At 34.1% G+C, this 57,671-nt stretch carries 59 protein-coding genes and 1 tRNA gene (1 of these 60 running past the window's edge); 34 read left to right on the forward strand and 26 right to left on the reverse strand.

The window, feature by feature from the left end; genetic code table 11:
• From V7P73_RS08480 to V7P73_RS08500, 5 genes are all read left to right on the forward strand, one after another.
• A partial coding sequence (locus V7P73_RS08480) for an NADPH-dependent FMN reductase (protein ID WP_333852695.1) occupies positions 1 to 336 on the forward strand: 336 nt, incomplete at its 5' end.
• A gap of 296 nt (positions 337 to 632) precedes the next feature.
• Complete coding sequence (purM, locus tag V7P73_RS08485; RefSeq protein WP_333853079.1) at positions 633 to 1,625, forward strand: phosphoribosylformylglycinamidine cyclo-ligase; 993 nt, start codon at positions 633 to 635, stop codon at positions 1,623 to 1,625.
• Between the two features lie 220 nt (positions 1,626 to 1,845).
• On the forward strand, positions 1,846 to 2,409 hold the full coding sequence (purN, locus tag V7P73_RS08490) for a phosphoribosylglycinamide formyltransferase (protein ID WP_333852697.1): 564 nt from the start codon (positions 1,846 to 1,848) through the stop codon (positions 2,407 to 2,409).
• Positions 2,410 to 2,605: 196 nt separating this feature from the next.
• The gene (purH, locus tag V7P73_RS08495) at positions 2,606 to 4,123 is read left to right on the forward strand and encodes a bifunctional phosphoribosylaminoimidazolecarboxamide formyltransferase/IMP cyclohydrolase (protein WP_333852699.1); all 1,518 of its coding nucleotides are present in this window, start codon (positions 2,606 to 2,608) and stop codon (positions 4,121 to 4,123) included.
• Positions 4,124 to 4,353: 230 nt separating this feature from the next.
• A complete protein-coding gene (locus V7P73_RS08500; RefSeq protein WP_333852700.1) occupies positions 4,354 to 5,517 on the forward strand; it encodes a proline dehydrogenase family protein in 1,164 nt (387 codons plus the stop codon).
• A gap of 68 nt (positions 5,518 to 5,585) precedes the next feature.
• On the opposite strand, the gene V7P73_RS08505 is transcribed toward V7P73_RS08500, so the two are convergent.
• The 3 genes from V7P73_RS08505 to V7P73_RS08515 all read right to left on the reverse strand — a co-directional run bounded on the left by V7P73_RS08505 (position 5,586) and on the right by V7P73_RS08515 (position 7,509).
• Positions 5,586 to 5,888 carry a hypothetical protein gene (locus V7P73_RS08505; RefSeq protein WP_333852701.1) on the reverse strand — a complete coding sequence of 101 codons (303 nt, stop codon included), beginning with the start codon at positions 5,886 to 5,888 and terminating at the stop codon, positions 5,586 to 5,588.
• A gap of 84 nt (positions 5,889 to 5,972) precedes the next feature.
• On the reverse strand, positions 5,973 to 6,755 hold the full coding sequence (locus tag V7P73_RS08510; RefSeq protein WP_333852703.1) for a hypothetical protein: 783 nt from the start codon (positions 6,753 to 6,755) through the stop codon (positions 5,973 to 5,975).
• The gene (locus V7P73_RS08515; protein WP_333852705.1) at positions 6,745 to 7,509 is read right to left on the reverse strand and encodes a hypothetical protein; all 765 of its coding nucleotides are present in this window, start codon (positions 7,507 to 7,509) and stop codon (positions 6,745 to 6,747) included. The genes V7P73_RS08510 and V7P73_RS08515 overlap by 11 nt, the downstream gene beginning before the upstream one ends.
• Positions 7,510 to 7,646: 137 nt before the next feature.
• Between V7P73_RS08515 and V7P73_RS08520 the strand changes: the two genes are divergently transcribed.
• Positions 7,647 to 8,165, forward strand: a complete 519-nt coding sequence (locus V7P73_RS08520) for a DUF421 domain-containing protein (protein ID WP_333852707.1) — start codon at positions 7,647 to 7,649, stop codon at positions 8,163 to 8,165.
• A gap of 7 nt (positions 8,166 to 8,172) precedes the next feature.
• Here the strand turns inward: V7P73_RS08520 and V7P73_RS08525 are convergent, their stop codons facing one another.
• The 3 genes from V7P73_RS08525 to pruA form a co-directional block, all read right to left on the reverse strand.
• Positions 8,173 to 8,385 carry a hypothetical protein gene (locus V7P73_RS08525; protein WP_333852709.1) on the reverse strand — a complete coding sequence of 71 codons (213 nt, stop codon included), beginning with the start codon at positions 8,383 to 8,385 and terminating at the stop codon, positions 8,173 to 8,175.
• 71 nt (positions 8,386 to 8,456) lie between these two features.
• The gene (pncA, locus tag V7P73_RS08530) at positions 8,457 to 9,062 is read right to left on the reverse strand and encodes a bifunctional nicotinamidase/pyrazinamidase (protein WP_333852711.1); all 606 of its coding nucleotides are present in this window, start codon (positions 9,060 to 9,062) and stop codon (positions 8,457 to 8,459) included.
• A 116-nt stretch (positions 9,063 to 9,178) separates the two neighbouring features.
• Entirely contained in the window at positions 9,179 to 10,804 is a 1,626-nt protein-coding gene (gene pruA / locus V7P73_RS08535) for an L-glutamate gamma-semialdehyde dehydrogenase (protein WP_333852712.1), read from the reverse strand.
• Positions 10,805 to 11,048: 244 nt separating this feature from the next.
• Between pruA and V7P73_RS08540 the strand changes: the two genes are divergently transcribed.
• Complete coding sequence (locus V7P73_RS08540) at positions 11,049 to 11,957, forward strand: AEC family transporter (protein WP_333852714.1); 909 nt, start codon at positions 11,049 to 11,051, stop codon at positions 11,955 to 11,957.
• A gap of 159 nt (positions 11,958 to 12,116) precedes the next feature.
• On the opposite strand, the gene trhA is transcribed toward V7P73_RS08540, so the two are convergent.
• Positions 12,117 to 12,752 carry a PAQR family membrane homeostasis protein TrhA gene (trhA, locus tag V7P73_RS08545; protein ID WP_333852715.1) on the reverse strand — a complete coding sequence of 212 codons (636 nt, stop codon included), beginning with the start codon at positions 12,750 to 12,752 and terminating at the stop codon, positions 12,117 to 12,119.
• A gap of 124 nt (positions 12,753 to 12,876) precedes the next feature.
• Between trhA and dacB the strand changes: the two genes are divergently transcribed.
• From dacB to V7P73_RS08560, 3 genes are read left to right on the forward strand one after another with little or no spacing between them, the layout of a single operon-like run.
• Entirely contained in the window at positions 12,877 to 14,250 is a 1,374-nt protein-coding gene (gene dacB, locus V7P73_RS08550; protein WP_333852716.1) for a D-alanyl-D-alanine carboxypeptidase/D-alanyl-D-alanine endopeptidase, read from the forward strand.
• Positions 14,251 to 14,736, forward strand: a complete 486-nt coding sequence (locus tag V7P73_RS08555; RefSeq protein WP_333852718.1) for a DNA-deoxyinosine glycosylase — start codon at positions 14,251 to 14,253, stop codon at positions 14,734 to 14,736.
• The gene (locus V7P73_RS08560) at positions 14,733 to 15,338 is read left to right on the forward strand and encodes a hypothetical protein (protein WP_333852719.1); all 606 of its coding nucleotides are present in this window, start codon (positions 14,733 to 14,735) and stop codon (positions 15,336 to 15,338) included. Before V7P73_RS08555 ends, V7P73_RS08560 begins: the two co-directional genes overlap by 4 nt.
• An 8-nt stretch (positions 15,339 to 15,346) precedes the next feature.
• Here V7P73_RS08560 and V7P73_RS08565 read toward each other — a convergent pair whose 3' ends face one another.
• On the reverse strand, positions 15,347 to 16,072 hold the full coding sequence (locus tag V7P73_RS08565) for a shikimate dehydrogenase family protein (RefSeq protein WP_333852721.1): 726 nt from the start codon (positions 16,070 to 16,072) through the stop codon (positions 15,347 to 15,349).
• A gap of 127 nt (positions 16,073 to 16,199) precedes the next feature.
• On the opposite strand from V7P73_RS08565, the gene V7P73_RS08570 reads away from it, so the two are divergent.
• A complete protein-coding gene (locus tag V7P73_RS08570; RefSeq protein ID WP_333852723.1) occupies positions 16,200 to 17,033 on the forward strand; it encodes an aldo/keto reductase in 834 nt (277 codons plus the stop codon).
• 187 nt (positions 17,034 to 17,220) lie between these two features.
• On the opposite strand, the gene V7P73_RS08575 is transcribed toward V7P73_RS08570, so the two are convergent.
• Genes V7P73_RS08575 through V7P73_RS08590 form a run of 4 tightly spaced genes read right to left on the reverse strand, consistent with a single transcriptional unit; the run spans position 17,221 to position 21,502 of the window.
• Positions 17,221 to 17,601: a response regulator gene (locus V7P73_RS08575; RefSeq protein ID WP_333852725.1), complete on the reverse strand. Its 381-nt coding sequence runs from the start codon at positions 17,599 to 17,601 to the stop codon at positions 17,221 to 17,223.
• A gap of 14 nt (positions 17,602 to 17,615) precedes the next feature.
• Positions 17,616 to 19,481: a putative phosphothreonine lyase domain-containing protein gene (locus V7P73_RS08580; RefSeq protein ID WP_333852727.1), complete on the reverse strand. Its 1,866-nt coding sequence runs from the start codon at positions 19,479 to 19,481 to the stop codon at positions 17,616 to 17,618.
• A 28-nt stretch (positions 19,482 to 19,509) separates the two neighbouring features.
• A complete protein-coding gene (locus V7P73_RS08585; protein ID WP_333852729.1) occupies positions 19,510 to 19,830 on the reverse strand; it encodes a DUF962 domain-containing protein in 321 nt (106 codons plus the stop codon).
• On the reverse strand, positions 19,817 to 21,502 hold the full coding sequence (locus V7P73_RS08590) for an APC family permease (RefSeq protein WP_333852731.1): 1,686 nt from the start codon (positions 21,500 to 21,502) through the stop codon (positions 19,817 to 19,819). Before V7P73_RS08590 ends, V7P73_RS08585 begins: the two co-directional genes overlap by 14 nt.
• Before the next feature lie 549 nt (positions 21,503 to 22,051).
• Here V7P73_RS08590 and V7P73_RS08595 point away from each other — a divergent pair.
• From V7P73_RS08595 to tssD, 10 genes are all read left to right on the forward strand, one after another.
• Positions 22,052 to 22,480, forward strand: coding sequence for a hypothetical protein (locus V7P73_RS08595; protein WP_333852732.1), 429 nt, complete (start codon positions 22,052 to 22,054; stop codon positions 22,478 to 22,480).
• A 9-nt stretch (positions 22,481 to 22,489) separates the two neighbouring features.
• The gene (locus tag V7P73_RS08600; RefSeq protein WP_333852734.1) at positions 22,490 to 22,774 is read left to right on the forward strand and encodes a hypothetical protein; all 285 of its coding nucleotides are present in this window, start codon (positions 22,490 to 22,492) and stop codon (positions 22,772 to 22,774) included.
• A complete protein-coding gene (locus tag V7P73_RS08605) occupies positions 22,775 to 23,035 on the forward strand; it encodes an LOG family protein (protein ID WP_333852736.1) in 261 nt (86 codons plus the stop codon).
• 41 nt (positions 23,036 to 23,076) lie between these two features.
• Positions 23,077 to 24,321 carry a PDDEXK-like family protein gene (locus tag V7P73_RS08610; protein WP_333852737.1) on the forward strand — a complete coding sequence of 415 codons (1,245 nt, stop codon included), beginning with the start codon at positions 23,077 to 23,079 and terminating at the stop codon, positions 24,319 to 24,321.
• Positions 24,322 to 24,336: 15 nt separating this feature from the next.
• Positions 24,337 to 24,552 (forward strand): hypothetical protein, encoded by a 216-nt coding sequence (locus V7P73_RS08615; protein ID WP_333852740.1) that lies wholly within the window; start codon positions 24,337 to 24,339, stop codon positions 24,550 to 24,552.
• A 29-nt stretch (positions 24,553 to 24,581) separates the two neighbouring features.
• Positions 24,582 to 25,484: a WYL domain-containing protein gene (locus V7P73_RS08620; RefSeq protein ID WP_333852742.1), complete on the forward strand. Its 903-nt coding sequence runs from the start codon at positions 24,582 to 24,584 to the stop codon at positions 25,482 to 25,484.
• Between the two features lie 191 nt (positions 25,485 to 25,675).
• Entirely contained in the window at positions 25,676 to 28,645 is a 2,970-nt protein-coding gene (locus V7P73_RS08625) for a tetratricopeptide repeat protein (RefSeq protein ID WP_333852743.1), read from the forward strand.
• Positions 28,646 to 28,790: 145 nt separating this feature from the next.
• On the forward strand, positions 28,791 to 30,587 hold the full coding sequence (locus V7P73_RS08630) for a TonB-dependent receptor (RefSeq protein ID WP_333852745.1): 1,797 nt from the start codon (positions 28,791 to 28,793) through the stop codon (positions 30,585 to 30,587).
• Between the two features lie 9 nt (positions 30,588 to 30,596).
• Positions 30,597 to 30,673 (forward strand) — tRNA-Arg (locus V7P73_RS08635).
• A 202-nt stretch (positions 30,674 to 30,875) separates the two neighbouring features.
• A complete protein-coding gene (tssD, locus tag V7P73_RS08640) occupies positions 30,876 to 31,283 on the forward strand; it encodes a type VI secretion system tube protein TssD (protein WP_333852747.1) in 408 nt (135 codons plus the stop codon).
• Between the two features lie 265 nt (positions 31,284 to 31,548).
• Here the strand turns inward: tssD and V7P73_RS08645 are convergent, their stop codons facing one another.
• From V7P73_RS08645 to V7P73_RS08670, 6 genes are all read right to left on the reverse strand, one after another.
• Positions 31,549 to 31,776, reverse strand: a complete 228-nt coding sequence (locus V7P73_RS08645; protein WP_333852749.1) for a hypothetical protein — start codon at positions 31,774 to 31,776, stop codon at positions 31,549 to 31,551.
• 418 nt (positions 31,777 to 32,194) lie between these two features.
• Complete coding sequence (locus V7P73_RS08650) at positions 32,195 to 32,476, reverse strand: GNAT family N-acetyltransferase (RefSeq protein WP_333852751.1); 282 nt, start codon at positions 32,474 to 32,476, stop codon at positions 32,195 to 32,197.
• 93 nt (positions 32,477 to 32,569) lie between these two features.
• The gene (locus V7P73_RS08655; RefSeq protein ID WP_333852753.1) at positions 32,570 to 33,097 is read right to left on the reverse strand and encodes an NADPH-dependent FMN reductase; all 528 of its coding nucleotides are present in this window, start codon (positions 33,095 to 33,097) and stop codon (positions 32,570 to 32,572) included.
• A gap of 300 nt (positions 33,098 to 33,397) precedes the next feature.
• Positions 33,398 to 33,721 (reverse strand): hypothetical protein, encoded by a 324-nt coding sequence (locus V7P73_RS08660; protein ID WP_333852755.1) that lies wholly within the window; start codon positions 33,719 to 33,721, stop codon positions 33,398 to 33,400.
• 287 nt (positions 33,722 to 34,008) lie between these two features.
• Positions 34,009 to 35,019, reverse strand: coding sequence for a phenylalanine--tRNA ligase subunit alpha (gene pheS / locus V7P73_RS08665; RefSeq protein WP_333852757.1), 1,011 nt, complete (start codon positions 35,017 to 35,019; stop codon positions 34,009 to 34,011).
• A gap of 128 nt (positions 35,020 to 35,147) precedes the next feature.
• Positions 35,148 to 35,807 carry a YceI family protein gene (locus V7P73_RS08670; RefSeq protein WP_333852759.1) on the reverse strand — a complete coding sequence of 220 codons (660 nt, stop codon included), beginning with the start codon at positions 35,805 to 35,807 and terminating at the stop codon, positions 35,148 to 35,150.
• Between the two features lie 84 nt (positions 35,808 to 35,891).
• Here V7P73_RS08670 and V7P73_RS08675 point away from each other — a divergent pair, with 84 nt between their 5' ends.
• A complete protein-coding gene (locus V7P73_RS08675) occupies positions 35,892 to 36,824 on the forward strand; it encodes a sulfate/molybdate ABC transporter ATP-binding protein (RefSeq protein WP_333852761.1) in 933 nt (310 codons plus the stop codon).
• A gap of 300 nt (positions 36,825 to 37,124) precedes the next feature.
• Here the strand turns inward: V7P73_RS08675 and V7P73_RS08680 are convergent, their stop codons facing one another.
• Complete coding sequence (locus tag V7P73_RS08680; RefSeq protein WP_333852763.1) at positions 37,125 to 37,457, reverse strand: zinc ribbon domain-containing protein YjdM; 333 nt, start codon at positions 37,455 to 37,457, stop codon at positions 37,125 to 37,127.
• Positions 37,458 to 37,604: 147 nt separating this feature from the next.
• On the opposite strand from V7P73_RS08680, the gene gcvT reads away from it, so the two are divergent.
• Positions 37,605 to 38,684, forward strand: a complete 1,080-nt coding sequence (gene gcvT / locus V7P73_RS08685) for a glycine cleavage system aminomethyltransferase GcvT (RefSeq protein WP_333852765.1) — start codon at positions 37,605 to 37,607, stop codon at positions 38,682 to 38,684.
• Positions 38,685 to 38,817: 133 nt separating this feature from the next.
• On the opposite strand, the gene V7P73_RS08690 is transcribed toward gcvT, so the two are convergent.
• The 4 genes from V7P73_RS08690 to V7P73_RS08695 all read right to left on the reverse strand — a co-directional run bounded on the left by V7P73_RS08690 (position 38,818) and on the right by V7P73_RS08695 (position 40,698).
• Positions 38,818 to 39,330, reverse strand: coding sequence for a glutathione peroxidase (locus V7P73_RS08690; RefSeq protein WP_442896965.1), 513 nt, complete (start codon positions 39,328 to 39,330; stop codon positions 38,818 to 38,820).
• A gap of 206 nt (positions 39,331 to 39,536) precedes the next feature.
• Entirely contained in the window at positions 39,537 to 39,650 is a 114-nt protein-coding gene (locus V7P73_RS13965) for a helix-turn-helix transcriptional regulator (RefSeq protein ID WP_442896962.1), read from the reverse strand.
• 311 nt (positions 39,651 to 39,961) lie between these two features.
• Positions 39,962 to 40,126, reverse strand: coding sequence for a hypothetical protein (locus V7P73_RS13970; RefSeq protein WP_442896966.1), 165 nt, complete (start codon positions 40,124 to 40,126; stop codon positions 39,962 to 39,964).
• Entirely contained in the window at positions 40,060 to 40,698 is a 639-nt protein-coding gene (locus V7P73_RS08695; protein ID WP_333852769.1) for an alpha/beta hydrolase, read from the reverse strand. The genes V7P73_RS13970 and V7P73_RS08695 overlap by 67 nt, the downstream gene beginning before the upstream one ends.
• 103 nt (positions 40,699 to 40,801) lie before the next feature.
• On the opposite strand from V7P73_RS08695, the gene V7P73_RS08700 reads away from it, so the two are divergent.
• Positions 40,802 to 41,752, forward strand: a complete 951-nt coding sequence (locus tag V7P73_RS08700) for an isopenicillin N synthase family dioxygenase (RefSeq protein ID WP_333852770.1) — start codon at positions 40,802 to 40,804, stop codon at positions 41,750 to 41,752.
• A gap of 132 nt (positions 41,753 to 41,884) precedes the next feature.
• Here the strand turns inward: V7P73_RS08700 and V7P73_RS08705 are convergent, their stop codons facing one another.
• Both V7P73_RS08705 and tyrS read right to left on the reverse strand, forming a co-directional pair.
• Complete coding sequence (locus tag V7P73_RS08705; RefSeq protein ID WP_333852772.1) at positions 41,885 to 42,637, reverse strand: acyl-CoA desaturase; 753 nt, start codon at positions 42,635 to 42,637, stop codon at positions 41,885 to 41,887.
• A gap of 42 nt (positions 42,638 to 42,679) precedes the next feature.
• On the reverse strand, positions 42,680 to 43,975 hold the full coding sequence (tyrS, locus tag V7P73_RS08710; RefSeq protein WP_333852774.1) for a tyrosine--tRNA ligase: 1,296 nt from the start codon (positions 43,973 to 43,975) through the stop codon (positions 42,680 to 42,682).
• 512 nt (positions 43,976 to 44,487) lie between these two features.
• Between tyrS and mnmE the strand changes: the two genes are divergently transcribed.
• The 10 genes from mnmE (at position 44,488) to V7P73_RS08760 (ending at position 56,353) form a co-directional block, all read left to right on the forward strand.
• Positions 44,488 to 45,873, forward strand: a complete 1,386-nt coding sequence (gene mnmE, locus V7P73_RS08715; RefSeq protein WP_333852776.1) for a tRNA uridine-5-carboxymethylaminomethyl(34) synthesis GTPase MnmE — start codon at positions 44,488 to 44,490, stop codon at positions 45,871 to 45,873.
• Positions 45,874 to 46,042: 169 nt separating this feature from the next.
• A complete protein-coding gene (locus tag V7P73_RS08720; RefSeq protein ID WP_333852777.1) occupies positions 46,043 to 47,182 on the forward strand; it encodes a site-specific integrase in 1,140 nt (379 codons plus the stop codon).
• Positions 47,183 to 47,960: 778 nt separating this feature from the next.
• Positions 47,961 to 48,293, forward strand: a complete 333-nt coding sequence (locus V7P73_RS08725; RefSeq protein WP_333852779.1) for a hypothetical protein — start codon at positions 47,961 to 47,963, stop codon at positions 48,291 to 48,293.
• A gap of 123 nt (positions 48,294 to 48,416) precedes the next feature.
• Complete coding sequence (locus V7P73_RS08730) at positions 48,417 to 48,698, forward strand: excisionase family DNA-binding protein (protein ID WP_191180910.1); 282 nt, start codon at positions 48,417 to 48,419, stop codon at positions 48,696 to 48,698.
• A gap of 101 nt (positions 48,699 to 48,799) precedes the next feature.
• Positions 48,800 to 49,960 (forward strand): VapE domain-containing protein, encoded by a 1,161-nt coding sequence (locus tag V7P73_RS08735; RefSeq protein ID WP_333852782.1) that lies wholly within the window; start codon positions 48,800 to 48,802, stop codon positions 49,958 to 49,960.
• Between the two features lie 217 nt (positions 49,961 to 50,177).
• The gene (locus tag V7P73_RS08740) at positions 50,178 to 51,161 is read left to right on the forward strand and encodes a toprim domain-containing protein (protein ID WP_333852784.1); all 984 of its coding nucleotides are present in this window, start codon (positions 50,178 to 50,180) and stop codon (positions 51,159 to 51,161) included.
• Positions 51,162 to 51,456: 295 nt separating this feature from the next.
• Positions 51,457 to 52,617 carry a hypothetical protein gene (locus V7P73_RS08745; RefSeq protein ID WP_333852786.1) on the forward strand — a complete coding sequence of 387 codons (1,161 nt, stop codon included), beginning with the start codon at positions 51,457 to 51,459 and terminating at the stop codon, positions 52,615 to 52,617.
• Between the two features lie 314 nt (positions 52,618 to 52,931).
• Entirely contained in the window at positions 52,932 to 54,740 is a 1,809-nt protein-coding gene (locus V7P73_RS08750) for an AAA family ATPase (RefSeq protein ID WP_333852788.1), read from the forward strand.
• A gap of 172 nt (positions 54,741 to 54,912) precedes the next feature.
• Positions 54,913 to 55,815 carry a restriction endonuclease gene (locus tag V7P73_RS08755; protein ID WP_333852789.1) on the forward strand — a complete coding sequence of 301 codons (903 nt, stop codon included), beginning with the start codon at positions 54,913 to 54,915 and terminating at the stop codon, positions 55,813 to 55,815.
• Between the two features lie 4 nt (positions 55,816 to 55,819).
• Positions 55,820 to 56,353 (forward strand): restriction endonuclease, encoded by a 534-nt coding sequence (locus V7P73_RS08760; protein WP_333852791.1) that lies wholly within the window; start codon positions 55,820 to 55,822, stop codon positions 56,351 to 56,353.
• A 236-nt stretch (positions 56,354 to 56,589) separates the two neighbouring features.
• Here V7P73_RS08760 and V7P73_RS08765 read toward each other — a convergent pair whose 3' ends face one another.
• Positions 56,590 to 57,671, reverse strand: partial view of a hypothetical protein gene (locus V7P73_RS08765; protein WP_333852793.1) — the 3' portion only. Its footprint extends 13 nt past the window's final position; 1,082 of the gene's 1,095 nt are visible here — the last part of the coding sequence; the start codon falls outside the window, past its right edge; its stop codon occupies positions 56,590 to 56,592.

Raw genomic sequence — 57,671 nt, forward strand, 5'->3', positions numbered from 1 at the left:
CAGTCAGATTTGCTAATAATCTCTTTAGCAGAGCATAACAGCACTTACACTACGGCTTTCAAAAATGTTTTCGATTGGATTTCCAGAATCAAAGACAGAAAACATTTTGGTGAGAAACCGGTATTTCTTCTAGCGACAGCACCTGGTCCCGGTGGCGGAAAAAATGTGATGGTAGCGTTCGAGGCCAGAGCACCTTTTAGTGGGGCAAATATTTTGCAGAGCTTTGTATTACCAAAATTCAAAGAGACTTTTGATATCGAAAAAGGGATTGTGGATGAAGAAAAGAATGCTGAGTTTCAGGAGAAGTTATCTGCTGTTAAAAACTTTTTTGGATAAGATTTTGGATATTAATCTTAAGAATGCTTAACTTTGTATCAAAGAAAAATGAAATTTAATCCGATGAAAATCCCACAACTTCATTTCCAGCAGTATTTTAATTCTTGCAAAAAGAATTATACAATTGCCTCCGAAATTGTGAGCTAAAATAACGGCCGACTATCTTAAAAAGATTGTCGGCTTTTTTATTTGATAAAATTGAAAAGTAAAGTTTGAAATAAATCTAATGAATTCCAAGATTCTTTCAGGTGTCAAAGCCTGAAAGAATCGAAAGAATCGCAATTCTGAAAGTAAAAATGAGCAATACCTATAAATCAGCCGGTGTAGATAAGGAAGAAGGTTACAAAACCGTTGACAAAATCAAATCTGCCGTTGCTGAGACCCACAACAAAAATGTTCTTAATAATCTTGGAAGCTTCGGTGCGTTCTATGAGATTGCTGGATATAAAAATCCGGTTCTAGTGTCCGGAACAGATGGCGTTGGAACCAAATTGAAAGTTGCTTTGGATTCCAAAAAGTATGATTCTATCGGTATCGACTGTTTCGCAATGTGTGCCAACGATATCCTTTGTCACGGTGCAAAACCTTTGTTTTTCCTAGATTATCTGGCGTGTGGAAAATTGGATTCAGACATCGCTGCAGAAATCGTTTTGGGAATGGTAAATGCCTGCAAGGATAATAACTGTGCTTTGATTGGTGGTGAAACTGCCGAGATGCCGGGGATGTATCAGCCGGGCGATTATGATGTTGCAGGATTTTGCGTAGGAATTGTTGAAAAAGACCAGATTATTGACGGTTCCAAAATCAGAAAAGGAAACAAAATCATTGCAATCCCAAGTTCTGGATTTCATTCCAACGGATTTTCATTGGTGAGAAAGATTTTCCCAAATTTCGAAGAAGAATTCGAAGGGAAACCATTATACGAAACTTTGTTGGTGCCAACAAGATTGTATTATAAAGACATTCACAAAGTTTTGGAAGAAGTTCCAGTTTGCGGTATTGCGCACATCACAGGAGGCGGATTGTACGAGAACGTTCCGAGAATCATTCCGGAAGGACTTTGCGCCACTATCGATGAAGCTAAAATCAAAGTTCCAACGGTAATGTTGGAATTAGAAAAACGAGGAAACATCGATAGAAAAGAAATGCACGGGACTTTCAATATGGGGGTAGGAATGGTTTTGGTAACAGATGCCGAACATTCTGAAAAAATCCTTGACCTGCTGGAAGACGCTTACGAGATTGGAGAAATCACAGAAGGAAGCGAGAAAATCGATTTAAAATTTTAGGAGCTTAATCCCGCTATCCGCTATATCTTTTTTGTTTTACGACGATTTTGTCATCAATAGAAATTGACAAGAAAAAACAAAAAAGGATGCCGCTACTATCGGGGCTATGTAAATATTGTGATCAAAAGCTCTTTGCTAAGTAAAACGCCTTTGCGAACTTAAAAACATTGAGGATTAAAAAAAGCTTTGCGGACTTTGCGTTTAAAAAGCATAACGTTAAATGAAGAACATTACCATTTTAATTTCAGGTTCAGGAACCAATCTTCAAAGAATCATCGATTGTATAGACAACGGAGAAATCCGAAATGCAAAAGTGAATCTAGTCATTGCAGACAGAGAATGTTTCGGATTGGAAAGAGCAGAAAAACATAACATTCCGAATCTATTAATCAAACGTGGAAAAGACTTTTCCGAGAATTTAGAAAAAGCAATTCCGGAAATTACAGATTTGATTGTTCTGGCAGGTTTTCTATCCATTTTAAAACCAGAATTCTGCCAAAAATGGGAAAATAAGATTATTAATATCCATCCTGCGCTGTTGCCAAAATTTGGAGGAAAAGGAATGTGGGGACATCACGTTCACAATGCTGTGATTGAAGCTGGCGAAAAAGAAAGTGGGGCAACCGTTCATTTTGTGACTTCAGGAATCGATGAAGGTGAGATGATTCTGCAAGGAAAATTTAATGTTGATGAAAATGATACAGCTGAAACGTTAGCTCAAAAAGTTCATCAGATTGAGTATGATATTTTCCCAAAAGCCATTGATTTGGTTCTTAATAAATAGAATTGATTTAGTTAAAGTTAAAATGATATTTTAATTTGTAAATTGTTTTAATATAATTATTTACAAGTTTTAATTTAAATTAACTTTAATTAATAAAAGATAAAATCTAAAGTAAATAAAAAGTAAATCCGGAGGTGAAAGAACCGGTAAATCACAGTTTGAATAAAACTGTAAAAAGTAAAATTTGAAAGAAAAAATGAGTAAAAAGAGAGCACTTATCAGCGTATCTGATAAAAGCGGTTTGGTGGATTTTGCCAAATTTTTGAAAGCTAACAATTACGAATTAATTTCCACAGGCGGTACTTTCAAACATCTGAAAGACGCTGGTCTTAATCCAATTCAGATTGATGAAGTAACCGATTTCCCTGAGATGTTGGACGGAAGAGTGAAAACTTTGCATCCAAAAGTTCACGGCGGATTGTTGGCAGTTCGTTCCAACGAGGAACATATGAAAACAGTTCAGGATTACGAAATCGGACTGATTGATATGGTAATTGTGAATCTTTATCCGTTTTTTGAAAACGTAAACAAGGATATTTCTCTTGACGAAAAAGTAGAATTCATTGATATTGGAGGTCCTTCTATGCTGCGTTCTGCAGCTAAGAATTTCAATTCAGTTACGGTTTTGACAGATGTTAATGATTATGAAGTTGTTCAAAACGAAATGTCCGCAAACGGAGATTCAACAATCGAAACTAGAAAGAAATTAGCTGGAAAAGTATTCAATCTGACGTCTGCTTATGATGCAGCGATTTCCAGTATGCTTTTGAATGAAGAATATCCAACTTACTTAAATGCTTCTTACAAAAAGGTTTCTGACCTTAGATATGGTGAAAATCCACATCAATCTGCCGCTTATTATACTTCGACTTTCGAAAATGGTGCAATGAAAGATTTTGAAATTTTGGGAGGTAAAGAATTGTCTTTCAATAATCTTCGCGATATGGATTTGTGCTGGAAAGTGGTTAATGAGTTCAAAGAAGAAATGGCTTGTTGCGCCGTAAAACATTCTACACCTTGTGGAGTTGCAGTTGGAACGACAGCTTTGGAAACTTATGCTAAAACTTTCGAGTGCGACCCGATTTCTATCTTCGGAGGAATCATTGGAATGAATTACAAAGTAGATGCTGCAACAGCTGAGGAATTAAACAAAACATTCCTTGAGATTGTAATGGCAACAGACTTTGATGAAGATGCTTTGGAAATTCTTAGAAAAAAGAAAAACCTTAGAATCATCAAAATAAAAAATGCGGTTACTGACAAACAAGTTTGGGTAAAAATCGATGGCGGAATGTTGGTTCAGAATGCAGATGACCAATTCTCAGAAGACATCAAATTGATGACAGAAACGGCTCCGACAGAAGAACAAAGAAAAGCCTTGCTATTCTCTCAAAGAGTTGTTAAATACGTGAAATCTAACGCAATTGTGGTTTCAAACGGTGTTCAGGCAATCGGAATAGGTGGTGGACAAGTGAACAGAATCTGGGCGACACAACAAGCAATTGAAAGAGCTAAATCGAAATTCGATGGTGATTTGGTTTTGGCTTCGGATGCGTTTTTCCCATTTAGAGATGTCGTTGATTTCTGCGCTCAGGAAGGTATTAAAGCAATTATTCAGCCTGGGGGAAGTATGAAAGATAATGATTCTATAGAAGCTGCAAATGAGCACAAAATCCCAATGTTGTTCACAGGAATGAGACACTTTTTACATTGATTAATTTGTAATACATAAAACTAACCCTTTTAAGATTCTAATTTTGAAAGGGTTTTCTTTTTAATAATTAGTAATAATCAACGATAAAAATTGTCATTAATTCGAAGGATTTCGAGTTATGATGAAAAATTGATTTTTTGATTAATTAATTTTACAATTCTGATAAAATTTAGCTTCAAAAGTCATTTAAAAATCGAAATAATATTTACATTTGAGACCAAATTTTGGATATGAGTATTTTCAATGATACAAAGCTCGCATTTGCCGATAAAACGGATGCTCAGCTCAAAAAAGCCTATTGGATGTTCAAGGCGATTGAACAGCCTGCATTGACCAATATTGGCGTTTCTCTTCTCAATTTTACTGTTAGGAACAATTTTCCGTTTGTGGATGGGATTGTGAAGCAGACTTTGTTCGAACAGTTTTGCGGTGGCGAAACTCGTGAAGAAAGTATGAAAGTGGTAAAACAGATGTTCAAACGTGGCGTTGGAAGTATCTTTGATTATTCGATTGAAGGGAAAGAAGAGGAAGAAGTTTTTGATGCGGTTTGTAACGAAATCAAAGATATTGTGAGATTTTCAGTAGGAAATCCGGCGATTCCGTTTATCGTTTTCAAGCCAACGGCTTTTGGTAGAATTGATATTTACGAAGAAGTTGGTAAAGGAAAAGAACTTACAACCAGCCAGAAAGAAGAGTGGAATAGAGTAGTTCAGCGTTTTGATGAAGTGTGTAAACTTTGTTTCGAAAGTGATAAAAAAGTGATGGTAGATGCTGAAGAAACCTGGATGCAAGATGCGGCTGACCAACTTTGCGAAGAAATGATGGAAAAGTACAACAAGGAAAAAGCAATCGTTTGGAACACCATTCAGATGTACAGAACCGGTCGTTTAGAATATATGAACGCTCATTTGGAAAGAGCCAGAGAAAAAGGTTATTTTATTGGTTATAAGATTGTTCGTGGCGCTTATATGGAGAAAGAAAGAAAAAGAGCCGAAGAGCAAAATTATCCAGACCCAATCCAGCCAAATAAGCAGGCAACTGATGATAATTACAATGCCGGAATCGATTTTGTAATGGGTCATCTGGAAAAGGTTTCTGCATTTTTCGGTACTCATAACGAGAAGTCGTCAGAACTCGTTATGGACAAAATGAAAGGCAAAGGTTTAGAACACAGCAATCCGCATATCTATTTTGGACAGCTTTACGGGATGAGTGATAACATTACTTATTATTTGGCTGACCAACATTATAACGTGGCGAAATACCTTCCGTATGGACCTGTAAAAGACGTTGTTCCTTATTTAACAAGACGTGCACAGGAAAATACTTCTGTTGCAGGACAAACGGGGAGAGAGTTGGGATTGATACAGAAAGAATTGAAAAGAAGAAAATAGAAATTAGAAAATCCGCTGTGAGGCGGATTTTTTGTTCTTAAATCTTTAGTTAGGAACTAAACAAGTTTTTAAGTTTCCGCATCAATTACCTTATAAGCTTCACCAATCACATCATCTGGCGAAGCATCTTCAAATTTGATTTTCTGAGGTTTCAGGTGAAAAGTCTTTTCTTCAGAAGGCATTTCTTCCTTCATCGTGTTGGTAACTTCCTGAGATAACTCTCCTTTTATCACATCGTAATCAAGAGATTGATGACTTCCGGCACCCATATTATAAGTTTCTATATGGGTCAAAAACAAATCATTTCCGATATATTTAAAATCACTGAAAAGATTACCACTCGGACCAATCCCATAAAGTTGAATTGTCAAAATACCTTTGCTGATCGAAACATTTTCTGTGTCATAAAATTTGAAGAAATAGAAATAACAATATTCTTTTCATACTACTCGTTTTTACTTTTCAATGATTTTTACCTTGAAAAATTTCTTAGCTTTTCCAAATTTACTTGCTTCTGTGAGGAATAAAGTGTTGTCATCTGCCCAAAAAGATTCTCCAACAATGCAAAGCCAAACTTTGGTCAGCTTTTCGAAATCTTCATCCAATTGAATAATCTTCACATAATCATTTCCAATTTTCTTTTGAATGAAATAAGAAGAACATTCTTGTCCGCCGAAATGTCCATTCAACCTGAATTTTCCGGATGGTGAGAAATTAATATAATCTGGATTTCCTGTTTCCTCGATTTCTTGACCGTTTTTCAAATTAAAACTGAAATCGGTTGTATGGCCGCCTTCGCAAAGTAAAATATCTTCTTCCGGATAATAGGCAATGAAAGAATAATAGTCGTATTCATTACTATTGCCGAATTTTTTACCATTTCTGAAATGTATTTTTTTTACAAGCGGATTTTCACCATAATCCGGATTTTCATCAAATTCAACAATACCTTTTAATAACTTTTTTGCTTCTTCAAAGTCTGTGATTTTGGTTAACTTTTTCTTATTGATATTATTTTTGATTGCGAAATGACGATATTCTAAAGAATCAATTTTTTCAACCTCAATAGAATACTGAATGTCTTTTTCTGGTTTTTCAACTGAAACTGACTCGACACTATCTTTAGGTTTTTGAATTTCAGTTTCGGAGAGATTTTCTTGCTCAGTTTCTTTTTTACACGATTGCAATATGAATCCGAAAAGCGTTATTAAGATGATATGGAAGAGTTTATTTTTCATTTGAGGTTACGTTATTATAAGTGGATTCCATCAATTTTGCACCAAATTCTTCAAAAGATTCTTTATTTCCTCCCAAAAATGTTTCTAAGATATTTTCAGATTCACCTTCTCTAATTACTTTTTTTAGTTTATTAGAATTGTCATAATAAAACAAGAAACTGTCGTCAAATGTTTCAGTTAATTCCTCATCCACATACATTTCGACTTCAAAAGTAACTTTGATTGTTGATGGATTAATTTGCTTAATCTCTTTAACATTGTGTGTCATTGCGCAATCAGTTCCACAGCTTAACACAAAACTCTGATTTTTAAGTTTTGAGAAATCTCTTTCTTTATTTTTACTTTTAATTTTTTTCCAGGAAATCAAATACTCACTAAAATCTAAATATTCTGGGTCTCCAGCAGGTCGCAGACTATCCATTTTCCATTGGATTTCCAAATCTGTCCCACGGATTATTCTTGGATCATTGTTTTTGTAAATTAAACTGACAGTATCTCTGTTTTTCTTTACAACAAAATACCAATCATCACCATTATCATTGAAGTTGATGAATTGAATAGTATCAGTATAAATCTTTCCTAATTCAAGCTTTTCGTTGGTTTTTAATAAACTTTTAAATTCTGTTTTATCTCTCTTGGGTTCAGTTTCTTTTTGTGTGGAATGTTCTTTATTTGGATCATTCTTCTTTTTACAGGATTGTAAACCCCAATTCAAGAAAATGACTATGAACAAGTAAGGAATTTTTGTTTTCATAGTTTAGTTTTATTTCAAATATAATTTAAAAATGGTTTTGCTTTCACAAGGCTTTTGCAATACAAAAAATATGCAAATTTTACCTTAATAATATCCCGAAAACTATCTATCTTTATTTGTATAAATTTTTTCAAATTTTGAATCCAATTCTTGACATCGTTGTTCGGTCGCTTGCAGTTTACTTTTTTATGGTGATTGCTGTGCGCGTTTTTGGTAAAAATCAATTATCACAGCTTAATGCAGGTGATGTAATTCTTTTGCTTTTGATAAGTAATGCGGTTCAGAATGCAATGGTTGGCTCCAACAGCAGTTTACAGGGCGGAATAGTTGCCGCTTTGGTTTTATTTTTAGCGAATTTTGCAGTGAAGAAATTTATTTTCAAAAATCAGAAAATCAAAGAATTGGTAGAAGATCATCCTTATATTTTAGTAAAAGATGGAGTAGTGTATCCGGAAGTTTTAAAGAAAGTCTCAATTTCCGAAGATGAATTGGAAGAAGCTGTTCACGAACACGGCATCGAAAATGTTTCTGATGTGAAATTGGCAATTCTGGAAGTGGATGGAAATATCAGTGTAATTTCAACTGATAAAAACACAGAACAAACCCATTATTCCAGACATAAAACTAAGATGAAGCGGAAGTTTAGGAATCAATAAAATAAAATTAAAATATTTTTCTGAAAATAGTAGTGACAATAGCAATTGAGTCTGAGATAAGACTCCCGTCATCACTTTTCAAATCTTTATATGCTTTTCTTTTTTCTTTGAAGTTTTTACTTTTTAGTTTTCTATTGATATTAAGTAAATCAATCATAGACCAGCCGAAACCTATGATGAAGACTAAAACAATTAAAAAAGTTTGAAGCGTTTCATTCATTTGTAGTGATTTTGAAATTTATCATCCCGTAAATTATTGATTATTACGGAATGACAAATATTGATTTTCCATTAAGCTAAAATAGTAATTCCTTTTTCAGCCAAATCATAAATCGTGTTTCTTGCACTGTCAGGTTTTACATTCACAGCTTTTGTTCCGTTGAAATGTAAGCAAGTAATAAATCCAGCATTGAAAGCATCAATCGCCGTGAATTTCACACAATAATCCAAAGCTAATCCAACAATCTCAACCAACTGAATATCGTGGTATTTCAGGAAATCCTCCAATCCGGTTTTCATAAAATGATTGTTATCCTGAAACCCGCTGTAGCTGTCAATTTCAACATTTTTTCCTTTTTGGATGATGTGTGTGACTTTATCACGATTCAAATCTTTATGAAACTCTGCCCCGAAAGTTCCCTGTACACAATGGTCTGGCCACATAAACTGTGGAACGCCGTTTAGAGAAATTGTTTCTCCAACGCTTTTTCCATTATTGGAAGCAAAACTTTTGTGGTCTGCCGGATGCCAGTCTTGTGTCAAAACGATTTGGTCATATTCGTTTTCTTCCATCAGAAGATTGATATAAGGTAAGATGCTGTTAGCTTCTGGAACGGCAAGCGCGCCACCTTCGCAGAAATCATTTTGAACATCAACTATTATGAGTGCTTTTTTCATTGTCTGAGATTTGGGTTATTAAAATACAAAATGTCATTCTGAAAGAACCGAGCCAATTAATATAATTAGCATTTAGATTCCTACAAAATGACATTTTGACTTAATTTATTTTAAAATTATCCTAAATATGGATATTTATAGTCTTTTGGAGAGACAAAAGTTTCCTTGATACTTCTTGTAGAAACCCAACGAGTCAAGTTCATTTTAGAACCTGCTTTATCGTTTGTTCCAGATGCTCTAGAACCTCCGAAAGGCTGTTGTCCTACAACTGCTCCAGTTGGTTTGTCATTAATATAGAAGTTTCCGGAAGCGTTTTCTAAAGCTTTGTAAGCCTCATCAATTGCATATCTGTCTTGTGCGAAGATAGAACCCGTCAAAGAATATTGAGTCGAAGTGTCAACCAATTTCAGAGTATCTTCCCAGTTTTCGTCTTCATAAACATAAACAGTTAAGATTGGACCGAAGATTTCCTCAACAATACTTTCGTAATATGGATTGATGGTTTCGATAACAGTTGGATGAACGAACCAACCTTTTTTGTCGTCATATTTTCCACCGATGATGACATTCGCATCGTTCGAAGCTTCAGCTCTGTCGATGTAACCTTTACATTTTTCGAAAGAATTTTTGTCGATAACGGCGTTAACGAAGTTTGATGGATCTTCTGGAGAGCCAATTTTGATGGTTTTCATTTGAGCTTCCATCACCGCTTTTACTTCATTCCAAAGAGATTTTGGAATATAAGCTCTGGATGCTGCTGAACATTTTTGTCCTTGATATTCGAAAGCACCTCTTACCAAACCAGTTGCAACGGCTTCAACATTGGCAGAAGGATGAACCATTACGAAGTCTTTTCCACCAGTTTCTCCAACGATTCTTGGGTAAGATTTATAGTTATGGATATTGTCGCCAATCATTTTCCACATTCCCTGGAAAACCTTTGTAGAACCTGTGAAATGAAGACCTGCGAAATCCGGATGAGCCAAAACTTTTTCAGCTGTTTCTTTTCCGTCTGTAAAAATCATATTGATAACGCCATCCGGAAGTCCAGCTTCTTTCAACACGTCCATAATCACTTTCGCTGAATATACTTGCTTGTCAGAAGGTTTCCAAACTACAACATTCCCCATCATTGCCATACAAGCCGGCAAGTTTCCAGAGATTGCTGTAAAGTTAAAGGGCGTAACTGCAAAACAGAAACCTTCAAGCGGTCTGTATTCTACACGGTTCCATATTCCAGCATCAGAAACAGGCTGTTCAGCATAAAGCTCAGTCATAAATTCTACATTGAAACGTAAGAAATCGATGAATTCACAAGCTGCATCAATCTCTGCCTGATGAACATTTTTGGATTGTCCGATCATCGTCGCTGCATTGATAATATCTCTGTAAGGTCCAGCCAAAAGATCTGCCGCTTTCAAGAAAATGGCAGCTCTGTGTTCCCATCCAAGTGCATTCCATTTTGATTTTGCAGCAAGAGCAGATTCGATAGCTTGGTCAACGTGTGACATATCGCCTTCATAATAGAATCCGAAATCGTGCTGATGGTCCTGAGGCGAACTAAGTTGTACTTTTTTATCTGTTTTAATATCTTTTCCACCGATTACCATTGGGATTTCGGTTTTTTCTTTCCACATTTTTTTATAAGTGGCAATCAGGCTTTTTACCTCGTCAGAACCCGGAGCATAAGAATTGACAGGTTCGTTTTGTGCAAAAGGCACTTGAGAAATGGCTTTAGACATAAATTTAATTTTTAATTTCCCCAAATTTACGATAAGGATTTCAAAAGACCAATTGAATGCAATTGTTTTATCTCATTAAAAAGACTGTCTGTTTCAAGGTTTTGAAAATCATTGGTTTAATGATTTATTATTTTTAAATTCAATAAAAATGAAACTATTTTGCAATTAAAGATTGATAAAATTTGTTTGATATTTTTACGAGATTTATAATCAACTTTTTAACTTTGCAGGATAATCAAGACGAATGATAAACTTTGTACTGATAGCTGTTTGCATTATTGCAGGAATGATTTTCAAATCAACCAAAACCATTCATCCAGATGCGCATAAGGGCATCAACACCTGGGTTCTTTATTTGGCCCTGCCAGCAGTTTCTTTTAAATATTTGCCCAAAGTACAGTGGTCTCTAGAAATGCTTTTTCCGATTTTGAGTACCGTATTGATAGCTGTTGGAAGTTGGATATTGGTGCTTTTTTACAGCAGAATAAAAAACTATTCTAGGCGGTCAAGAAGTACTATGGAATTAGCAAGTGGGTATAGCAATACCTCATTCATTGGGTTTCCTCTTATTGCTGCTTTCTATGGCGAACAATATCTTAGTATTGCTATTATTTGTGATCAAACGATGTTTTTGATGCTCTCTACAATGGGCATTATCACCGCTTTGAAAGGTGGTAGCAAGTCTGGAAAAATCAGCTCGAGATTTATTTTGAAAAGACTTTTTACATTTCCGCCGTTTTTAGGATGTATAAGCGCACTGATTTTATCTCAATTTTTCAATCTGGATTTTGCAGAACCACTATTTGATAAACTGGCAGCAACTGTCGCACCTTTAGCTTTGTTTTCTGTAGGTTTGCAACTGAAATTCAATGGGTGGAGAAAACTTATTCCGCAGATTTCCACATCAATGCTTTACAAACTGATATTAGCGCCATTATGTGTTTTAGTATTAGCACTTGTTTTTGATATAAAAGAAGATATTGCCAAAATCAGCATTTTTGAAGCAGCGATGCCCACCGTTATTACTTCCAGCATTATTGCTGAACAGTTCCGTTTGAATACAAAATTAATCAATCTCATTATCGGAATCAGTATCCTTGTCGGGTTTGTAACAACTGGAATCTGGTTTGAGATTATTGAGTTTTTATTCTAAGGCAGAATAAATTAAGAATGAGATTAGTTTTAAAAATGTAATTAACAATTTGATATTCGAAAGAATCCAAAATCTTATTATTTAAAACCACAAAAGTCACAAAAGATATACCTACAGATGTTCTTTTGTGACTTTTATGGTTTAATACTTCCTGCGTTTTTATGGCATAATAAAAAAGAAAACGGCACAAAAATGCATAATGCTACCACCTAGAACAAACAAATGCCATATCGGATGGTAAAATGGTTTTCTGTCCTTTGCATAAAAATAAATCCCTAATGTATAGCATAATCCTCCAAGAATTATCAACGTTAGTGCACCGGTGGAAAGGTTTTCTATCATTGGTTTAATAGCAATAATCGCTGCCCAACCCATCAAAGCATAGAGAGAAAGTGATATTTTTTCATTGTTTCTTAATGGAGAAAATTTAAAAATAAAACCAATCAACGCCATTCCCCAGATAACACCAAACATACTCCAGCCCCACGCACCTTTCAGACCGAGAAGAGCGACGGGCGTGTAGGTTCCGGCGATAAGAAGGTAGATACTGAGATGGTCGATTCTTTGGCAAATCTTTTTCCACTTTAGTTTATAAACCGCGTGATAAACGGTAGATGCGGAATAGAGTAATATCAAACTAATCCCGAAGACCAAGGAAGACGCAATCGCAATCCCACTACCGCTAATCGCTGAATAGTAAATCATCAGAATCAATGCAACAACGGAAAGTACAACCCCAAGACCGTGTGTAATAACATTGTATAATTCTTCTTTTTTGCGGTTCTTCTTCGGCATCTTTTCAAATTTTATCAAAGTTAATCATTAAACTTTTTTGAAGCTTTGCAAATAATATTTTTAACAAGAATTTAAAATTTATTTACATAATATAAAATCCTTAGTTTTGATAAAAAATTCAGAAATGAAGAATCTTTTTATTGCTCCGTTGTTGCTTTCGCAAGTTGTTTTCTCCCAAACGGTTTCTGCCAATCTGGACAAATCGGTAAAGGAGATGTTGTCTACATCCAATGCTTTGGCAGCTAATCTTTCTTTCTATGTTGCTGATGAGAATGGAAATTTGGTTTATGAATACAATGGGAACAAAGGACTTTCCACAGCCAGCACACAAAAGATTTTTACATCGGCGGCAGCTTTGGAGACGTTGGGGAAGAATTATCAGTTCAAAACGACCGCTTCTTATTCTGGGAAAATATCAAATGGAAATTTAGATGGAGATTTTTACATTACTTCCAATGGAGACCCAACGCTGGGAACATGGCGTTATGAGAATTACAAACCAGAAAATTTCAAACAACAATTGTTAGATGCCATCAAAAAATCCGGAATCAAGAAAATATCAGGCAATCTTATTGTTGATGATTCTTATTTTGATTTCCAAAGTACGCCTGGTGGCTGGCCTTGGAATGATTTGGGGAATTATTACGGTGCTGGAACTTTTGGCGTTAATTGGAGAGAGAACCAATTTGATATTAATATTAATGGCAATCAATTCAAGAGTTTTTCTTACGATTTGGAAAATGTCAATTGGATTAATGAACTGAAAACTGGCGGAAGCTCTGACCAAAGTTTAATCTTCACAGCGCCACATTCCGAAACCGCAATGATTAATGGAACATTACCTGCCGGAAAAGTAACCACAGTTTCTGGTGCAACACCTAATCCGCCAATGCAATTAGCTCTTGAAATCAAAAAATTGCTGACAGAAAACGGAATTTCCGTTTCTGGAAAAACGACAACTTACTACAATGAAAAAATTGCCGGAAAATCCGTTTCAAAAGCACCTAGCCAAAATCAAATCTTTGAATATAAATCTCCGACGTTGGACAAAATTGTCTTTTGGTTTTTGAGAAAAAGCATCAATCTTTACGGAGAAACTTTAATCAAAACAATGGCGAAAGAAAAACGTAATAATCCGAGTTTTGAAACAGGTGTTGATTTTCTAAAGGATTTCTGGAAGTCAAAAGGTATTAATCCGATGATGATCAACTTTGCTGATGGCAGTGGGCTTTCTCCACAGAATTACGTTTCAGCAAAAGCTCAGGTTCAGGCGCTTTTGTATGCTAAAAAACAAAACTGGTTTGATGCTTTTTATGAAGGTTTCCCAACGCAGAATGGAATCAAAATGAAAAGTGGAACCATCAAAGACAGCAAATCTTTTGCAGGTTATCAAACTTCTAAAAGTGGCAAAAATTATGTATTTTCGATCATCCTAAACAATTATCAAGGTGGAAGTATTAGCAATGCTCTGTTCAAAATTTTGGATAATTTAAAATAAATGAACAGAATCAATTCTTTTCCACCGATTGTTGATGAGCAATCAGAAATTCTGATTCTTGGTTCTGTTCCGGGAGTGAAATCTCTGGAAATGCAACAGTATTATGCGCATCCGCAAAATCAATTTTGGAAAATAATGTTTCATCTTTTTGATAAGCCATTTTCATTGGACTATCAAGAAAGAATAGAGTTATTGAAAGAAAACAAAATTGCGCTTTGGGATGTCATCGAAAGTTGTGAACGAAAGGGAAGTCTGGATACAGAAATCAAAAATGAAATTGATAACAACATTCCTCAACTCATCGAGAATTATCCGAATATCAAGATCATTTTCTGCAACGGACAAAAATCTTACAAGAATCTCATTAAAATTTTAGGCAAGAATTTCAAAATTCCAATTGAAGTTTTGCCTTCCACCAGTCCACTTCATACGGTGAAGTTTGAGGAGAAATTGCTATCTTGGTTGAAAATAAAAACTAAACAATGAAAGCTTTTCTCTTATCACTATTAGTAATGATTTCCGTTAATTGCTTTGGACAAAATCTTGAATCAAAAACTTTTAATTTTGATTATCAAATTAGTTATACTATAAAAAATGAGAAAAGAATAATTGATAAATCTGTACTCATTAACTCTGAAGATTCAAGTTACTATATGTTATTATCTAAAATAGATAATGAAATTCTTGCTGAAGTTATTTTAGTGAAAGATAAAAGGAAAAATATATTTGTATTGAATCAAAAAAATGATAATTTTGATTTTAGATATTCGACAAAAATTAACAATTACTCTGGACATTCGCATCATTATATTATGAATATTTTGGATAATGGAACTGTTGAGTTACTTCAATTTAGAAATAAAAAGAAAACAAAATTAGAAGAATCACAAGTTTTGACTTTTACTACATCAGAAAAACCTTTATTCTTTGCTTATATTTATGCTATTTATAATGTGCAAGATGTGATGGGAATTAATTTTTCTTACTCTGAAAATATTATTGTTAAAGAAGCTAATGTTGAATGCGGAAATGGCTTAACAGCAAAAATTACTCTTAAGGAAGTGAAAAAGATTAACCTTAAGTTGTAGAATTTCATTTAGCTATTCCAAATCTGCCAAGCCTTTTCCGCCTGTTGTTCCAGCATATAAAATCCATTCAGAGTTGTGGCGCCTTTTTCTGCGCAACGTCTTAAAAAAGCCGTTTCTGAAGGATTATAAATCAAATCGATAACATAATGTTTATCGGTAATCGCATCAAAAGGGAATTGAACGAAATCATCCACATTCGGGAAAGTCCCAACCGGTGTTGTTTGGATAATTAACAATGACTCTTTTACCAAATCTTCAGTCAGGTTTTCAAAATTGATTTCGGATTTTCTGGAAACAGTTTGATGTTCAATGTTATGTTTGTCAAGAATATATCTAACAGCTTTTGCAGCGCCACCATCGCCCAGAATCAAAGCTTTTTTGTGATGGTCTTTTTTGTTGATAAGCAAAGTTTTCTCGAATCCAAAAGCATCTGTATTATAGCCGATTTTCTTTCCGTTTTTGAAACTTACGCAGTTCACAGCGCCAATTTGTTGCGCTTCATCACTCAATCCGTCAAGAAAAGGAATTATCGCTTGTTTGTAAGGAATAGTGACATTCATTCCGATGAGATTCGGGTTTTCTAAAAAAGGTGTTACATTTTCAATTTCAGAGATGTCGAAGAAGTTATATGAATGATTTTTTAGAAATAATTTTTTGAATTTTTCCTCGAAGTATTTTTTTGAAAATGAGTAAGAGATATTTTTCCCAAGCAATCCGAATTCCTGTTTTTCCATAGTTCAAATTTATGAAATATCCCAAAATTAACGATGAATATTTTTGTTTGTTTTTATTGATTAATTATTGTTAAGATTAATTCTGATGGCTTGATTTTCGCTATGGATCTGACAAATTTTAATTAAAATGAATAATGTAATTCTCAATAACGGAACTGAGATTCCTGAGATTGGTTTTGGAACATGGCAAACGACAGAAAGTGTTCAAAAAACTGTAAAATCTGCTTTAGAAGCTGGGTATAGACATATTGATACGGCTGATATCTACGGAAACGAGGAGGAAATAGGAGAAGCGATTGAAGAATCCGGAATCGAAAGAAAGGATCTGTATCTCACTACCAAAATATGGAACAGCAACAGAAGCGCACAAGGTGTGAAATATTCTGTGGAGCAGTCTCTTAAAAAACTGAAAACAAACTATCTTGATTTGTTATTGATTCACTGGCCTGCAAATGAGAAACAATTTGAGAATTGGAAAGACATCAATGCGGAGACGTGGAAAGCAATGGAGGAGTTGTACAAATCTGGCGTTGTGAAAACCATTGGTGTCAGCAATTTTATGTTGCCTCAAATCAAAGCATTGTTGGAAACTGCTGAAGTGATTCCGGCTGTTAATCAGATAGAGTTTCATCCAGGTTACACTCAGCAAAGTGTTGTAGATTTTTGTAAAGAAAAAGGAATTGCGATAGAGGCTTGGAGCCCGATTGGTTCTGGGAGATTATTGAAAGATGAACATCTGAAAGATATTGCTGATAAGTATGATGTTTCGCCAGCAATCCTTTGCATTCAGTTTTGTTTACAATCTGGCGTGATTGTCTTGCCGAAATCTGAAAATCCTGTCAACATAAAAAACAACTTACATTTTGAAAGATTCAAAATATCAGAAAGTGATATGAAAGCTTTAAAAACTTTGGAAGAAACCGGCTTTTCCGGCTTGAATCCAGAAACCGTCGATTTCTAAATTCGCAACTATTGAAGAAAAGAAAAGCAGTTTAAAAATTTTTAAACTGCTTTTTTATGGAGTATTATTTTTTCATAAATTTTAAAAGTTGAATTGAACGCAGCCCGACCTGAGTGGAGCTCTTTTTCTTTTTATTTAAAAATAAAAAAGCGGGAACGGAGGGCGGATTAAGCTGCCCAAATAAAAATTATTCGTTAGCGTGGGAGTAGTATCTGATTTTTTCTACAATCTCTCCAAGGTCAAAAGGTTTTGGGATGAAATCTACCGCTCCGCTTTCTATCGCAGAATCGCCCAAACCTCGGCTAGCAGACATTATCACAACAGGAATGTTTTTGAAATCCTGATGTGCTTTTATCATTTTGCAAATATCTCTCCCGTCTTCTCCAGACAGCCACATATCCATCAGGATCACGTCTGGTTTTGTTGATGTTTCCAAGAGAGATTTGAACATATCTGTCCCTCTTTCGTAATTTGAGACCTCGAATCCTTCCATATCTAGCATCAACTTCACTGAATCTAAAATTGCAGGACTGTCATCTACGACTATAACTTTTTTTGAATTTGGCATTGTAATTTTAACTATTAATTAGATTTGTGTTTTTTGGGAATCTCGAAACAAAAGACCGAGCCTTGTCCTTCAATTGAATTTACAAAAATCCTGCCACCGCTTCTCTTAATGATCTCCGAGGATATATAAAGTCCCAAACCTAGTCCTGGAAATGTATGTTCTTTGCTGCCGCTCACACGATAATATTGCTCAAAGACTTTTTCCGTTTTATCGGCAGGAATGCCTATTCCGAAGTCTCTCACGGCAAAAAGCACACAGTCGTCATCTGTTACTTTTGTTGTAATATGGATTCTGTCGGAATCTGGAGAATATTTTATGGCATTGCCAATGAGATTACTCATCACCTGAGAAATCCTGTGGCGGTCACTGTAGATATTTCCTATTTTTTCAGATTCTACAAGTATTTTGTGACTGGTGCTCATTTGCTGTTCAGTGACAATTTCCTCAACAAGATCATTGAAATCGAAATCTGATTTATTAAGAAGTATTTTTCCATTTTGGATCTTTGTGACATCCAATAAATCGTTCACAAGACTTGTGAGTTTATTGATCTGATCATCCATCTTTTTAGCCACATCCGCATTCTTGTCGTCTTCCTGTTTTCTAAGGTTTTTTTCAAGAAATTGGGAGTATAGTTTCAGGCTTGTAAGTGGTGTTTTCAGTTCGTGACTGGCAATTCCTAAGAAATTATCTTTCTGCTGTTGAAATTGCTTGAATTCGTTAATGTCGGTACAAGTTCCAATCCATTGGATCACATCATTGTGTTCATTTTTGATAGGAATAGCGCGTCCCAGAAACCAACGGTAGGCGTCTTCAGAAGTTCTGTCACGGAACTGGTATTCTATTTCATAATTGGTCTTATTGGCTTTACTGGTCATCCAAATTTCGTTGGCTCTTTTCTGATCATCTGGATGAATGATTTTTTTGGTGGCACTTTCCCTGCTATCTATGGTTTCAAAACCGGTGTAGTCATACCATTGTTTATTGTAATAATCAATATTACCATCTTTATCCGCAGTCCATACAATGATTGGAAGGCTGTTCGCAAGATTTTTGTATTTTTCCTCGTTTAGTTTCAGTTGCTTCTTGGTAAGCACCATTTCCGTAACATCCGTAGCGAAGTTCAATATAGCATACACTTCACCCTTTTCATTGAAAAGTGGTTTGTAAGAAAAGTTATAATAGGTAGTGTATAGTTTGCCATTTCTTTCCAGAATAACTTCGTCTTCAGTAGCAGAATACGTTCTACCTGTTTTAAAAATATCTTTAAGAATATCAAGGAAAGGTTGGCCTTCAAGTTCGGGAAGAGCTTCTTCCAGTTTCATGCCTATCACTTTTTCATTTTTACCCCAAGTTCTGAGCATGCTGTTATTGGCAATATCGATGATAAGATCCGGGCCTTTGTATAACGCTATAGAATAATCTGATTCCTTAATGAGTCTTTCAAAAGTATATTCTGTTTCTGACAATTTTTTTTCAGCAAAAACCTGATCTGTAACTTCTTTAGCAACGACGCTTACGCCGATGATTTCGGTTTCTTCATCATTAAAAATCGGTGCATAGATAAAATCGAAATAACATTCTTCACGCTTTCCATTTCGTACCAGATAGCAAAATTCTTTATAACCTTTGTAAGGCGTTCCTGTAGTGCGTACCTGGCTAAGAACATCCATAAAAGGCTGGTCTTGGAGTTCTGGTAAAGCATCAATTAACTTTGAACCAATAATTTCCGGCGGTTTTCCCCATAGCTGAAGCATTTGAGGATTGGCAACTTGTATAATAAATTCATCACCCATCAACATAGAAAGGGCAACCGGAGCCTGAACCAGCAAAAGTGCTAAAGAATCCTGCGAAATATTTGATTTGATGAAATTTTTCATGGTTGTAGATAATAAATATATTTCCTCATTATTTATTTGTAAATTTTTGTTTTCCGATAAGCAGTTCGAAAAAAAGTCTAAAATCTGAAATAATTGACCATAATGGATATCTGAACGTAGCAGGCTTGTTTTTTTCTATCGCAGCGTGACTGAACCACGCCAGTCCGTAACCAAAAATAGGGCAATACCAAAGAAATCGCTCTTTCCCCGATTTAAAGACATAGAAAATAACCAAAAAAACCAAAAGGATTCCAACAAAATGAAAAATCCGGGTTAGTGGTTTTTTGTGTTCAGTAAGATAAAATTGATAAAAATTTTTATAATTAGTAATTCTTTTATTGGTTGACATTGTTAATAGGGTTTAGTCTACTGTTTTTATAACCGTACAGGAAATAAATTACTAAACCTACAGCAAACCATAAACCAAACCAAAACCAATTTTCGTGGCTCATGCCGGTCAAAAGGTATAAACAAGAACTTAGTCCTATTAATGGTATCAGCGAGAGATTCTTTAGAAATGCTAATACACACAGGATTAGGTTAACAATGATAAAAATAATAATTGCCAGACGGAATTCGCCTTCATTCGGATCCTTGATATTGCTTAAATTTTGGAAAAATTCTGATTGGTAGAAATAGAAGAATACCAAACCACCAATGAAAATTAATGGAAAAAAGAACTTCCCATTAATATAAGGTAAGTGGAATCTACCTTTCAGTTTTTCTTTTGGAGGCAACATCAAAACGCCACCACAAACAAGCACGAAAGCGAAAATAGTTCCGATGCTGGTAAAATCAAGAATGAAAGATTTATCTGTGAATATGATCGGAATGCCCACCACAATTCCTGTCACGACTGTTGCAAAAGACGGTACTTTGTTTTTACTGTGTACTTCCTGAAATTTCTTTGGTAAAAGCCCATCTCTGGACATGGCCATCCAGATTCTCGGCTGTCCCATTTGGAAAACCAAAAGAACGGTAGTAATCGCAACAATCGCAATCAATGAGACAATAAATTCCATCCAGGGAAGGTTGAGATTGGTTTTGTCAAATACAAATGACAGCGGATCTCCGATACCGTCAAATTTCCTGTAATCTACCAATCCTGTTAATGTTAAAGTTAAAATAATATAGATAACAGTACAAAGTCCCAAAGAAATCAACATTCCTTTTGGGAGGTCTTTTTGAGGGTTTTTGGTTTCTTCTGACAAAACAGAAATCGCATCAAAACCAATATAAGCAAAGAAAACTCCTGAAACAGCAGACATTACACCCGCAAATCCATTTGGCATAAAAGAAGGTTCTGAACTTACAGAACTTGTTGGAAACCAGTTCCCAGTATTCACATAAGCGACACCGACTGCGATTACCAGAAGAATCACGAATAACTTCAGAATCACAAAAAAGTTATTAAAATTTTTACTTTCCTTGATTCCCTGATAGCAAAGCCAAGTAATTAATCCATTGATTACCAAAGCCGGAATATCAACAATGATTCTCAAATTTCCAATGACCGGAGCCGATTTCCAAGCGTTAATCAATTCTGCATTAGTCGAATTATTGAGAACCGCTTTTTTAGCTTCGGTATAACTGCAAGTAAAATAATCAGGGATATGAATACCAATTCTTCCCATAAAACTGGTGAAATAATCGGACCAGGAAAAGGCAACATAGATGTTTCCGAAAGAATATTCCATAATCAAAGCCCAGCCGATAACCCAGGCGATCAATTCCCCAAAACTGGCGTAAGCATAGGTGTATGCACTTCCCGCTGTTGGGATTCTGCTGGCAAATTCGGCATAGCAAAGTGCAGTAAAAGCACAGGCAAAACCACAAATCAGATATAGAACAATCACACCCGGACCACCGCGAAAAATGGCTTCTCCCAAACTGCTGAAACTTCCGGCTCCAATGATGGCGGCAATCCCAAAAAATACAATATCCCAAGTCCCAAGAACTCTGTTTAACTGTCCGGAATCTGCATTTTCTGCGTAGTGTTTTCTTCTGAAAAGTGAACTCATCTAAGTTGATAATTTTTGTGAAAGAAACAAATGTAATAAAAATTTGATGGTTTTAACATTTACTTAATGAAATAAGATGTTTTAAAGTCAAAATCAATCAGCAAATTATTTAAGGATTCTTCCAGTTTTCTCCCACAATCCTTCGGAAGCGCTTCGGAAAAAACATCTTTTTTCCGAAGAAGACCCGAAGAAGACCCGAAGAAGATCCGAAGAAACCCCGGTGATGTCCCGTACATACTCCGATGATACCCGTTCAAAACCGGTCACGGGTGTACAAGCTGCTATTTTCGGTTTTAACTTCCTGTCATTAACCTAATGTCTCGGCAAAACGATGAAGTTTTATGCTTCCCTGAATAATGAGAAGCAGACGGCAGCCTCCACCAGTTTCTACCTTGGGCAACATCTGGTGAATTAACAACAGTAACAGAAAGGATGTTATGGAAAATTAAAAATTATTTCGAAGCAAAAAAATGGTCTTCCACAGAGAATTTTTTTTAATGGACGTATTTTGTCCGTTTGTTGGTTTAGCTTTGTCAAAAAATAGATAAAATGAATAAAGAGATTTTAGAACAAGTCAATAATTTTTACAAGCAGACTTCTAGTTTGACTTATAAAACAATTGAACAGAGTAATGCAGATTTTAAAATAGAAATAGATAGAATTTCAAAAATATTTACGATTGATGATTTGGAAGCAATGTTTCTACTTTCGATAATTACAAATAATGCTAGTTATAAAAATTGTCAAATTGAAGATATTGCAGATAATTTGGATGTTTCTAAGTTTGAAGTTTTAAAAAATTATGATAAACTAATTGCGCTCCAAAATAGAAATCTTATTGAAATCTACGAACCCGATGACAATAACGAATATAATCACCGATATTCTCACAAGTTTAAATTCCCTATCAGTGTTTTGAATAAAGTTTTTAAAATAAGCAATGAGGTGGAACTTAAAATTTTTTCAACAGATATATAATGACAAAAAATGAACATTTGTATTTTTTGTGGAAGTAGAATTGGTTTCTCAGAAGAGATAAAAAAGGATATTATCCTTTTTTGTGAACTTATTTCAAATGTCGGATTCGATTTGGTTTACGGAGGAAGTGATTTTGCAACAATGGGTTTGGTTTCTAAAATATTCAGAAAAAATGGAAGAAAAGTAATTGGAGTACGGCCAGAAAACTATCTAAAAAATGAAAACTATCGTCATTCAAATCCAGAACTAATTTTTACGAAAACAATGTCTGACAGAAAAATGAAAATGTTATAATTGTGTGATGTTGTTATTGCGTTTCCGGGCGGAATTGGAACATTGGATGAGATAACAGAAGCTCATTGTTTAAAATCGGTTCGGCAAAATGAAAAATTTGTTGGAATCCTTAATTCTCAGAATTTTTTCGAAGGACTTATTTTACAATATGAAACATTGAAGAAGTTTGGCTATTATAAAGAAAAAGATTCTGGAAAATTGATTATTGAAAGTGATGTGGAAAAACTTTTTAAATTAATAATAGATTCTCCTTTTATCTAATAATAACTAACATTTAATATATTTGAAACAAAACTATAATTATGAATTACAATAACGATTCTTTTAAACATCTAATTAGCCAAATTAATAGCATTAATGAAGCTTACAAAATTGTCAAAAAAAATACTGGAGAAGATTTCAATATTTTCGGAATTCTAGGTATGGAACGAAAGGAAGTGAAAACGCACTCAAGAATTCTTGCAGAACTACTTGATCCCAAAGGATCACATTTACAAGGCAATATATTCTTAAAATTATTTATTGATTATCTCAACAATGTAAAAATCAATAATGGAAATGACAATCTTAATCTTCTGACAGAAGATTCAATCAATTTAAATGTTGAAAATTCAAATGTATTTATTGAAAAATATATTGGTGAGAAAACTCTTGACACAGGCGGTAGGATTGATATATCAATTGAAGATTCCGAAGGAAAATTGATTTGTATAGAAAATAAGATAGACGCAGGAGAGCAAGAAAATCAACTTCTACGTTATCATAACTATTGCAGAAGATTTAAAAAACACCATTTGTTTTTTTTGACGTTGGATGGAAAAGAAACTCAAACTTTAAATATTCCAGATGCGAAAATTTACGCTATATCTTATAAAAAGCATATTGTAGAATGGTTGGAATTGTGTAAAAAAGAAACTGTTAATCTTCCAATTTTACGTGAAAGTATAGGTCAATATATCAACTTAATAAAAAAAATAACCAATCAAACAACCAATGTGAAAATGGCAAAAGATATTGTAGAAATAATAGCAGATAACTCCAAAAATTTTGAATCTTCAAAACTTATCAAAGAAAATTTTGATAAAGCAGTTCAGTTTTTAATTGATAAGCAGAGAGATTATATCATAAGTTTACTGATTGAGAATAATTTTGATGCATCGGATATCAGCAAAGAACGATCTTTAAGAAATGATGGTTTTTTTCTCAAATTGAAAAATTTTGAAATTGAAAATGAGATTTTTGAATTGGGAATTAACTTTGAGTTAGGCAACAATTATTTTTTCTTTTGTATTGTAAAATCTGGCGAGCCAAGAAATCCCAGACATAATGATAATGCCATTTTTTCAGATATTAGAAAGACACTTAAAGAAAAATTTAAAACTCTTATAAGTAATGGATGGACTGTAGGAAAATCTGAAGAATTTGTAATTGGAATAGATGCAAACAGCTTTTATTATCCAGAAAAGAATAACATTGAAATTTACAAAGCTTTGGTCGGTCGAATTATGAAAATTAAAGTAGATGTTGATAATATTTTTAATTCATAAATCCTTCTAACCATTATGACAAATTTTCAAAAAGAGATTATAAATATTCTCTCTGATTATGCATCAAAAAATCCAAATCAAAGATTTGGGCAGATGCTTTTCAATCTTGATATCAATAATTTTAAAAATGAAAAAAATGAAGTCAAAGATATTTATAATGACTCTGACGAAGAAATTTTAAATAGAATAAAAGAAAGATTAAAAAGATTAAATTCTGACATTAAAAACTGATTAATTTTTAGACATATTTTTTATAAACAATGGCAATCCACGACAAAAACATCCGCTTGATGCATATAGCAAGCTTTCTGAAAAGCAAACCCAAAGGTGCGAGCTTCAAAGAAATCTTAAAACATCTTGAGGAATTGTACCATAGAGAAAGTTTTCCAAAGGATTTAGCTTCCAGTCAGAAAACATTTGATAGAGATAAGAAATTGCTTTTGGAAATGGGAATTGAGATTAAGTTCAAGCGTTCCACGATGACTTATCAAGTCATTAATGATGAGTTTTCCGAAAGTTCTCAAACAATTTTTGACAATATTCTTTTGCTCAATGCATACAAACAAACGGAAAATAATTCCGGGATAATGATTTTTGAAAAGCAGTCTTCTCGTGGTTTGGAAAACCTAAACGGACTGCTCCACGCTATTCAAAATCGAAAAACCATCAGTTTCAATTATACCAAACATTGGGAGAATATTCCTCACAATAAAGTTTTGGAACCTTATGCTTTGAAGGAATTCAAAAATCGTTGGTATCTTTTAGCAAATGAAGTAGATGGCAAAGATTTCTTTCTCAAAACCTTTGGATTGGACAGGATTTCTGATTTTGAAGTCAATTCCAAAACCTTCAAAAAACAGGACGTTGATATAGACAAATTGTTTGTCAATTCATTCGGAATCATCTCAACTTTAGACAAAATTCCGGAGACAATTGTCCTTTCATTTGATTATGAACAAGGGAAATTTGTCAAAACATTACCAATCCATCATTCCCAAAAAGTTCTGATTGATAATGATTCAGAATACAGAATAGAACTGATTTTGGTTCCAACAGACGATTTCTACCACGAACTGCTCACGCACACAGGTAGAATGAAAATTATCTCTCCCGAGAATGTGAAGGATAAATATTTTGAGTTTATCAAATCTGCTAAAAAGTAAAGCCAAAATTGTTTATTACTTAGTTTAACACAATTATAATTAATTCCCAATTAAGCTGCCTTCAAATAATATCTTTTCCCTATTTTCGTTGAAAAAGGAACAAACTTTGTTGCTGCTCTGACTTCGACAATGATTTGTCAGTCTGAGGCTCTCGAAGACGATGAACAAAGTTTAAGAAAATTCAATCATCAATGAATTCAAAAAAGATATTAATAGCTTCGTTGTTATCGCTTTACGGATTTTCCGAAGCACAACAATCTCAATATTTTACTCAAAAAGAAGACTATCACTTTGGTCTGGCAGAGAATCTCTACAACACCAAAGTTTACAATGCTTCCCAATACGAATATTCCAACCAATATTTTTATAATAAAAGTCTAAGCAATTCAAGAAAAGAAGCATCATTGTTTTTCAGCAATGTGATAGGTGTGATTTTGCAGCAACAATATGCAGAAGAAGGCTTGAATGCTTTTATGAAAGAATATCCTAAGTCGGCTTATTTTGCTCAGGCGAATGGACCTTTGGCAGATTATTATTTGGCTAAAAAAGACTTCGAAAAAGCATTGGAAACTTTGCAGAACGTGAATCAATATCAGCTGAGCAAAGAAGAAAATACACAGCATATTATGAAGCTGGGTTATGCCAAGTTTATGACTGGAGATTCGGCTGGAGCAATTGAAGCGTTGGAAGAATCTTACAAAAATGCGGATGAAAATAGCAAACCTGCCATTTCTTATATGTTGGGACATCTTTATTATGCAGACAAGCAGAATGATAATGCTTTTGTTTACTTTGACCAAATCAAGAATAATGAAGACTATGCGCATCTGGTAAGACCTTATTATGTGCAGATGTATTATAATCAGAAGAATTATGATTTAGCAATTTCCGAAGGAAACGAAATCCTGAATAACGGAAAAACCACAGCTTACGATACAGAAATCCACAAGATAGTAGGAGAGAGTTACTTTATGAAAGGTGATTATCAGTCGGCTTATCCGCACTTGAAATTATTCTTGGATAAAGAACAAACACCTTCTGAAACTGACCTTTATGAGATGGGATTTGTTTCTTCTCAAGTGGGGAAAAATGCCGAAGCAGTTGGTTATTACAATCAATTGATCAACAGCAATTCTCCTTTAGCACAAAACGCTTATTATCAGCTTGGAAATGCTTATTTGCAAAACAATCAAAAGCAAGAAGCGCTTTCGGCTTATCGTAATGCGTCTCAGATGAACTATGATGCAAAAGTTCAGCAATTAGCTTTGGAACAATATGCAAAATTAGGTTACGAATTAGGTAATCCATTTGAAAATTCATCAAAAGTAATTCAGAGATATTTGGATAAATATCCTAACTCGAAAAGCCAGGAAATGAGGTCGCTTTTGGTCAAATCTTATTTGTATTCCGGAGATTATAAAGCGACTTTGGATGCCCTTTCAAAACTAGACAAGAAAACCAATGAAACTAATAAAATAGAGCAGGAGGTTTCCTATCTTTTAGGTTCTGAGGAATTCAACAAAGGAAATTTTGACCAAGCCGAATCTTATTTTCTAAGAAGTTTAAAATTCAATTTAAACAAAGATTATTACAAGAAAGCTAAATATTGGTTAGGACAGACTTATTATCAAAAAGGTGATTACAAATCCGCCATTGCTGTCTATATAGAGTTAGAAAACGAAACTGCAGAAGGTTTTCCGGAGCGTGAGCAACTGGATTATGATTTAGGTTACGCTTATTTCAAGTCCAAGGATTTTGCTCAGGCTCAGGAATATTTCAAAGAATATCTGAGATTCCCGAAACAAGAATTTAAAGCAGATGCGGAACTGCGTTTGGCTGATACTTATTACGCCAATAATCAGTTGAATGAAGCTTTAGAAATTTACAACAAAACCGAAAATGCCAGCGATTACACTTTGTATCAAAAAGCTTTGGCTTTAGGTTTCAAAGGTGATACAGTTGCAAAGATTTCTGAACTTAAAACCTTGATTTCAAAATATCCAAATTCAGAATATGTGGATGATGCGAGTTATGAAATAGGTTCTGCTTATGCACAGAATGATGATTTTAGTAATTCCAATTCTTACTTTGATAAAGTTATCAAATTAAGTCCAGACAAAGATTTGGTGGCAAATTCTCAGATTTACAGAGCTCAGAATTTAATTGATTTGAATCAGAATGAAAATGCTATTGCCGAATTTCGACAATTGGCAAATCAGTATAAAAACACAGCTTATGCAGACAAAATTGTTGCAGCTGCGAAACCTGCTTTTGTGAAAAACGGCGATGTTGCAGGCTATGAACAATTTGCAAAAGGTCTGAATGTGAATGTGTCCGGAACAGAAATCAGTGAAATCAATCTGAATCTGGCACAGGATAGTTTCTCGAAAAAAGATTACACAAAAGCGGTTTCTTATTACGAAAAATACCTTGACCAAAGTCCAAGCGGAGACAATCTTTTCAAAGCGCAGTATGAGCTGGGCGAAAGTTATTATCAATTGAAACAAACGGATAAAGCATTGCTTCCTTTGCAAAACGTTGCTGACTTCCAAAATGATTATCAGCAGGAAGCTCAAGTGAGATTAGCACAGATTTATTTGGCTCAGGATAAAATTGCTGATGCGAAAAAATATCTGGAACAGAATGCTAACTCAACCAACGTTACAATTAAAAACTTTGCTTCAGTTGAGTTAATGAAAATCTATGCGGACGAAAAGAACTTTGCTGAAGCTGAAAAATATGCAAACGCTGTAATTTCTAACACGAAAAATTCGGCAGCAACTTTGGAACAGGCGAAAGTCATCAAAGCAAGAAGTCTGATGCAGCAAGGAAAAGATAAAGATGCGCAAACAGCTTATACAGTTTTGGAAAAATCTTCTAATACGGAAGTTGCTGCGGAAGCTTTATACGCAAAAGCTTTTTATCAAAATAAAGGAAAAGCTTTCAAATCGTCTAATGAAACCATTTTCAAATTAGCGAACAATTATGCTTCGGAAGAGTATTGGGGTGCAAAAGCTTTGGTGGTAATGGCGAAAAACTATTTGGCTCTGAAAGATAATTACCAGGCAAGTTATACGGTGGACGAAATCATCAATAACTATGGCGATTTCCCAGAGATTGTTACAGAAGCAAAAGAAGTAAAAGCACAGATCAAGAAGTAGTTTTAATGCATACGTCACTTCGAGTAGATTTTGTAAAAATCGTATCGAGAAGTTTTCTACAAAGGTTCTCGATACAAAATTATTTTCCATTTCATTACAAATAATTTCACTCGAACTGACGAACGTTTTAATTTAATAATAAGAAATGAACAAACTAAAATATATCGCCGTTTTGGCATTTTTGGGAACAGTCGGAATCTCGGAATTAGGAGCTCAAATCAAAGAAGAGCAATTGATTCTTAACAGAAAACGTGAGCCAGAAGTCAAGAAAATCGAAAAGAAGAAAACTTCTGTTGTTCAGGAAAAAAACTATCCGCCGGATAATAAGAAAAAGGAAGATTCTCTTAATCTGAAATATGATATTGTGAATGTTCCGCCAGTTTCGGACTTCAAAACAACCGAAATCCAAGGCGAAGATATCTCTCCAAAATTCTCAAATGATTATCAGTCTAATTATTTCAGATTGGGTTATGGGAATTATGGAAAGTTTCTGGCTGATGCTAATGTTGCAGGTAAAATCCAGGACAATGTCGAAATTGGAGCCGACGTTCATTATCTTTCTACAAGCGGTTTGAAGAAAGAATACGATTGGTCTTCAAAGCAGAATCAAGCTAAGATAGGCGGTTATGCTAATATCTATACAGTAAAAGGTAAGTTTAATATTGATGCCAATTACGCTTTTAATAATTATAATTATTATGGAATTTATGCTCTAACACCGCCAAGTAATGATGTTGATTTGGAGCAAAAAGTGAATAAATTCAGCGTTAATGGTTATTATGATCATTATTCCAATGATATTCTCAATAACGTTCGTGTAAAATCATATTTTCTAAATGACCATTTTGGAGCAAGTGAAAATTACGCCAATGCAGAATTGAATTTATCAAAGCACGATTTTGCAGTAACAGATGGCGTAACAGCTAACGGAGATTTAGGAATCAATCTGGAAACAGTTAATTCTAAATTTGATATCCTGAATCAGAACACCAATAATCAATTCAATTTTACATTGTCGCCAAAAGTGACTTTCTACAAAGGCGATTCTTATTTGTTGATTGGTTCTGATTTTAGTTTTCTTAATTCTAAAAATTCCAGCAATGTAACCGATGAATCAAAGAATAACAAATTCTATTGGTTTCCAAAAACAGAAGTTTTGGTTGCAGCGGCGGATGAATTCAAGTTTTATGGAGGAATTGACGGCGGTTTGAAATTGAATACTTATGGAAATTTATTAGACGAAAATCCATTTTTGATTTCTGATTTGGTTTTAACACCAACGGAAACTAAATATCATTTCTATTTCGGTTTGAAAGGCGATGTTGACCAGACTTTCAAATATGACGTGAACGCAGGTTTCAGCAAAGTGAATAATGCGCAGTTTTTTGTAAGTAATCCATTGTTCTATTTGCCTACTCCGAATCCGCTGGGTGTTGATCTGAATCTAGGTAGAAATGGATATGATTACGCGAATACTTTCAGTTCAATCTATGATAATGGAACTTTGATGGAAGTAAAAGGAGATTTGCAAGTATTTCCAATGGAAAACTTGACTGTGGATGCGGGTTTGCATTTTATGAAATATAAACTCGACAATCTGGAAGAAGTTTATTACAAACCATTATTTCAATTCAATCTTGGCGCAAAATATACAATGCTGGAAAAGAAACTGAACCTTGGTTTCAAAGCTTATTTTGTAACAGACAGAACATCTAATTCTTATTCTGTTGTAACAACTTTTCCAGCGTTCAGTATGCAAGAGAATGTTAATGAGAAAGTTGGCGGTTATGCAGATATTAATCTTTCTGCAGAGTACAAAATTCACAAAAATTTCAGTATTTTCGCACTCGGAAATAATCTTCTTGGCGCCAAATACCAGAATTACCTAGGCTACAAAGTTTTGGGTGCGCAGGTTGTAGGAGGTGTTAAGATTACATTCTAATTAGAAAATGGCTTCGTAGTTCAACTGGATAGAATGGCGGATTTCGGCTCCGTTGGTTGGGGGTTCGAATCCCTCCGAGGTCACCAGTACCTTTTAAAGTCAAACAAAGCCAATAGATTTCTATTGGCATTGTTATTTTAATTCCTGTTTTCTCTTTTCTAATATTTGTTCAAAGTGTAGTAATTCTACTACGGTATTTTTAGTTGTGTGGTTCTATCTTTGGTATAATAAAAGTAAGGAACACAATAACACACAATACAATATATTAACAATTAAATTTTAGAAATCATGGCAAACAATTCAAGAGCCGTATTAAAATTCAACGGCGGATCAGAGCAAAAAATTCTTAAACTGAATTATGGTGTATCAAGAAACACGGATGTTTCCGGTAGAGTTGCATCAGACCCTTCCAATGCATTGATCAAAATCACTGTGGAAGCGACTGAAGATTCAGGAATTTTGGAAAGTTTACTGAATGGGAAATACAAACCAACTTCAGGAGAAGTCACTTTCAACAAGTCTCACGAAGAAGGAACTTTGACAACTCTGAAGTGGGAAAATGGATACGTTATCCAGCACGAAGTAGATTATGATGCTCTAAACGAGGACAATATGTTCATCAGTTTTGTAGTAAGTGCAGAGAAAATCGATTATGGCAACTCAGCTTATGATGGCGTTTGGCCAGGTGCAAAATAATCTTTTTAGATTAAACACAATTCTCATATTAACACAAGTAATCCTGATAAATTCATTTGTCAGGATTGTTTATTTTATAAGAAATTATTCTTTTTTCAAAACCTGCCAATCTTGGTTTAGAAAACGTTTGCTTTTGATATAAACATTTGAATTTTATGTTTTGATATAAAAAACGATTGTCTTCAATATTATCTGTACAAATTCCTTCATCAGTATAAGATGCTATTAAAAAATCCTTATTTTTGGTGAGTTGGTATTGTCCTTCTCAGTAAGCATCCTCAGATATGTCAGTCTGAATTCTTAAATTCATTTTTTTATTATTTTCAAAATAAAAATTGAAGTTTATCTTTATAGTTTCTCCTGAAATTAAACTTTCGACATAGGCATTAATGGAATATATTCCTGCCATTGGAAAATCACTTTTGTTTTCATTGACTGGCTTTTCTATACTATTTGCAGATTTGCCGAAATGATAAAAATTTTCTAGTCCCACATTTTCTTCGGATAAGTACTCGATAGGTAAAGGACAATCAGATATATGAGGTTGTTACCGGAAGAAAAACTTAGATGTCTACTTTGGAAGGGCGGATGAAGTCCTCAAAATAAGACAGCAGATAAAATCTGAAACTTTGAAAAGAAGAAAAAGAGAATATTACAAAACTAAAATGGTCCAAATATAATTTTTTTTCTTTAAAAGCAAAAAAAATGTTTTTATCGACTATATTTGAAAACCGAAAACACTATTTAAGGAAAAGTCCACTTTCTTTTGAAGACATACAATCCGCCTGTAGTTTATCCTGAGCTAGTCGAAGGGCTCTAATCCACTCAAGTCGGGCTAAGATTCAAGCTAAAATCTCCATTTCAAAACTGAAATGGAGGTTTTAATATCATTGATAATTCATCATTAACAATTAAAGAACGTCTCTGATTTCTTCATTTTTCTGGAAAGTAGCTTTTGCAAAAGGACAAGACGGAATGATTTTCAAGTTGTTCTCTCTTGCAAATTCTACAGCTTTGTAAACCATTGCTTTCCCAACGCCTTTTCCGTTATAAGCAGGTTCAACTTCTGTGTGGTCGATAATGATTTTATCATCTCCAGCCCAAGAATAAGTCATTAATCCAGCTTTTTGTCCGTCAAATGTCGCAGCGAATTCTCCTTTAGTTTCCCAATTATGTTGTGTTATTTCTAGCATTTTATTTGATTTTAGTTAAAACTTCTATGTCGTTGGTTAATATTTTATGAACTGGAGAAGCGATTTCGACAGCGTTATATCTGTGAGTATCCATTAGATTTTATTTTTAAAGTTTTCGATTTTAGAATGTAGCTCATTTAAAAGTTGAGGTTCAATAACGCCATTGTCCGAATCAAAATTTTCATAGAATTTTGGAAGAGAAAAAGTTTCTTTGATATCGGCTCCGAATTGTGGAAAAAACTTATGAGCTTCAGCCATTACATTTCCACCGCCGTAACCACCTGGAGAAGTCGTCATCAAGAACATTGGTTTATCCTGAAAAACTTTCATATTGATTCTGGAAGCCCAATCAAAAATATTCTTGAAAGCCACACTGTAAGAACGATTGTTTTCTGCCAAAGAGCAAATGATAACATCAGTCTCTTCAATGTTTTTTAAGAATCTGTGTGCTTCTTCTGGAAATCCATTTTTCTCCAAATCAACAGAGAAAACAGGCATCAGATAATCATTAAGATCAATCAAATTAATGTCTTCGTTTGGGAAGCTTTTCAAAACAAATTTTACAAGTTGTTTATTAATAGAAGTGGAAGAGTTACTTCCTGCAAATGCAAATATTTTCATAGTTTGAGATTTTTATAAAGTTAATCATTTTTTGATTTCAAAATTATACAAACCAAAAATGCTGTAAATTGATTTAGGATATTTTAGTAAATTTGATATACCTGCAACAAAAAATCCTGCAAAAATTAATTCACAGGATTCTCGGGTTAAATAACTAACTATATGTTTATAACTCAGTTTCGTTTTTTGTATAGGATATAAGATCCGACATTTTATTGAATTTTGAAGCTTCACTTTTAGGTAATGTTCCTAATCTGTAATAGAAGCTTTTCATTCCTTTTTTTGTGTTGATATTAATAATCATATATAGTTCATAATTCCTCTTTCTATCTTGTAAAACATTACCTTTTGCAGAGGAACTTCCAGAACCGGATGATGATTAGCTGAAAGTGGATGTCTGTATTTTACATATAAAATATGTTCAGAAACTTCCAGTGAGAAAGTTTTCAGTAGTGTAATTCTCCAGATTGAAAACACAAATACAATCCGGAAAATGCCATATAAAGTTGCCTTATCTAATATTAAAAACTTTGTGGCGAAAACCAAAAAAAATATATCCAATATCAGAAGAAAGAAAAACCCATACATTGCGATTGCAATTTCTTTGCGGTTATTTACTTTCATCGTTTTATTTTTGTTTAGATAGATTGATTTTTTCTTAGTCTGAAGTTTTGTTTATTGTGTTTTTTTCTTTCGGTTCCATTTCGTGTTTTTACTAATTTTTGCTTTCAGTCATTGTGATTGACATAATTTACAAAAATAAAAAATCTCACAATAATATGCCTTTATGAAACTATTTTTCATATATATATAATTGTATAGCAGATTTTGTTGGTCTTTTATAGGGATTTAATAAAAAATCCTGCAAAATTGGATTTTACAGGATTAAATTTTATAGTTTTTGTGAGCTATTACAAAGTTTTGAATTGCTCCAGCATTCTGATATCGTTTTCAAAGAACATTCTGATGTCGCTCATTTGATATAGAAGCATTACGATTCTCTCTATTCCCATCCCAAAAGCATATCCGGAGAATTTATCAGGATCGATATTGACGTTTTTAAGAACCGCAGGATCTACCATTCCACAGCCCATAATTTCTAACCAACCTGTTCCTTTTGTGATTCGGTAATCGGTTTCAGAATTCAATCCCCAATAAACATCTACTTCCGCACTTGGCTCAGTAAAAGGGAAATAAGAAGGTCTCATTCTGATTTTCGATTTCCCAAAAAGTTCAGTTGTGAAAAACTGAATGGTTTGTTTCAAATCTGCAAAACTTACATTCTCATCAATATACAAACCTTCAATTTGGTGGAAGATACAATGTGAACGTGAAGAAACTGCTTCGTTACGGAAAACTCTACCTGGAGCCAAAATTCTCATCGGCGGTTCATTCTCTTCCATATAACGAATTTGAACAGAAGAAGTATGCGTTCTCAACAAAACATCAGGATTCTGTTCGATGAAAAACGTATCCTGCATATCTCTCGCCGGATGATATTCTGGAAGGTTAAGTGCCGTAAAGTTATGCCAATCATCCTCGATCTCTGGTCCGTCTGCAACAGCAAAACCTATAGATTTGAAGATGTCAATGATTTTATTTTTAACTAAATTGATTGGATGACGGGAGCCCAATTCCAAAGGAAAAGCAGGTCTTGTAAGGTCTTCTTTTTCAAGAATGATTTTGCTTTCGGAAGATGTTTTCAGTTCCTCTAGCTTTTCATTCACGGTATTTCTTAAGACATTGATTTTTTGTCCAAAATCTTTCTTTTGCTCATTAGGGATTTGTTTCAATGCGTCGTAGAAATCATTCATGATTCCTTTTTTTCCATTGAATTTTAAGCGGAACTGTTCTATCTCATCCTTTGCAGAAGACTGGAAGTTTTGTACTTCTAACAATAGGTCATCAATTTTCTTTAGCATTATTCTTTATAAAAAATAGATTGCAAAAATACGATTTTTAAACCAAAAATTCCATAAAAAAATCTGCCTTTTATGAAAGCAGATTAATTATAATTGTAAGCTAAAAGCAAAATGCCAATTGCAAAAAGTTATTTATTTTCGATAGCTTTCACTTTCATCTGAACATTGATTTCATTTTTAATCAAACCTTCAGCGGCAGGCATTTGAAATTTGATTCCGAATTCATCTCTGTTAATATCTTTTGGCTCTGTTGCAATGCTCAACTCGCCATCTTTAACTTTTACATTAGCGTTGAAGCTTGCAGGCTTCGTAATTCCTTTAATAGTTAAGTTTCCATCAAGAATTGTGTTGTAATCGCTTCCTGCAACACCTTCTGTAACTTTAGTGATTTCATAAGAAGCAGTTGGGAATTTTGCAGTGTCAAAGAAATCAGCGCTTTTCAAATGTCCAAGAAGTTTTCCATTAGATTCAGAATCTTTCAAATCTTCATTGGTCAAAGAATTCATATCAAGTACAAATTGTCCACTTTCCAGCTTATTATCTTTCACGGTTACTTCGCCGCTTTCAAACTTCAAAGCACCGATATGGCTTGTGTTATCAGACTTTATTACTTTAAAACCTTTCCATTCTGCTTTACTGTTAAGTGTATCTACAACATACATCTGTCCGTCTGTGGTAGTCAAAACTTCATTACTTTCGCTGGTTACAGGTTTATCTTTACCACAAGAAATGACAAAAACCGAAGCAGAAATCAATAAAAATGCGACTATTAAAGTTGTCTTTTTCATTTTAAATCTTTTAAATTATAACTAAATTTGTGTTTTTGCTAAAATAATAAAATTATCACGACTTCAAACTACTAATTTTACAAAATGCTTTTAGAAGTTAAAAACCTATATTTCAATTATCAGACCGATAAACCTTTATTCCAAAACTTAAATCTCAATGTAGATGAAGGTCAAATTATCGCTTTGGCGGGCGAAAGTGGCTGTGGAAAATCAACTTTATTGAGTTTGATTTATGGTTTGATGGATTGGCAGGATGGACAAATTATTTTTGATGGTGGAAAACTCTTTGGTCCAAAAGCAAATCTTGTTCCCGGTGAATCTCAAATGAAATTTGTCGCACAAAATTACGATTTGATGCCTTATGCAACGGTTGCTGATAATGTTGGAAAATTCATTTCGAATATCAATTTAAAATCGAAAAAAGAAAAGATCGAGGAACTTTTGGATATTGTTGGCTTGACAGATTTTGCCAAAGTCCTGCCGAAAAATCTAAGTGGCGGACAACAACAACGTGTCGCAATTGCTCGTGCTTTGGCTATTCTTCCGAAGATGCTTTTGTTAGACGAACCTTTCAGTAATCTGGATTTTTCCAGAAAATTTGAATTAAGAGATAAATTGTTCAATTATGTAAAGCAAAATAATCTAAGTCTTTTGATTTCGACGCATAATTTGGAAGAAGTTTTGCCTTGGGCAGACAAAATTGTCGTTCTGCAACAAGGACGATTGATTCAAAATGATTCTCCGAAAGAAACTTACGAAAATCCTTACAACGATTATGTAGCGAAGCTTTTGGGAGAAGTTAATATTTTTACAGAAGAAGAAAAAACTCAATTCAATCTTTTCAAAAAACATTATTTCCCACATCAGATAAAAATTGCTGAAAGTGGAGTAGAAGCAACTGTTTTAGAAAGTCTTTTTGCAGGTTCGCATTACCGAAATAAACTCAGAATTAATGATAAATCAATTGTTGTTTATTCTCAAAATTTACTTTCTGGAAACGTCTTTTTAGAATTCTAAATTCTATACTTTCAAATTTGTTGATAAAATATTGATAACTTATACATTTTCAGTTTGTTGAATTCTGGAAATTTTCTAATTTTGCTAAACGAAAATATATAGGAAATTTTTGGTTAATTCTCTTTCTGCCCCTAAAGACCGAAATTAGCATTCGCAATCAAAGTCTTTGAAAGTTTACCCTGCCAAAATTTTCCTTTTTTTTGTTTGGCACTGTAAAAGGCTTCGACTCCGCTCAGCCTGACATTTAGTATTTAAAATTGTCATACGGTGCGGAGTCGAAGTGTTTTATTTATAGAATTTTTAAGCCTTCTTTACAAACTCAGATTTCAAAGCCATAGAACCGAAACCGTCAATTTTGCAATCAATATTATGGTCAGAATCTGGTCTTAGTCTTATGTTTTTAACTTTAGTTCCTGCTTTTACTGGTTTTGGAGCACCTTTTACCGGTAAATCTTTTATCACAATTACAGAATCTCCGTTTTGTAATTCTTTCCCAAGAGAATCGAAAATTTTGCCTTCTGCTGAAACTTCCGCAGGATCCCATACGTGGAAACATTGAGAACAAACTTGTAGATTATCTTGCTCGTAAGTGAATTCGGATTGGCATTTTGGACAAAGAATAGTGTCGCTCATAGTTTTTAATTTGAGGTGCAAAGGTAAGATTAATACGTTTATCCTGAAATGAGATAATTCATAAGGCATAAAATTTAGTATTAATCATTTATAATTCATCATTAATTTTTAGATTTGTGCGCAACTAAAATAAATCTTCCTTTTAAAATGAAAAAAACCGCTTTATACAATAAACACGTTTCTCTAGGCGCTAAAATCGTTCCTTTTGCAGGATTCGAAATGCCTGTTCAATATTCAGGAGTTACAGAAGAGCATTTTGCTGTCCGCGAAAAAGCGGGAATTTTTGATGTGTCTCATATGGGACAATTTTTCATCGAAGGCCCTTCTTCAAAAGACTTGTTGCAGTTTGTAACATCGAACAATGTTGATGCTTTGGAAAATGGAAAAGCGCAATATTCTTGTCTTCCGAACGAAACTGGCGGAATTGTAGATGATTTAATTGTTTATAAAATCGAAGATGATAAATATTTTGTAGTTGTAAACGCATCCAATATTGATAAAGATTGGAATCATATTGCGAAATACAATGAAAAATTCGGGGCGAAAATGACGAATGCTTCGGATGAAATGTCGTTAATCGCCATCCAAGGTCCAAAAGCAACGGAAATTCTTCAGAAATTGACTGAGACAGATTTGTCATCCATTCCATATTATCATTTCACAGTTGGTTCTGTAGCTGGTTTTTCGGATGTGATTATTTCCAACACAGGTTATACAGGAAGTGGGGGATTCGAAATTTATTTTGATAATAAATATGCTGAAAAACTTTGGGATTCTTTGACTGAAGCTGGAGCTGAATTTGGAATGATTCCTTGCGGATTAGCTTCCAGAGATACTTTGAGATTGGAAAAAGGGTTTTGTCTTTACGGAAATGATATCGATGATACAACTTCTCCGCTAGAAGCGGGATTGGGTTGGATTACAAAATTTGATAAAGATTTTGTGAACAAAGCATTCTTGGAAAATCAAAAAGCTGAAGGAGTTTCAAGAAAATTAGTAGGTTTCGAAATGCAGGAAAAAGCAATTCCAAGACACGATTATGAAGTGGTTGATGCGGAAGGAAACATCATCGGAAAAGTAACTTCCGGAACAATGTCTCCAATGAAAAAAATCGGATTAGGCTTAGCTTACGTTGATAAACCAAACTTTAAACTAGGGTCAGAAATTTTCATCAGAATCAGAAACAAAGATATTCCTGCGAAAGTGGTAAAATTACCTTTTGTTTAAATAGGTTTTACGATAATAGACTGATAGATAATAGAAAAGCGTTCAAATTTTGAACGCTTTTCGTTTGTGTAATTTTTTAAGACAAACTAGAATGTTTTTCATCTATTTGTCTATTATTTAAAAGTCTCAAAAACTATTTCAAATACTTAGTAATACTCTCACTCATTGGATTAGTTTTACTTTCAAAATTATCAATGATGTTGCCTTTTTCATCTAATAGAATTTTAGTAAAGTTCCAGCCGATAGTTGTGTTTTTTACACCGTTTTCTTTTTTATCAGTTAGGAATTTGTAGATAGGAGCAATGTCGTCACCTTTTACAGAAATTTTAGCAGCCATTGGAAACTGAACGCCATAATTTCTTTGGCAGAAGGCCGCAATCTCGTGATTAGCTCCAGGTTCCTGTCCGCCGAAGTTGTTTGCTGGAAAACCTACCACAACCAATTTGTTCTTGTATTTTTCATAAAGTTTTTCCAAATCAGCATATTGAGGTGTAAATCCACATTCTGAAGCGGTGTTGACAACCAATATTTTTTTTCCTTTGAATTTAGAAAAATCAATGGTTGAACCATCCAAAGCTTCTACTTTGAAACTGTGTATTGATTTTGCCTGAGCCTTATTTTTTGAAAATCCGAAAAGTGATAGCATAATAATAAATAAATATTTCATATAAAGTTATTTAAATTTTTTTAATGATTATATGCAATCGCCACTTGGTCCAAATTTCTTTTGAAGATTTGTAAACGGCGATGTCATAAACATAATTTAAAAATCAAATTTAAAACAAGTTTGGGAATTAAAGGTTAATTATCATTTATCATTTATCATTTATCATTTATCATTTATCATTTTTTTTAAATAAGTCCACATTCCAATGCTTTCTTTATAAGTTCTGATATTTTTGTACAATTTGTTTTTTCGAATATGTTCCTGCGATGGGTTGTTATAGTGTGGTATGAGACTTCCAATTGTAAATTAAATCTTTGTGGAGTTTGTGTTCAAGTACTCGATTCATAATAAACAATATCAAAAAATCATCGAAAATCAAAAATGAAGAGAAAAGACTTTATAAGCTTTTCAGGACTGGGATTTTTGGGTTTATTGCTTGCGGAACTTCAAATCTTATGAATAACAGAAAGCCTTTGGCTATTCAACTTTACACAGTTCGGGATGCGGTTTCAAGCAATTGGAAATCTACGGTTATGATGAAAATTCTTCGGGAAAACCAGAACAGAAATTCGAGAACCTCAGCCCAACAATGCTGATATAGAATGCCACTCTACGCATTTTGACCTTGCAGGAAAGAGTTCACTACCAGGTTCTTTACTTTTAGATTAAGTCTTATTCTATCGTGGTTGTAATAATTAATGTATTTTTTTATTTCTTGAAAAATTCCATCAGGTCCATATAGTTTTTCTGATTTACACCGTGTCCAGACATATATTCTCTAAATGAAAAATAAGCACTCAAATCATATAAAAGGTCGGCCGCTTTTCTTCCCCATTCCAAAGGAATCACAGCATCTTCTGTTCCGTGCGAGATGAAGAAACGCATGTTTTCGTATTTCTTTTTATTCCTATCGATGTTTTTCAGAAGTTTTTCCTCAGGATAAGAACTTAGACAAGCCACTTTCGAGAACAGATCTGGATATTGTAAAGCCAAAGAATAAACAATCATTCCACCTTGGCTGAAACCACAAAGATGCGTTTTGTTATCCGTCAATCCGTATCGGTTTGTGACGCTCATAATGTTTTCCAAAACGAGTTTTACCGCTTCGTTTGCTTCATTTTCTTCTACGAAATTTTCAGCATTATTGAAATCAATATCAAACCAAGCATAGCCTCCATAACTGGAATTTTTCGGCGCTCGGAAACTGATAACCAACCAATCTTCCGGCAAAGTTGGAACAAAACTGAAAAGGTCTTCTTCATTACTTCCATAACCGTGAAGCAAAAATAAAACGGGCGTTTCTGGGGTGATATTTTGAGGTTCTCTCACGAGATATTGTAAATCCATTTTGCAAATATAATTAACAGATTTCAGAATTTTGAAAAGTTTTTATCTATAAGTTTTGTGTTGCTATAAAAACCGTATTTTAGCACCACGAAAAATTTCTAAAATGGACAAAATACCTAGTGTAGACCTGCGTGATTTCCTTTCGGACAACCCGGAACGCAAACAGAAATTTGTAAATGAAATCGGAAAAGCTTACGAAGAAATTGGTTTTGTTGCCCTAAAAGGACATTTCCTAGACGACCAACTCGTAGACGATCTTTATGGAGAAGTCAAAAACTTCTTTCAATTCCCAACAGAAACTAAACTAAAGTATGAGATTCCCGGAATTGGAGGACAAAGAGGTTATGTTGGTTTTGGGAAAGAAACTGCAAAAGGCTTTAAAAAAGGAGATTTGAAAGAATTTTGGCATTTCGGACAGTACGTTTCGGATGATTCAAAATACAAAAGCGAATATCCTGACAACGTCATTGTAGAGGAACTTCCAAAATTTAATGAAGTAGGTAAAGAAACTTACCAAATGCTAGAGAAAACTGGGAAATATGTTTTGAGAGCTTTGGCTTTGTATCTTGGTCTTGATGAGTTTTATTTTGATGATAAAATCGCGGAAGGGAATTCTATCCTTAGACCTATTCATTATCCTCCAATTACTCAGGAACCGGATGATGCGGTAAGAGCTGCTGCTCACGGAGACATCAATTTGATTACGCTTTTGATGGGTTCTCAAGGAAAAGGTCTTCAGGTTCAGAACCATAAAGGTGAATGGATTGATGCGATTGCAGAACCAGATGAGTTGATGATAAACGTTGGCGATATGTTGTCAAGACATACGAATAACAAATTGAAATCTACGATTCACAGAGTGGTCAATCCGCCAAGAGAATTATGGGGAACTTCAAGATATTCAATTCCATTTTTTATGCATCCAGTAAGCGATATGCCTTTGAATGCATTGGGAAATTGTGTGGATGAAAATAATCCGAAACTATATCCAGATGCAACAGCCGGAGAGTTTTTAAGAGAAAGATTGATTGAATTAGGTTTGATAAAAATCTAATTGAAATTTATATTTAAAACAAAAATACCGTTGAGTTTTCAACGGTATTTTTTTATTCTGATTTGTAAAATCATTTCTACAATCAAAAAAATAGGCTAGACAAAATGCCTAACCTAAATATTTATTTTAAAATCAAATTTCTCTTTTTACAACTGCTACTGGATTCAGTTTGATTAATTTCATTTTATCCAAAAGAATCATAATGCAATAAGTAACGTCTATTTCGTGCCATCTCACGCCTCCAAAATTTGCTCTTCCGCCGTGTTTGTGATGATTATTATGATAAGCTTCTCCCATCATCAACCAATCAAATCTTAGAAGATTTTTGGAAGTATCAGATACTTTGAAGTTCACATAACCGTAGATGTGACCAAACCAATTGATGATTACACCGTGGATTGGCGCCATCATATAAGCAACTGGCAACAAAAACCATTGCCACCAAGCAGTTGCGAAGAAATAAAAGAATAGCGTGTACAAAACAGCCCATCCAATTCTGGAACCCCAAGAACTAGCGAATCTGTCAAAAGCTTTCCATTGCGGAACATTTTTGGTGAATTTGTCTTCTATTTTTGCTTTTTGCTCGTTGATTTGTTGGTAGATTTTTTTCGTTCTCCACATCATTGCAAAAAGATTCGCATCGTATTTTGGGGAATGTGGGTCTTTTTCTGTATCTGCATATGCGTGATGCAATCTGTGCATTACTCCATAACCATAAGCGGAAAGATAGTTAGAACCTTGTGTAATCCAAGTTAAAACATAACATAATTTTTCGCCAAATTTTGACATCTTAAACGTTTGATGCGCTGCATAACGGTGAAGGAAAAATGTCTGAAAAAATAATCCGGAGTACCAAAGTACTATGATAAAAATGATAACTGCCATTTATAAAAAAAATGTAATTGAACTAATTAATTATTTGTGAATTTAGATTCCTTTTACAATGAAATAATTTTTCTTTCCTTTTTGAAGAAGTAGAAATTTTCCATCAATTAAATCACTTTCTGAAACCGAATAATCTTCGCCAACTTTGGTTTTGTTAACGGAAATAGCGTTTCCGGTTAATTCTCTTTTAGCTTCGCCTTTAGATTTTAAGAAACCTGTTTTTTCTGATATTAAATCAACAATATTGCTTCCAACTAATTCAGAATTTGCAACTTCTTTTTGTGGAACACCATCAAAAATTTGAAGGAATAATTCTTCGTCAAGACTTACCAAATCCTCTGCTGTAGATTGTCCGAAAAGAATTTGAGAAGCTTTCAAAGCTTTTTCATATTCTGCTTGTCCGTGAACCCAAACGGTTACTTCTTCCGCCAGTTTTTTCTGAAGTTTTCTTTCGTGAGCTGCGGTTTTATGTTCTTCAATCAAAGCTTCGATTTCTTCTTTTGGAAGGAAAGTGTAGAATTTGATGAATCTTTCTGCGTCGTCATCAGTTGCGTTCAACCAGAATTGATAGAATTTGTAAGGCGAAGTTTTCTTAGCATCTAACCAATAATTCTCACCACTTTCAGACTTTCCAAATTTGGATCCATCCGCTTTTGTAATCAAAGGAACTGTTAAAGCGTAAGCTTCACCTTGTGCTTTTCTTCGGATTAATTCTGTTCCGGTTGTGATATTTCCCCACTGGTCAGAACCTCCCATTTGAAGCTTCACACCATCGTTTTGGTAAAGATGAAGGTAATCATAACCTTGTAAAAGCTGGTAAGTGAACTCGGTAAAACTCATTCCGTCAACTCCAGAATCTCCGGAGAAACGTTTTTTCACAGAATCTTTTGCCATCATATAATTCACAGTGATGTGTTTTCCAATATTCTTAGCAAAATCCAGAAAAGTGAAATTCTTCATCCAATCGTAATTGTTGACAAGAATGGCTTTGTTATCGCTTTCACCATCAAATTCTAAGAATCTGGATAATTGATTTTTCAGACAATCCACATAATAGAGTAGTGTTTCTTCGCTCAAAAGATTACGTTCCGCAGATTTTCCGGAAGGGTCACCAATCATTCCTGTTGCACCTCCGATCAAAGCAATCGGCTGATGACCGTGCTGCTGGAAATGGGCAAGAATTTTGATTTGGATAAGGCTTCCGATATGCAAAGAATCCGCAGTTGGGTCAAACCCGATATAAGCTTTTGTCATTTCTTTATCCAGTTGTTCCTCCGTTCCCGGCGTCATATCAGAAAAAAGTCCGCGCCATTTTAGCTCCTCTATAAATGCATTCATTATCTTAAAAAATTTCGGGCAAAGATAAGAATTACAAGTTGTAAATGGGTTTAACTTTTAAAATTGTTAAATGTGAAATGATATTTAGTTTCGGTTAATTGTTTTAAATTCATAATATATTATTAATAAATCATTATAATGATTTATATCATATTTAATCTGTGTTGTCGATAATTATCCCTAAGTTTGTCGTTAACACACGACTGAAGAAGGCGATTATAATGCAAATGAGCTAAAATGTATAAAAATTTAAGTGAAAAAGTTTGTCTAATTCTTACTTTTTTTTTCTGTTCTTTAATGTATTCACAATTGAGACCGACAGTCATTTACGGTGATTACAATACTTATTGGACTTCCCAAAATAACTCGGCAACTTATGTTACTGCACAAGATACCACTGGCTGTTTATAACGGGAATATGTGGAGTTTTTGGAGTTATTAATAATTTCAAAACTCGTATTTTATTTTTTTTCTAAAGTTGATTTGAATATTTATCACGTAACTTTGCACGCATGAATCAGGATACTATTTGTGCGCTGGCAACGGCTAACGGAATTGGAGCGATTGGAATCATCAGAGTTTCGGGAAATCAATCTTTTGAAATTGTCAATAAGATATTCGAAGGGAAAAATCTGGAAAAAGTAGATTCTCACACGGTTCATTATGGTTTTATTAAAGATGAAGATGAAACGATTGATGAAGTGATGATTTCTGTTTTCCACGCACCGAAGACTTTTACGACAGAAAATTCCGTAGAAATTTCTTTCCACGGTTCGCCTTATATCGGTAAAAAAATTCTTGAAGCCTTAATTAAAAATGGTGCAAGAATGGCGAAAGCAGGAGAGTTCACAATGCGCGCGTTTATGAATGGCAGAATTGATTTGTCGCAAGCTGAATCTATTGCTGACCTGATTGCTTCCGAAAATGAAGCGTCCAGAAAAGTAGCCCTTAATCAATTAAAAGGTGGAATTTCGAACGAAATTTCATTCCTGAGAAATGATTTATTGAACTTTACTTCATTAATTGAATTAGAACTTGATTTTGCAGAAGAAGATGTTGAATTTGCCGATAGAACAGCCCTTAAATCCTTGCTTTATAAAATAGAAGATAAACTGAACTCTTTGATTGAGAGTTTCCAGTACGGCAATGCAATTAAAAATGGAACAGCAGTCGCCATTATCGGAAAACCAAATGCTGGAAAATCTACGCTTCTTAATGCGCTTTTGAAAGAAGAAAGAGCAATTGTAAGTAATATCGCAGGAACCACTCGTGATACGATTGAAGAAATTCTCCATATCAAAGGTCATGCTTTCCGATTAATTGACACGGCCGGTTTACGCGAAACTGCTGACGAAATTGAAGCAATTGGTGTGAAAAAAGCTAAGGAAAAAGTGGAAAATGCTGAGATTTTGGTATATCTTATTGATTCACAAAGTGAAAATTTAGATGAGGATTTTCGTTTGCTTTTAGAGATTGAAAGAGAAGACCTGCATATTATTGTTTGCTTGACTAAAACTGATTTGGATGATAAAATAAACAGTTCGCATTTTCTAACAAATCTTATAGCAAATTTAAAAAATGAATTTTCGCTTTTAAGTATTTCAGCCAAAGAAAATTGGAATATTCAGGATCTTAAAAACGAATTGTCTTCCTACGTAGAACATTTGAAATCTGAAGAAGGTAATGTTGTAATCACCAACCAGCGTCATTACGAAGCTTTACAAAAATCCCTGAATTCCGTTAAGCAAGTGGGTGAAGCAGTAAGCTCACAGATCACGACAGAACTTTTGGCTTATGAACTTCGTAATGCTTTAGAATATCTTGGAGAGATATCAGGGGAATTCAGCAACGACGAGGTCTTGGGGAATATTTTCTCGAAGTTTTGTATCGGGAAATAAATTAGCTTTTCTTTGATTTCTTTTTCTGTCTTTTAGTTGACTATCAGATATTTATATAATTTTTATTTTCTCTTTTTGGAGTTTATTTATATATTTGTACACCTGGTGTACACCTTGAGCTACTAAAATTAGCCACGAGGTGTACAAATGTACACCTCAAATAAAATGTATGAATATCACTTTAAAACAGAAAAATTTAGCTGATGGAAGGATTAGTCTTTTCATTGAGTATTACAAAGGTTCTTCCACCAATGTACAAGGAAAAAGAATTCATTTGCGGGATTTTGAGTACTTGAAACTATATTTGCACCCCGATCCTAAAACGCCCAAAGAAAAAAAAGAAAATAAAGAAGCTATGGCTCTTGCCGAAAGTATTTTGGCAATCAAAAAAGCTGAATATGTCCAAGGACGTTACGACTTAAAAGATACGGTGAAAAGTAAAAGAACTTTTTTAACATATTTTGAAGAGTTGACAGATGAAAAACGATTGCAAGATTCTTCTAATAATTACGGCAACTGGTATTCTACTTTGCAACATCTAAAAAAAATCGTTTCAAAGAATATGACTTTCGATGAAATTGATGAAAAGTTTGTCAAAAAAGTTCACCGATATTTTGAAAAGGACGCTCTCACCAGAAGTGAAATTCCACTTTCTCAAAACTCAAAGTATTCTTATTTCAACAAGTTTAAAGCTGCACTTCGAAATGCTTTCGATAATGGATATTTGACGATAAATTATGCTTCAAAAATAAAATCGTTTGAACAAGCTGAAAGCCAAAGAGAATATCTGATTTTTGATGAACTACAACGATTAGCAAAAGCGGAATGTAAATATCCGGTTTTGAAAAAAGCTTTTCTTTTTTCGTGTTTATCCGGATTACGTTGGTCGGATATCAATACTTTGATTTGGAAAGAAGTTCGTGATGAAGGTGATATTTCTAGAGTCAATTTCCGACAAGAAAAAACAGAGGGTGTAGAATATCTTTATATTTCAAAACAAGCCAGAGAATTGTTGGGTGAAAGACAAGATCCGCAAGAAAGAGTTTTCAAAGGTTTAAAATATGGAATGACCTACAATACAGAAATTATCCGCTGGTGCAATCGTGCTGCGGTTCCGAAACATATTACTTTTCATTCAGCCCGACATACGAATGCTGTTTTACTTTTGGAAAATGGTGCAGATATTTACACAGTTTCCAAAAGATTGGGACATCGAGAATTGAGAACTACACAGATTTATGCTAAAATTGTTGATAGCAAAATGAAAGAAGCTGCTGAGATTATTCCGGAACTGAATATTGAGTTGTGAAATATTTAATTTATAGAGTAAGTATGAGACAAATGAGGCCTGGAATGTGAAATATTCGATAGATAATCGATTTATTTCCGATTATCTGTTTTTATTTTTACATTATTATTGAGAGTGCTAGTTCTGATTGGGTAAAATAGAGCATTTCCGAAGCAGAGTTCAAAGAGTTGTTAACGGAGCGAACTGGCAGACATTTGCATAGTTTTAAAGCTGGTATATAGATACTTACAACCAAACAGATTTATGCAAAAATTTTGTATAGCAAAATAGAAAAGTTGTCAGAGATTATTCCGAAACTAAATATTGAGTTATGATTAAAAGAAATATAGAAAGTAGACCTTCCTTATTAATTCTGTTTTCATTTATTATCTCAGTAATGATGTTGCTGGGAGTTTATTTAATTCCTGAAAACTTTAGAGTCTATTTATTAAAAAGCATCTTCCTTATTTTGATTCTTCTTATTCTCTATCCATTCTGTAGAATAAATATAAAATGGATCCTTTATTATTTTTTCTGTTTAGATCGTGATTGGTGGATCGCGCGGATCGAAAGGCCGAGAATCTTCATCTACATTATTTATTTTGGTATTTTACTGATGATGTTGAAAAATATTTCGATCTCGAATCAATATGTACTATTCTTATATCGCCTGTCCATCCTGTTCTATTTGGTGGTTGGTGCTATGATGCTTGGAAGATTGATTTGGACCAAAAGATTTGAATCTGCGCTTCTTCCTGAGATCAAGAATTTTGTCAATCAAAGTATTTCGATCCGAAAAATGACATTATCCGAAATTGAAGAGGTCATCAGATCAAATACTAAAAATATTGAGGAAAGTTCATTGGGTGACCTTGAAGATCTGTTGAAAGGAAAAGAAGTCGAGAATAAAATTAAATGGATTGGGACATCTGGAAAAAATGTAATTACCTACACCGAATTATTCTCTCTGCTACATTCTGTTCTTGAGGGCGGCGACATCAAATTCGAGAGAGCAAAAAGACGAAGCTTAATGAACTTTGTTATAGCAAACTTTGTAAAATATGAGAAAGGAGAAATTTCTCAAATTCCGTATGGTAGCTTAAATAGCGCATATACCAATTTTGTCTTGTAAATCAACCATATTCAAATTTTATACTGTAAAACCCTTTATTAGAAGGTGTTTTGACTATCAGAGTATTTTAATGACATTGTCATTTGTTTTCCTTTGCCACACAAATTTTAAAATAGTAAAGCAATGGAAAACGAAATTATCCTTCACAAGCTGAACCGAATTGAAAAGCATATTGTCGGTCTCAAATCAATTCTTAATGTTGAAGAACTTTCAGATTATACAGGATTTAAAAAATCCTACATCTATAAGTTAGTTCATACCAACAGTCTCCCTTTTTCTAAACCTAATGGGAAAGTTCTATTCTTTGAACGTAAAAAAGTCGATGAATGGTTGTTGAAAAACAGCCATAAATCAAATGATGAAATTCAGCAGGAAGCCATAGAATTTTCTTTACGCAAAAAATAAAACCTAACTATAGCAGTAGTTAGGTTTAGATGTTTGTTTTACTTGGAAGTAAGGTAAAAATATAATAATTATTTGTCCCGTTTCCACAATCCCAAATGTTTATGGAAGAGAATAAAACGCTGTACCAGACCGGTACAGAAACTAAAACGATCTTTGACCGGGCATTGAATTATCTCAATTCTAAATATTCAATTCGATTTAATACCATATCTCTGGAGTTTGAGATCAAACTTAGTTCAGATAAAAAATGGTCAGATCTAAATTTGAACTCATTATTTATTGAACTTATTCAGTCAGGAATTGACATCCCGATCAATAAACTGGAGATCCTGGTCAGAAGTCATTTGATTGAACAGTACAACCCCATTTCAGAATATTTTAAAAGTCTGGAAGATTGGGATGGTGAAGATCATATCAAGAAGCTTTGTTCTTACGTGAAAACCAATGATGACGCTTCATTTTTCTATCATACCGAAAAATGGTTTACCAGAGCAGTGTTTTGTGCTTTGGAAAAAGAAAAGATAAACAAACATTGTCTGGTTCTTGCGAATGCCATCCAGAATAGCGGAAAGTCCACATTTTTAAGGTTTTTTATTCCTGAAAAACTGATGAATTATATTTCTGAAGACATCGGTCTGGATAAGGACAGCAGAATCAAATTGTGCAAGAATCTGATCATCAATCTGGATGAATTGTCAGTTATGGCCAAAGCAGATATTAATTCACTGAAGGCCTATATCTCCAAAACGCATATTAACGAGAGGTTGCCTTACGCAAGGAAATCAGAATACCTGGAGCGGATATGCAGCTTTGTGGGTTCTACCAATAAAACAGATTTTTTAACCGATGATTCGGGAAGTGTAAGGTGGATCATTTTCGAAGTGATAGAAAAGATCAACTTCAATTATTCGTCAGAGATCAAAATTGATAAGGTCTGGGCGCAGGCCTACTATAACGCTTTCAAAAGGAAAAATTACAATCCGGAACTGTCTGTAACAGATATTCTGGAGAATGAAAAACGCAATGAAAGATTTACGCAAATGACCTTGGAACAGGAGATTGTAAACAAGTTCTATGAACCTTCCGATAATCTCGAAGAATTTATGACTGCGACAGAAGTGATGATCGATCTGAATTCTCACGGTGTCCGGTTGAACCATTTAAAGATCGGGAGAGCTTTATGCTCTTTCAAATTTCCAAGGGTTAAACATCCCCAAAGACAGATCTACGGTTATCTCATTCGATTGAAGACCATAAAATAATTAGACCGAATTATTCTACCAACCTACCTGAGAGCTGTAAGTGATACAATGTGAATGTTTTAATTAGGTAAGTAGAGAAATCCCAAGCTACCTAAGTTACCTCTATTAGAAAATTGGGTAAGTAGGTAGATCTAGGTAGTCGCAAAAAGAGGATCATCGATTTGATTATCAACAGCTAGGTAACTAGGTAAGTACTTTAATTAAAAACATAGCAAAAATGAACTGTAAACAATTTAACAGCATATCGTTGGAAGAAGTCCTCCTTTCTCTCGGACACCTTCCAACGAAACAAAATGAAAAAGAAGCTTGGTATCTCAACCCCTTTGCCAGCGAATCCCAAGCCTCTTTCAAATTGGATAAAAGAATTAATGCCTGGTATCTCCATTCAGAAGGTATCGGCGGGAACAATACCGACTTTATGAAGAAGTATTTAAATACCACGGTCAATGAAGTTTTGATTTGGGTAGAGAAGCAGAATTTTTCTTCTTTTCATCATCAACGACAGATTAAAAAGTCAGAACCAAATTACACAATTGATCAAATACTAGATCTCCAGAATCCAAACTTGAAACAATATTTGCAGGGACGTGGATTAAGTCCTAAAGTCTATGATCATATAAAAGAGGTACGATTTACCATCGGAAGTAAGAAACTCTACGCCATTGGTTTTGAGAATTTATCTGGCGGTTTTGAATTGCGTAATGCTTTTTATAAAGGTTCATTATTAAAAAAGGATGTTTCACTAATAGATCTCAGCATCAATGATCAGAATATATCAAATATTCAAGATAGAGATGTGAAAGGTATAGCCGTTTTTGAAGGTTTTATGGATGCCTTATCTTTTATCGAATTGCAAAAGTCTTTTTCAGGAGATATTCTTGTGATGAATTCCATTGCTCTTTTAAACAAGTCCATTGAACATCTTAAAAACTATCCCGATATCCATCTTTTTCTGGACAACGATAATGCCGGGATCAAATGCAGGTCTGAAATCATAAAATTCTTTCCGGAAGCAAAAGATCATTCCGGTATCTATTCGAAGCATAAAGATCTCAACGAATATTTGATACACAGAATGAAAAATAACGTATCAATTAAGACAGGAAAACAATCTGGAAATTTTCCAGAAAAGGTTAAACAACAACCAAAAAATCCGGAGCCGGAAATCAAAAAATCAAATGGCTTTAAAAGGAAACGCTGATAAGGCGTGCTGTATTTTTTACCAACTACACGCAGAAGTTAGGAGCGCATTCGCAACTTTGAAGGTCGTGCCTCCCAACAAAGTTTCTAATACGCTCTGCGAGGCTTTTTACCTGAATAAAATAATATCAGGTTGGTTTTATTTACCAGTGTAACGGACACTGTCATTTTCATCCAAGGTGTGTAAAATAAATACAGGTAAAAATTATTGCTGCGTAATATAATTACAGCAATCTTCAGCAAAAATTTAAAAGCATAAAACAATAAAAGTGTAAAACTTTAAAGATGTAAAAGCAATGAAGACTTCTATTAATTTCAAAGCCGTTAAGTCAGATTCTGAAACCCATAATTTCAGGAAGAAAACTTTTGATTACATCCGTAAAGATCTGACGCCAAGAAATGAATACTGGATGGAACAGAAAATAGCTGACAGGATCCTAAAGATCGAAGCGTATTGCAAAGAAAGGTCCGGAAGAAAATTACAGAAGAATGCAATGCCTGTTCGGGAAGCAGTTGTGGTGATCAAAGAAGATACAACGATGCTGGAGCTTCAAAACCTAGCCAAGAGACTGGAAGAAGAATTGAGCTTCCGTGTTTTTCAGATCGCCATTCACAAAGATGAAGGACATACCGATAAAGACACGAAAGAATGGAAACCAAATTACCACGCTCATTTGGTCGCTGATTGGCAGGATCTGAATACTGGCAAAACACTTAAACACCAATCCTTTCATTATTCAAAAATGCAGGATCTGACAGCAGAATGCCTGAATATGGAAAGAGGGATTTCCGGTTCCAGAGGAAGATTAGAAGCGATTGAGTATAAGATTCAGCAGAAAGAAGAAGATCTCAAAGTTTTGGAAGAAAGGTTTGATTTGATGAAATCTGAGATGGGTTCGACAAAATTGGAGGAGCTGGTTGTTAAGGAAAATGATTTTTTAGGTTTTAAAAAAATTAAGACTGACAAGACCATTGAGAATTATGAAAAAGCATTTCGAACGTACAAAAGCACGATTCTGACAAATAAAGCGGAGCTGGAATCCAAATCAAAACAAATTACTGAGCTCACTACAAAGGTTGATGATTTAAAAAAGCAAGTACATCTCTTCAAAAACAAAAACGCTGCACTACTTACCAACCCGACAGTTTTTGCTTCTGAAAAGAAAAAATATCTGGATTCGGTTATTAATATTGTTAAGAGAGAAATCAAATTTTCAAGATTCAGAAATCCACACCTGGACAGAAATGATAAGCAAAAGTTGATATTGGAAATGGAAAAAATAGCACAGAAAATTTCACAGGAAAATACGGTTCCATTTTCAGCCTTCAATGAGATTTTTAAAGATACTGAGATTGTAAATCAGCTTTTCTCTCTTTTGCAATTCGGTAATAACAATACAAATTATGAGGCTGAGGATATTCCAATTCAAAATAAAAGAAAGAGAAAAAGACTCTAATAACCGCAACGTATTGCAGAGTAATCTCTTTTGATTGATAGCAATTAAGGAAGCAAGTATTCAAGATTTCAAGGGTGCAGGGAAGCAGCAAATCAGGCAATCAAGCCATCACGCTAAAGTGATTGATTATATAAATAAAACATTCACCAATCTTAATAAAAATTAAAATAGAATTATTTGTTTGGATCTTATGATAAAATCATCAAAATAAATTTTATATTAGCAGTAAAGATAGCTTTACAGGAGTTATATAAATTAGATTGACGAAATATGTAAATTGAAAATTATAGCCAATACTAAAACACACTACACAAATGATATTAGAAGAAGTAAGAATAAAAAATTTTAGAGGTTATCGGACAGAAACGATAATACCAATTTCTAATTTGACTGCATTCATTGGAAAAAATGACGCAGGTAAATCCTCTGTTCTTGAGGCGTTAGAAATCTTTTTTAATAACTCACTTGTCGTTTGTGAAAGAGAAGATTTAAACATAAATGCTGACAACAATCAAATAGAAATAACTTGTGTTTTTAGTGATTACCCAAATGAAATTATTATTGATGCGGCTGCACCAACAAGTTTGGCAAATGAATACTTACTAAATGAAAACAATAGACTTGAAATAAAAAAAGTATTTGCAGCATCAGCCGCTAAGCCAAAAGAAAAGGTTTTTATTATTTGTAATCATCCAACTGCTGAAAATTCTAGTGACCTTTTAGAGCTTAAAAAGGCAGAACTTAAAACAAGAGCAAATGGGTTAAATATACCGCAAGGGAATTACAATGGAAATATAAATTCAACAATAAGACAAGCTATTTGGGCAAGCTTTGAGGACTTACAGTTAGCTAGAACAGAATTGCTAGTAGATAAAGAAGATACAAAAAAGGTATATGATACATTGAAAAATTATTTACCAATTTATGCACTATTCCAGTCAGACAGACAAAGTAAAGATGATGACAAAGAAGTTACTGACCCAATGAAACTTGCGGTACAACAAGCATTAGCAGAATTGACTGACGAAATAGAACACATAAAGAATGAAGTTAGAAACAAAGCAATAGATACAGCAAATCGAACACTAGCAAAACTAAAGGAAATGTCTCCAGAATTGGCTAACGAACTAATTCCTGAATTTAAGACAGAACCCAAATTTGATTCACAATTTAAATTGACAATAAATTCAGAGGACAACATTCCGATTAACAAACGAGGAAGCGGAGTAAGACGACTAATTTTACTAAATTTTTTCCGAGCCGAAGCAGAACGATTAAGAAACCAGCATCAAGGGAATCAAATAATTTTTGCTTTTGAAGAACCTGAAACATCTCAACATCCAGACCATCAGGAAATGCTAATTCAAGCCTTTATAGAACTAGCGAATACAGGCAATTCCCAAATTATTTTAACAACACATACTCCTGCCCTAGCTGGACTATTACCATTAGAAAGTTTGAGGTTTATTGAAAAAACTATTGACGACAGGAATATCGAACTAGGGACGGAAGAAGTTTTTGAAAAAATCGCACAAACACTTGGTGTTTTAGCCGACCCTATTCCTAAAAATGCAACAGCAATAATACTAATTGAAGGGAAAAGTGATGTAACATTTTTTAACCACACAGCTAACCAACTTAAAAATGGAGGACACTTGACACATACGTTTCAAGAGAAAAGAATTGCTCTCATTCCAATTGGTGGTTGCGGAAACTTAAAACATTGGCAGACTCTAAGATTAGTTGACCAATTCCAAATTCCATATTGTGTTTTACTAGATTCAGATAAAGGAACAAATGAAGAGCAGAAAAATATTGATACTATTACTAACTTGGTTCAAAGTGGGATAAAAGCTTATGTGACTAGAAAAAGAGAACCAGAAAATTATATCCATCTGGACTGTCTTCAATTACCAGCAGGAAGCACTTTCGCATTTACAGACACTTGCGATGCGAAAGTTTTAATCGCAAATGAAAAATCAACAAAAAAAGAACTTATTCTTGAAAGATTTTGGACGAGAATGACTGCTGAACAAATAAGAGAGGTAGAACAATATGAAGACAATGGAACAACTAGGCATGAATTTTCCGAAATGTTCCAAGACTTTATAAACGTAATATGACAAGAGGTACTGGCTATAACATCGGTTTGGCAATATGGTGGCTGAAGTGCTTCTATGAAACAATTATGCAAGGTTTAACAGCAGTAATTCTATTGAACTTTTGTGCTAAAAATTCGCCACATCGCCAAGCTGTTAGTTACTAGCAAATACAATTAAACAACACTGCTTAAAAATGAAGATATATATATCTGCAAAATACAATGATGAATTCCCTATAATTGATGCATTATATCAAAGTCAAATTTCGAATTTAAATATTCTAAAACTTGATTATTTTAATACCGAAGAACAAATTGCACCAAATATAATTGAAACCATAAAGGACGCTGATGTTGTAATTGCTGACATTACAAGCGAAAACTCTAATGTTTATTATGAAATAGGTATTGCTCAAGCTTTTGGTAAACCGTTAATAATTGTAAGCCAGTTAAATAATTTCCGAATGGCCTCTCTTATTTCGTTAAGATTTTATAATTACAGTACATCACCAACAGGTATAAAAAATCTTGCATTTAGGCTTAATGAGATTTTAACTAATCCTAATGAATTAAAACAGCTTAAACCAAATATTGGAAAGAAAAATAAATTAGATTTTACATCGTCAACAAACAATAATCGTCTTGATGCGATTCTAAATCTTAAGGGTGTTTCAAAATTTTATGAATTAGAAAAATGGATTTTTTATCTTTTGTCTGAGGTACCTGGTTTTGATGTACAATATAATGAAAAACGCAATGGAAAAGAATATGATTTCATCTTATGGAATTCTAATGAAAATGAAGAGTTAAGAAGTTTAGGCAATCCTATTCCTATTGAAGTCAAAGCATCAAATTATATTGAAAACACATTAATTCATTCATTAATAAGTAAAGCTAACCTACAAGGTTTTAAATCGTTCATATTAATTACAACTGCTTCTTTAACTGAGGGGAATAAAAAATTAATTAGAAATTTGAAAGCTCATTCTGAAATATCAATTTTAGTTGTCGATAGAAATGAATTGGAGCGAATACAAAACTCTAGTGATTTGCTAAAAGCTCTTATTATTTCATATCGAAAATCTTTTATTTACTAAGCTTATGTTTGATTTAGCAACATATCAAGCATTACTTGCGTCCGTAGATGCAGCTACAACAACTACTGATAAAGGAGATCGTTTTGAAGAATTATGTAATTATCTTTTTGAAAATCTTAGTGGAGTAAGTATCGAGGGTAGAGATTCTGTTACTGTTTCTGAGGAAATTGATATTGTATTATGGAATGCACAATTAGAAGAAGTATTAAGACCTTTTGATAATACAATATTAGTTGAATGTAAAAATTGGAGTGCTCCTGTAGGTGCTCCTGCATTTGATAGTTTCATATCAAAAATTAGAAGAAGAACATTAAAAACAGGAATTTTTATTGCTGCTAACGGAGTAACTGGAGATTTTTTAAACAGTAATGCTGGGAATGGTGCAATAGACATAATTAAATCTGCATTAGGAGAAGGTATTAGAGTAATAATAATTAATCGAAGCGATTTGGATGCTATCACATCGTTAGATGATTTTAGAACTTTAATTAAAAAAAGGTATTGCGGTTTATTTCTACACAAACCATTTAACAATTAAAAATCCTTAGCTAAGATATTCTATGCTAAAAAAAGACCAGATCCTTTGAAATAATTGAAAAGAGGTGGTATTTCATTTAATCTAATAGGTTTTCAAAATCAAAGTGGCTTATTTCAAGGTGTGTCCAATTCTTATTTCCTTTGAAAAAGAACCCACGCCGTTGTATATACTAATAGAGTATTTAGTGAGTGTTCTTGACCTCACCCTACGGGTTTACAAGCACCCTCATTTTTTAGCTATCCGATGATCAATTCGATACCGGCTTTTTCTGCTTTGTATTTTATTTTGGTCTGCAATTCATAATAGCTCCAGTTGCGAAGTACAAACTCCTGTTCTTTTGCGATCCCTATTTTGTCTTCCTGATCTTTAAGAATCAAGGTGCCTGCCTGTTGCCGGATGCAGAAATCAATCAGCTTTCGGCTGTACAGATGAAGCCGATGACTGACAAAACGGTTTTCCAGATTCTCTGTTTTGTGCAGTGCCTTCTGTTTCCGTTTGGTTCCATGTCCGGAACGGGAATAAGCGATTCCGGCTCTAATCCTTTTGTTACCGGCCTGGATCGCCAGCCTGCGGTAGAGGAATTCCTCTTTCGAGCCAATGTTCATTCGTACATTGTTGGCTTTTACCACGATTGGATGTTCTAATGATAGGGACGCTTCTGCAATGATTTCGGGTTTTAGACCGTGGTCTTCCTTTTCAAATTCAAAGACGGCCAGCCAAAATATTTTCCCGTCTTTCAGTTGCACCTGTGAGTTGCACAGCTTGATCTCTTCTGTTAAGAAGCGTTCCAGTACCAAATGTTTATCAGAGAAATCTCTGCCTAAATAGGTTTTTACAGGAATCGCAAACATATTGAAGCTGAACGCTTTCTTTTTCACATCATACTTCATTTTACTGATGCATTTGACCGGAAGCGGAATGGGAATGTCTTTTTTAAAGTTCATTAAGGATTTTGATCCCTGCCAATAGTCGGCTTTGTTCTTGGAAAAGGTGGACTGGATGGTATTGTTCAGGCATCCGAGAATATCGGTGGGGATTTCTCCCTTGAAACGGTCAAAGACCAGGCGTGCCGTCGTGTTTGTTTTCGAACGGTCGAAGATTCCCATTTCATCTTTTTTTTCATCAGCTAATTTATATTGGATTTCTTCGGTGAGGTAAAAGAAATCCTTGATCATTTCCTGTACATAAAGATGGGAAACAATCAGATTAGCCGCACGGAAACATCGGTTCTGATACCGGTAGAGCTTTTCCCACATTTGGTTTTTTTCATTTGTAGGAACGTCGATCACCAGCTGAATTTTCCGGGTCAGGGTTATCG

It is taken from the genome of Epilithonimonas sp., from assembly GCF_036780765.1.
Taxonomy (GTDB): Bacteria; Bacteroidota; Bacteroidia; order Flavobacteriales; family Weeksellaceae; genus Epilithonimonas.

What these genes read in the sequence shown, in the direction of transcription:
- V7P73_RS08750 (WP_333852788.1), top strand. Translation starts at nt 52,932, where the DNA reads ATGATATTAGAAGAAGTAAGAATAAAAAATTTTAGAGGTTATCGGACA.
- V7P73_RS08500 (WP_333852700.1), top strand. Translation starts at nt 4,354, where the DNA reads ATGAGTATTTTCAATGATACAAAGCTCGCATTTGCCGATAAAACGGAT.
- V7P73_RS08695 (WP_333852769.1), bottom strand. Translation starts at nt 40,698, where the DNA reads ATGGATTTACAATATCTCGTGAGAGAACCTCAAAATATCACCCCAGAA.
- V7P73_RS08690 (WP_442896965.1), bottom strand. Translation starts at nt 39,330, where the DNA reads ATGCTATCACTTTTCGGATTTTCAAAAAATAAGGCTCAGGCAAAATCA.
- tyrS (WP_333852774.1), bottom strand. Translation starts at nt 43,975, where the DNA reads ATGAATGCATTTATAGAGGAGCTAAAATGGCGCGGACTTTTTTCTGAT.
- purN (WP_333852697.1), top strand. Translation starts at nt 1,846, where the DNA reads ATGAAGAACATTACCATTTTAATTTCAGGTTCAGGAACCAATCTTCAA.
- V7P73_RS08630 (WP_333852745.1), top strand. Translation starts at nt 28,791, where the DNA reads ATGAACAAACTAAAATATATCGCCGTTTTGGCATTTTTGGGAACAGTC.
- V7P73_RS08510 (WP_333852703.1), bottom strand. Translation starts at nt 6,755, where the DNA reads ATGAAAAATAAACTCTTCCATATCATCTTAATAACGCTTTTCGGATTC.
- V7P73_RS08515 (WP_333852705.1), bottom strand. Translation starts at nt 7,509, where the DNA reads ATGAAAACAAAAATTCCTTACTTGTTCATAGTCATTTTCTTGAATTGG.
- V7P73_RS08680 (WP_333852763.1), bottom strand. Translation starts at nt 37,457, where the DNA reads ATGAGCGACACTATTCTTTGTCCAAAATGCCAATCCGAATTCACTTAC.
- trhA (WP_333852715.1), bottom strand. Translation starts at nt 12,752, where the DNA reads ATGCCGAAGAAGAACCGCAAAAAAGAAGAATTATACAATGTTATTACA.
- V7P73_RS08615 (WP_333852740.1), top strand. Translation starts at nt 24,337, where the DNA reads ATGACAAATTTTCAAAAAGAGATTATAAATATTCTCTCTGATTATGCA.
- V7P73_RS08525 (WP_333852709.1), bottom strand. Translation starts at nt 8,385, where the DNA reads ATGAATGAAACGCTTCAAACTTTTTTAATTGTTTTAGTCTTCATCATA.
- V7P73_RS08720 (WP_333852777.1), top strand. Translation starts at nt 46,043, where the DNA reads ATGAATATCACTTTAAAACAGAAAAATTTAGCTGATGGAAGGATTAGT.
- V7P73_RS08590 (WP_333852731.1), bottom strand. Translation starts at nt 21,502, where the DNA reads ATGAGTTCACTTTTCAGAAGAAAACACTACGCAGAAAATGCAGATTCC.
- V7P73_RS08540 (WP_333852714.1), top strand. Translation starts at nt 11,049, where the DNA reads ATGATAAACTTTGTACTGATAGCTGTTTGCATTATTGCAGGAATGATT.
- V7P73_RS08560 (WP_333852719.1), top strand. Translation starts at nt 14,733, where the DNA reads ATGAAAGCTTTTCTCTTATCACTATTAGTAATGATTTCCGTTAATTGC.
- V7P73_RS08600 (WP_333852734.1), top strand. Translation starts at nt 22,490, where the DNA reads ATGAACATTTGTATTTTTTGTGGAAGTAGAATTGGTTTCTCAGAAGAG.
- V7P73_RS08670 (WP_333852759.1), bottom strand. Translation starts at nt 35,807, where the DNA reads ATGAAAAAGACAACTTTAATAGTCGCATTTTTATTGATTTCTGCTTCG.
- V7P73_RS08585 (WP_333852729.1), bottom strand. Translation starts at nt 19,830, where the DNA reads ATGTCAACCAATAAAAGAATTACTAATTATAAAAATTTTTATCAATTT.
- V7P73_RS08595 (WP_333852732.1), top strand. Translation starts at nt 22,052, where the DNA reads ATGAATAAAGAGATTTTAGAACAAGTCAATAATTTTTACAAGCAGACT.
- V7P73_RS08565 (WP_333852721.1), bottom strand. Translation starts at nt 16,072, where the DNA reads ATGGAAAAACAGGAATTCGGATTGCTTGGGAAAAATATCTCTTACTCA.
- pruA (WP_333852712.1), bottom strand. Translation starts at nt 10,804, where the DNA reads ATGTCTAAAGCCATTTCTCAAGTGCCTTTTGCACAAAACGAACCTGTC.
- V7P73_RS08575 (WP_333852725.1), bottom strand. Translation starts at nt 17,601, where the DNA reads ATGCCAAATTCAAAAAAAGTTATAGTCGTAGATGACAGTCCTGCAATT.
- V7P73_RS08740 (WP_333852784.1), top strand. Translation starts at nt 50,178, where the DNA reads ATGAACTGTAAACAATTTAACAGCATATCGTTGGAAGAAGTCCTCCTT.
- V7P73_RS08620 (WP_333852742.1), top strand. Translation starts at nt 24,582, where the DNA reads ATGGCAATCCACGACAAAAACATCCGCTTGATGCATATAGCAAGCTTT.
- pheS (WP_333852757.1), bottom strand. Translation starts at nt 35,019, where the DNA reads ATGCTAAAGAAAATTGATGACCTATTGTTAGAAGTACAAAACTTCCAG.
- dacB (WP_333852716.1), top strand. Translation starts at nt 12,877, where the DNA reads ATGAAGAATCTTTTTATTGCTCCGTTGTTGCTTTCGCAAGTTGTTTTC.
- V7P73_RS08610 (WP_333852737.1), top strand. Translation starts at nt 23,077, where the DNA reads ATGAATTACAATAACGATTCTTTTAAACATCTAATTAGCCAAATTAAT.
- V7P73_RS08675 (WP_333852761.1), top strand. Translation starts at nt 35,892, where the DNA reads ATGCTTTTAGAAGTTAAAAACCTATATTTCAATTATCAGACCGATAAA.
- V7P73_RS08760 (WP_333852791.1), top strand. Translation starts at nt 55,820, where the DNA reads ATGTTTGATTTAGCAACATATCAAGCATTACTTGCGTCCGTAGATGCA.
- tssD (WP_333852747.1), top strand. Translation starts at nt 30,876, where the DNA reads ATGGCAAACAATTCAAGAGCCGTATTAAAATTCAACGGCGGATCAGAG.
- V7P73_RS08725 (WP_333852779.1), top strand. Translation starts at nt 47,961, where the DNA reads ATGACATTATCCGAAATTGAAGAGGTCATCAGATCAAATACTAAAAAT.
- V7P73_RS08650 (WP_333852751.1), bottom strand. Translation starts at nt 32,476, where the DNA reads ATGCTAGAAATAACACAACATAATTGGGAAACTAAAGGAGAATTCGCT.
- V7P73_RS08700 (WP_333852770.1), top strand. Translation starts at nt 40,802, where the DNA reads ATGGACAAAATACCTAGTGTAGACCTGCGTGATTTCCTTTCGGACAAC.
- V7P73_RS08735 (WP_333852782.1), top strand. Translation starts at nt 48,800, where the DNA reads ATGGAAGAGAATAAAACGCTGTACCAGACCGGTACAGAAACTAAAACG.
- V7P73_RS08555 (WP_333852718.1), top strand. Translation starts at nt 14,251, where the DNA reads ATGAACAGAATCAATTCTTTTCCACCGATTGTTGATGAGCAATCAGAA.
- V7P73_RS08580 (WP_333852727.1), bottom strand. Translation starts at nt 19,481, where the DNA reads ATGAAAAATTTCATCAAATCAAATATTTCGCAGGATTCTTTAGCACTT.
- gcvT (WP_333852765.1), top strand. Translation starts at nt 37,605, where the DNA reads ATGAAAAAAACCGCTTTATACAATAAACACGTTTCTCTAGGCGCTAAA.
- V7P73_RS08655 (WP_333852753.1), bottom strand. Translation starts at nt 33,097, where the DNA reads ATGAAAATATTTGCATTTGCAGGAAGTAACTCTTCCACTTCTATTAAT.
- V7P73_RS08660 (WP_333852755.1), bottom strand. Translation starts at nt 33,721, where the DNA reads ATGAAAGTAAATAACCGCAAAGAAATTGCAATCGCAATGTATGGGTTT.
- V7P73_RS08625 (WP_333852743.1), top strand. Translation starts at nt 25,676, where the DNA reads ATGAATTCAAAAAAGATATTAATAGCTTCGTTGTTATCGCTTTACGGA.
- V7P73_RS08705 (WP_333852772.1), bottom strand. Translation starts at nt 42,637, where the DNA reads ATGGCAGTTATCATTTTTATCATAGTACTTTGGTACTCCGGATTATTT.
- V7P73_RS08570 (WP_333852723.1), top strand. Translation starts at nt 16,200, where the DNA reads ATGAATAATGTAATTCTCAATAACGGAACTGAGATTCCTGAGATTGGT.
- V7P73_RS08755 (WP_333852789.1), top strand. Translation starts at nt 54,913, where the DNA reads ATGAAGATATATATATCTGCAAAATACAATGATGAATTCCCTATAATT.
- purM (WP_333853079.1), top strand. Translation starts at nt 633, where the DNA reads ATGAGCAATACCTATAAATCAGCCGGTGTAGATAAGGAAGAAGGTTAC.
- purH (WP_333852699.1), top strand. Translation starts at nt 2,606, where the DNA reads ATGAGTAAAAAGAGAGCACTTATCAGCGTATCTGATAAAAGCGGTTTG.
- V7P73_RS08745 (WP_333852786.1), top strand. Translation starts at nt 51,457, where the DNA reads ATGAAGACTTCTATTAATTTCAAAGCCGTTAAGTCAGATTCTGAAACC.
- pncA (WP_333852711.1), bottom strand. Translation starts at nt 9,062, where the DNA reads ATGAAAAAAGCACTCATAATAGTTGATGTTCAAAATGATTTCTGCGAA.
- V7P73_RS08730 (WP_191180910.1), top strand. Translation starts at nt 48,417, where the DNA reads ATGGAAAACGAAATTATCCTTCACAAGCTGAACCGAATTGAAAAGCAT.
- mnmE (WP_333852776.1), top strand. Translation starts at nt 44,488, where the DNA reads ATGAATCAGGATACTATTTGTGCGCTGGCAACGGCTAACGGAATTGGA.